Source organism: Rhizobium sp. NZLR8 (genome assembly GCF_019685025.1).
GTDB lineage: Bacteria > Pseudomonadota > Alphaproteobacteria > Rhizobiales > Rhizobiaceae > Rhizobium.
This window is the reverse complement of sequence record NZ_JABDVY010000010.1, coordinates 115343-172212: the sequence shown is the minus strand read 5'-3', so window position 1 is coordinate 172212 and position 56870 is coordinate 115343. Positions and strand designations below refer to the sequence as shown.

53 protein-coding genes and 10 pseudogenes (1 of these 63 cut by a window edge) are annotated in these 56870 nt (G+C 55.6%); 34 read left to right on the top strand and 29 right to left on the bottom strand.

Annotated elements, in window-relative coordinates; genetic code table 11:
- Nucleotides 1–641 precede the first annotated feature (641 nt).
- The 10 genes from HJB89_RS21800 to HJB89_RS21755 all read left to right on the top strand — a co-directional run bounded on the left by HJB89_RS21800 (nt 642) and on the right by HJB89_RS21755 (nt 9880).
- Nucleotides 642–1187 (top strand): TlpA disulfide reductase family protein, encoded by a 546-nt coding sequence (locus tag HJB89_RS21800; protein WP_018517506.1) that lies wholly within the window; start codon nt 642–644, stop codon nt 1185–1187.
- Between the two features lie 176 nt (nt 1188–1363).
- On the top strand, nt 1364–2215 hold the full coding sequence (locus tag HJB89_RS21795; RefSeq protein ID WP_018484294.1) for an electron transfer flavoprotein subunit beta/FixA family protein: 852 nt from the start codon (nt 1364–1366) through the stop codon (nt 2213–2215).
- A gap of 17 nt (nt 2216–2232) precedes the next feature.
- Nucleotides 2233–3369 (top strand): electron transfer flavoprotein subunit alpha/FixB family protein, encoded by a 1137-nt coding sequence (locus HJB89_RS21790; protein ID WP_018517505.1) that lies wholly within the window; start codon nt 2233–2235, stop codon nt 3367–3369.
- Nucleotides 3356–4663: an FAD-dependent oxidoreductase gene (locus tag HJB89_RS21785; protein WP_018517504.1), complete on the top strand. Its 1308-nt coding sequence runs from the start codon at nt 3356–3358 to the stop codon at nt 4661–4663. Before HJB89_RS21790 ends, HJB89_RS21785 begins: the two co-directional genes overlap by 14 nt.
- A 12-nt stretch (nt 4664–4675) precedes the next feature.
- Entirely contained in the window at nt 4676–4972 is a 297-nt protein-coding gene (locus tag HJB89_RS21780) for a ferredoxin family protein (RefSeq protein WP_018517503.1), read from the top strand.
- Nucleotides 4973–5167: 195 nt separating this feature from the next.
- Complete coding sequence (gene nifA / locus HJB89_RS21775) at nt 5168–6727, top strand: nif-specific transcriptional activator NifA (RefSeq protein ID WP_018517502.1); 1560 nt, start codon at nt 5168–5170, stop codon at nt 6725–6727.
- 197 nt (nt 6728–6924) lie between these two features.
- Nucleotides 6925–8418, top strand: coding sequence for a nitrogenase cofactor biosynthesis protein NifB (nifB, locus tag HJB89_RS21770; protein WP_221150509.1), 1494 nt, complete (start codon nt 6925–6927; stop codon nt 8416–8418).
- Nucleotides 8419–8433: 15 nt separating this feature from the next.
- On the top strand, nt 8434–8628 hold the full coding sequence (locus HJB89_RS21765) for a 4Fe-4S binding protein (RefSeq protein WP_017958634.1): 195 nt from the start codon (nt 8434–8436) through the stop codon (nt 8626–8628).
- A 162-nt stretch (nt 8629–8790) separates the two neighbouring features.
- Nucleotides 8791–8997, top strand: a complete 207-nt coding sequence (nifT, locus tag HJB89_RS21760; RefSeq protein ID WP_017958633.1) for a putative nitrogen fixation protein NifT — start codon at nt 8791–8793, stop codon at nt 8995–8997.
- Nucleotides 8998–9133: 136 nt separating this feature from the next.
- Complete coding sequence (locus HJB89_RS21755; RefSeq protein ID WP_245506370.1) at nt 9134–9880, top strand: glutamate acetyltransferase; 747 nt, start codon at nt 9134–9136, stop codon at nt 9878–9880.
- Between the two features lie 232 nt (nt 9881–10112).
- Here the strand turns inward: HJB89_RS21755 and nodX are convergent, their stop codons facing one another.
- The 6 genes from nodX to HJB89_RS21725 all read right to left on the bottom strand — a co-directional run bounded on the left by nodX (nt 10113) and on the right by HJB89_RS21725 (nt 15816).
- Nucleotides 10113–11168: a nodulation protein NodX gene (gene nodX, locus HJB89_RS21750; protein ID WP_409201830.1), complete on the bottom strand. Its 1056-nt coding sequence runs from the start codon at nt 11166–11168 to the stop codon at nt 10113–10115.
- Nucleotides 11169–11423: 255 nt separating this feature from the next.
- Nucleotides 11424–12203, bottom strand: a complete 780-nt coding sequence (locus tag HJB89_RS21745; RefSeq protein WP_131714752.1) for an ABC transporter permease — start codon at nt 12201–12203, stop codon at nt 11424–11426.
- 3 nt (nt 12204–12206) lie between these two features.
- Entirely contained in the window at nt 12207–13241 is a 1035-nt protein-coding gene (gene nodI, locus HJB89_RS21740; RefSeq protein ID WP_077988227.1) for a nodulation factor ABC transporter ATP-binding protein NodI, read from the bottom strand.
- Nucleotides 13242–13278: 37 nt separating this feature from the next.
- Entirely contained in the window at nt 13279–14556 is a 1278-nt protein-coding gene (gene nodC, locus HJB89_RS21735; protein ID WP_131714753.1) for a chitooligosaccharide synthase NodC, read from the bottom strand.
- A 22-nt stretch (nt 14557–14578) separates the two neighbouring features.
- Nucleotides 14579–15229, bottom strand: coding sequence for a chitooligosaccharide deacetylase NodB (nodB, locus tag HJB89_RS21730; protein ID WP_077988153.1), 651 nt, complete (start codon nt 15227–15229; stop codon nt 14579–14581).
- Nucleotides 15226–15816: a NodA family N-acyltransferase gene (locus HJB89_RS21725; protein WP_077988154.1), complete on the bottom strand. Its 591-nt coding sequence runs from the start codon at nt 15814–15816 to the stop codon at nt 15226–15228. The genes nodB and HJB89_RS21725 overlap by 4 nt, the downstream gene beginning before the upstream one ends.
- 251 nt (nt 15817–16067) lie before the next feature.
- Here HJB89_RS21725 and nodD1 point away from each other — a divergent pair, with 251 nt between their 5' ends.
- From nodD1 to HJB89_RS33330, 8 genes are all read left to right on the top strand, one after another.
- On the top strand, nt 16068–17000 hold the full coding sequence (gene nodD1, locus HJB89_RS21720) for a transcriptional regulator NodD1 (protein ID WP_131645740.1): 933 nt from the start codon (nt 16068–16070) through the stop codon (nt 16998–17000).
- 662 nt (nt 17001–17662) lie between these two features.
- Nucleotides 17663–17941, top strand: a complete 279-nt coding sequence (locus tag HJB89_RS21715; protein ID WP_077988156.1) for an acyl carrier protein — start codon at nt 17663–17665, stop codon at nt 17939–17941.
- Nucleotides 17942–19153, top strand: coding sequence for a beta-ketoacyl synthase (locus HJB89_RS21710; RefSeq protein ID WP_077988157.1), 1212 nt, complete (start codon nt 17942–17944; stop codon nt 19151–19153).
- Between the two features lie 380 nt (nt 19154–19533).
- Nucleotides 19534–20106, top strand: a complete 573-nt coding sequence (nodL, locus tag HJB89_RS21705; protein ID WP_131714754.1) for a nodulation O-acetyltransferase NodL — start codon at nt 19534–19536, stop codon at nt 20104–20106.
- Nucleotides 20107–20681: 575 nt separating this feature from the next.
- Nucleotides 20682–22508: a glutamine--fructose-6-phosphate transaminase (isomerizing) gene (gene glmS, locus HJB89_RS21700; RefSeq protein ID WP_131714755.1), complete on the top strand. Its 1827-nt coding sequence runs from the start codon at nt 20682–20684 to the stop codon at nt 22506–22508.
- Nucleotides 22509–22585: 77 nt separating this feature from the next.
- Nucleotides 22586–23071, top strand: a complete 486-nt coding sequence (locus tag HJB89_RS21695; RefSeq protein ID WP_018068343.1) for a MaoC family dehydratase — start codon at nt 22586–22588, stop codon at nt 23069–23071.
- Nucleotides 23072–23238: 167 nt separating this feature from the next.
- On the top strand, nt 23239–24687 hold the full coding sequence (locus HJB89_RS21690) for an efflux transporter outer membrane subunit (protein ID WP_077988160.1): 1449 nt from the start codon (nt 23239–23241) through the stop codon (nt 24685–24687).
- 345 nt (nt 24688–25032) lie between these two features.
- The gene (locus HJB89_RS33330; RefSeq protein WP_245315075.1) at nt 25033–25323 is read left to right on the top strand and encodes a transposase; all 291 of its coding nucleotides are present in this window, start codon (nt 25033–25035) and stop codon (nt 25321–25323) included.
- A 20-nt stretch (nt 25324–25343) separates the two neighbouring features.
- Here the strand turns inward: HJB89_RS33330 and HJB89_RS21680 are convergent.
- From HJB89_RS21680 to HJB89_RS21660, 5 genes and pseudogenes are all read right to left on the bottom strand, one after another.
- A pseudogene (locus HJB89_RS21680) lies at nt 25344–25740 on the bottom strand (ATP-binding protein); the annotation flags it as partial.
- Complete coding sequence (locus HJB89_RS33815) at nt 25661–26005, bottom strand: Mu transposase domain-containing protein (RefSeq protein WP_376767662.1); 345 nt, start codon at nt 26003–26005, stop codon at nt 25661–25663. The gene HJB89_RS33815 and the pseudogene HJB89_RS21680, both read right to left, overlap by 80 nt.
- Nucleotides 26006–26151: 146 nt before the next feature.
- Nucleotides 26152–26313 (bottom strand): hypothetical protein, encoded by a 162-nt coding sequence (locus HJB89_RS21670; protein ID WP_020048089.1) that lies wholly within the window; start codon nt 26311–26313, stop codon nt 26152–26154.
- A 49-nt stretch (nt 26314–26362) separates the two neighbouring features.
- The gene (locus tag HJB89_RS21665; RefSeq protein ID WP_077988161.1) at nt 26363–27217 is read right to left on the bottom strand and encodes a calcium-binding protein; all 855 of its coding nucleotides are present in this window, start codon (nt 27215–27217) and stop codon (nt 26363–26365) included.
- A 317-nt stretch (nt 27218–27534) separates the two neighbouring features.
- Nucleotides 27535–27776: pseudogene (locus tag HJB89_RS21660) on the bottom strand (SfnB family sulfur acquisition oxidoreductase); the annotation flags it as partial.
- 937 nt (nt 27777–28713) lie between these two features.
- On the opposite strand from HJB89_RS21660, the gene HJB89_RS21655 reads away from it, so the two are divergent.
- Nucleotides 28714–29364, top strand: coding sequence for an outer membrane protein (locus HJB89_RS21655; RefSeq protein ID WP_131646312.1), 651 nt, complete (start codon nt 28714–28716; stop codon nt 29362–29364).
- A gap of 25 nt (nt 29365–29389) precedes the next feature.
- Here HJB89_RS21655 and HJB89_RS33635 read toward each other — a convergent pair.
- Nucleotides 29390–29497, bottom strand: a pseudogene (locus HJB89_RS33635) (IS6 family transposase); the annotation flags it as partial.
- A 348-nt stretch (nt 29498–29845) separates the two neighbouring features.
- Here HJB89_RS33635 and HJB89_RS21645 point away from each other — a divergent pair.
- Nucleotides 29846–30589, top strand: a complete 744-nt coding sequence (locus HJB89_RS21645) for a LuxR family transcriptional regulator (protein ID WP_077988162.1) — start codon at nt 29846–29848, stop codon at nt 30587–30589.
- Between the two features lie 219 nt (nt 30590–30808).
- Here the strand turns inward: HJB89_RS21645 and HJB89_RS21640 are convergent, their stop codons facing one another.
- From HJB89_RS21640 to HJB89_RS21630, 3 genes are all read right to left on the bottom strand, one after another.
- Nucleotides 30809–31258, bottom strand: a complete 450-nt coding sequence (locus tag HJB89_RS21640) for a protein rhiC (RefSeq protein ID WP_077988163.1) — start codon at nt 31256–31258, stop codon at nt 30809–30811.
- An 88-nt stretch (nt 31259–31346) separates the two neighbouring features.
- The gene (locus tag HJB89_RS21635; RefSeq protein WP_342588335.1) at nt 31347–31823 is read right to left on the bottom strand and encodes a phage tail protein; all 477 of its coding nucleotides are present in this window, start codon (nt 31821–31823) and stop codon (nt 31347–31349) included.
- Nucleotides 31824–32055: 232 nt separating this feature from the next.
- Nucleotides 32056–32751 (bottom strand): protein rhiA, encoded by a 696-nt coding sequence (locus HJB89_RS21630; protein WP_077988165.1) that lies wholly within the window; start codon nt 32749–32751, stop codon nt 32056–32058.
- 576 nt (nt 32752–33327) lie between these two features.
- Between HJB89_RS21630 and HJB89_RS21625 the strand changes: the two genes are divergently transcribed.
- From HJB89_RS21625 to HJB89_RS21615, 3 genes are all read left to right on the top strand, one after another.
- Nucleotides 33328–33882: an acyl-homoserine-lactone synthase gene (locus tag HJB89_RS21625; RefSeq protein ID WP_077988166.1), complete on the top strand. Its 555-nt coding sequence runs from the start codon at nt 33328–33330 to the stop codon at nt 33880–33882.
- Between the two features lie 348 nt (nt 33883–34230).
- On the top strand, nt 34231–34389 hold the full coding sequence (locus tag HJB89_RS21620; protein WP_165505241.1) for a hypothetical protein: 159 nt from the start codon (nt 34231–34233) through the stop codon (nt 34387–34389).
- Between the two features lie 72 nt (nt 34390–34461).
- On the top strand, nt 34462–36060 hold the full coding sequence (locus tag HJB89_RS21615) for an asparagine synthase-related protein (RefSeq protein ID WP_077988167.1): 1599 nt from the start codon (nt 34462–34464) through the stop codon (nt 36058–36060).
- A gap of 146 nt (nt 36061–36206) precedes the next feature.
- Here HJB89_RS21615 and HJB89_RS33810 read toward each other — a convergent pair.
- From HJB89_RS33810 to HJB89_RS21575, 9 genes and pseudogenes are all read right to left on the bottom strand, one after another.
- Nucleotides 36207–36440, bottom strand: a pseudogene (locus tag HJB89_RS33810) (amidase family protein); the annotation flags it as partial.
- A 255-nt stretch (nt 36441–36695) separates the two neighbouring features.
- Complete coding sequence (locus HJB89_RS21610) at nt 36696–37115, bottom strand: type II toxin-antitoxin system VapC family toxin (protein WP_077988169.1); 420 nt, start codon at nt 37113–37115, stop codon at nt 36696–36698.
- Entirely contained in the window at nt 37115–37351 is a 237-nt protein-coding gene (gene vapB, locus HJB89_RS21605) for a type II toxin-antitoxin system VapB family antitoxin (RefSeq protein ID WP_018496487.1), read from the bottom strand. The genes HJB89_RS21610 and vapB overlap by 1 nt, the downstream gene beginning before the upstream one ends.
- A 420-nt stretch (nt 37352–37771) precedes the next feature.
- Entirely contained in the window at nt 37772–38629 is an 858-nt protein-coding gene (locus tag HJB89_RS21600; protein ID WP_131713911.1) for a hypothetical protein, read from the bottom strand.
- 84 nt (nt 38630–38713) lie between these two features.
- On the bottom strand, nt 38714–39715 hold the full coding sequence (locus tag HJB89_RS21595; RefSeq protein WP_077988171.1) for a hypothetical protein: 1002 nt from the start codon (nt 39713–39715) through the stop codon (nt 38714–38716).
- Nucleotides 39716–39852: 137 nt separating this feature from the next.
- Nucleotides 39853–40326: a hypothetical protein gene (locus HJB89_RS21590; protein WP_131624556.1), complete on the bottom strand. Its 474-nt coding sequence runs from the start codon at nt 40324–40326 to the stop codon at nt 39853–39855.
- Between the two features lie 177 nt (nt 40327–40503).
- Nucleotides 40504–40908, bottom strand: a complete 405-nt coding sequence (locus HJB89_RS21585) for a hypothetical protein (RefSeq protein WP_131624554.1) — start codon at nt 40906–40908, stop codon at nt 40504–40506.
- A gap of 244 nt (nt 40909–41152) precedes the next feature.
- Nucleotides 41153–41431 (bottom strand): hypothetical protein, encoded by a 279-nt coding sequence (locus HJB89_RS21580; RefSeq protein ID WP_018068327.1) that lies wholly within the window; start codon nt 41429–41431, stop codon nt 41153–41155.
- A 109-nt stretch (nt 41432–41540) separates the two neighbouring features.
- Complete coding sequence (locus HJB89_RS21575) at nt 41541–42209, bottom strand: hypothetical protein (protein ID WP_131624552.1); 669 nt, start codon at nt 42207–42209, stop codon at nt 41541–41543.
- Between the two features lie 657 nt (nt 42210–42866).
- Between HJB89_RS21575 and HJB89_RS21570 the strand changes: the two are divergent.
- A pseudogene (locus tag HJB89_RS21570) lies at nt 42867–42992 on the top strand (transposase); the annotation flags it as partial.
- A gap of 55 nt (nt 42993–43047) precedes the next feature.
- Here HJB89_RS21570 and HJB89_RS21565 read toward each other — a convergent pair.
- Nucleotides 43048–43491: pseudogene (locus tag HJB89_RS21565) on the bottom strand (transposase); the annotation flags it as partial.
- A gap of 59 nt (nt 43492–43550) precedes the next feature.
- On the opposite strand from HJB89_RS21565, the gene HJB89_RS21560 reads away from it, so the two are divergent.
- The 5 genes and pseudogenes from HJB89_RS21560 (at nt 43551) to HJB89_RS21545 (ending at nt 47258) form a co-directional block, all read left to right on the top strand.
- Nucleotides 43551–44765, top strand: a complete 1215-nt coding sequence (locus HJB89_RS21560) for an IS256 family transposase (RefSeq protein ID WP_077988175.1) — start codon at nt 43551–43553, stop codon at nt 44763–44765.
- A 366-nt stretch (nt 44766–45131) separates the two neighbouring features.
- The gene (locus HJB89_RS21555) at nt 45132–45296 is read left to right on the top strand and encodes a hypothetical protein (protein ID WP_158081455.1); all 165 of its coding nucleotides are present in this window, start codon (nt 45132–45134) and stop codon (nt 45294–45296) included.
- A gap of 12 nt (nt 45297–45308) precedes the next feature.
- Nucleotides 45309–45656 carry an FAD-dependent oxidoreductase gene (locus HJB89_RS33805; protein ID WP_198943669.1) on the top strand — a complete coding sequence of 116 codons (348 nt, stop codon included), beginning with the start codon at nt 45309–45311 and terminating at the stop codon, nt 45654–45656.
- Between the two features lie 2 nt (nt 45657–45658).
- Nucleotides 45659–46040 (top strand): annotated as a pseudogene (locus HJB89_RS33800) (GMC oxidoreductase); the annotation flags it as partial.
- A gap of 99 nt (nt 46041–46139) precedes the next feature.
- Nucleotides 46140–47258: a ferritin-like protein gene (locus HJB89_RS21545; protein ID WP_077988176.1), complete on the top strand. Its 1119-nt coding sequence runs from the start codon at nt 46140–46142 to the stop codon at nt 47256–47258.
- Nucleotides 47259–47550: 292 nt separating this feature from the next.
- Here HJB89_RS21545 and HJB89_RS21540 read toward each other — a convergent pair.
- Both HJB89_RS21540 and HJB89_RS21535 read right to left on the bottom strand, forming a co-directional pair.
- A pseudogene (locus HJB89_RS21540) lies at nt 47551–48354 on the bottom strand (AMP-binding protein); the annotation flags it as partial.
- 122 nt (nt 48355–48476) lie between these two features.
- Entirely contained in the window at nt 48477–49955 is a 1479-nt protein-coding gene (locus tag HJB89_RS21535) for a PLP-dependent aminotransferase family protein (protein ID WP_131624172.1), read from the bottom strand.
- Between the two features lie 79 nt (nt 49956–50034).
- Between HJB89_RS21535 and HJB89_RS21530 the strand changes: the two genes are divergently transcribed.
- The gene (locus tag HJB89_RS21530) at nt 50035–51270 is read left to right on the top strand and encodes a PLP-dependent aspartate aminotransferase family protein (RefSeq protein WP_077988229.1); all 1236 of its coding nucleotides are present in this window, start codon (nt 50035–50037) and stop codon (nt 51268–51270) included.
- A 181-nt stretch (nt 51271–51451) separates the two neighbouring features.
- Nucleotides 51452–52157 (top strand): annotated as a pseudogene (locus tag HJB89_RS21525) (IS6 family transposase).
- A 209-nt stretch (nt 52158–52366) separates the two neighbouring features.
- Here the strand turns inward: HJB89_RS21525 and HJB89_RS21520 are convergent.
- A complete protein-coding gene (locus HJB89_RS21520) occupies nt 52367–53572 on the bottom strand; it encodes an aminotransferase class V-fold PLP-dependent enzyme (RefSeq protein WP_077988178.1) in 1206 nt (401 codons plus the stop codon).
- A gap of 163 nt (nt 53573–53735) precedes the next feature.
- A pseudogene (locus HJB89_RS21515) lies at nt 53736–54657 on the bottom strand (LysR family transcriptional regulator).
- A 180-nt stretch (nt 54658–54837) separates the two neighbouring features.
- On the opposite strand from HJB89_RS21515, the gene HJB89_RS21510 reads away from it, so the two are divergent.
- From HJB89_RS21510 to HJB89_RS21500, 3 genes are all read left to right on the top strand, one after another.
- Nucleotides 54838–55221 carry a RidA family protein gene (locus tag HJB89_RS21510; protein WP_077988180.1) on the top strand — a complete coding sequence of 128 codons (384 nt, stop codon included), beginning with the start codon at nt 54838–54840 and terminating at the stop codon, nt 55219–55221.
- A gap of 63 nt (nt 55222–55284) precedes the next feature.
- Nucleotides 55285–56307: a carbon-nitrogen hydrolase family protein gene (locus HJB89_RS21505; RefSeq protein WP_018484255.1), complete on the top strand. Its 1023-nt coding sequence runs from the start codon at nt 55285–55287 to the stop codon at nt 56305–56307.
- Between the two features lie 5 nt (nt 56308–56312).
- Nucleotides 56313–56870, top strand: partial view of a molybdopterin-dependent oxidoreductase gene (locus HJB89_RS21500; RefSeq protein ID WP_028734623.1) — the 5' portion only. Its footprint extends 429 nt past the window's final position; only the first 558 of its 987 coding nucleotides appear in the window; its start codon is at nt 56313–56315; its stop codon lies off the right edge, out of view.

Here is a 56870-nt window from a genome sequence, read left to right as displayed (position 1 = left end):
GAGTTGTCCGACCTGAAGCCTATCGAACCGCCATCCGTTCGCGGTGGTGATCGGGGCGGATTGCGACACGACATGTCGGCAACCCTACAAAACCCCTCCGCATAGCGACAACGAAACATGTGCAATCTCGAAGGCTTACCGGCGCAACCTGATTGGCACGAGTAGTGCTCAGAGTAAGCCGGGTCCCTAAAGCCCAAATCCGATTGGGAGCTTAAACGACTATGCACATCGTGGTCTGTATCAAACAAGTCCCGGGCTTCGGACGCCTGGTATCGTCTTCGTCGGGACGCAGACAATTGACGGCGACACGGCCCCGGTCTGACGGGCATCGGAAGGAGGCCGAACCTCCAGCAATCGACTTACATGGCGAGGAGCTCTGGAATGGCCTCGTGCTGCATCTGCATTAGACCTCGGCATCTTCCCGTCACGACGGTGACTATCGTCACGCTCTCAGAAGAAAGAATTCGCAATGTCACGCACCCGCAGAAGCCATTTCAGAAGACGAGATCACCAGCGTTTGTTGTCCAACCGATGGAACGAGCGCCGCTCTTCGAAATCGGAGCAACTCGAGCTGATACTTGGCCGGAAGGGCTCATTCCTCGAGCACGAAGCGGCCCATAAAATACTGTGGAGCATAAAACATGGCCTCTAGTTTAAGTAGCGGCTCTCCAGCCCCTTCGATCAAAGCGCTGGACTGGCTGCGCGGCGAACCGCTTTCCTACTTCCAGCTCGACAAGATATACGTCGTTGAGTTCTTTTCGACTACCTGCGGTTATTTGGGGCCGGAGCTATCCGACCTGGCGAAGTTGCACAAGAAGTTCAGCGACACGGGCGTTGAGTTCATCGGGATCGCAGCAAGTGAGAAAGCTGCAACGGCTGACGACGCCCGAGCCGGGGTGGACGCGTCCATAACCAAATCGCTCCCGAATACGAACATTCGGATGGGATTCGACCACTCAGGCGAAATGGATGAGGATTGGCTCAAAGCCAGCTTGTCGTTCCACGTTCCAAAGACGTTCGTTGTCGACCGAGACGGTAGCATCGCCTTTATCGGTGATCTGGTTATGCTCCAGGACGTTTTACCAAAAGTGATTGACGGCACCTGGCGCGCGAGCGCGGAAGCAAAGAATGCCGAAAAGGAGCGGATTGCTGAAGGCGAGACTTATGCTGCGCAGATTGTTTCATGATCGAGTCTCGGCGGCGATTGAGATTAAGAATTGGAAGGCGGCGCTCTCGGCGATTGAGGAGGGCATCAACCTGAACCCGGACAGCATCTTCTTGCGGCGCAACTTTATTGGCACGAGTAGTGCTCAGAGTAAGCCGGGTCCCTAAAACCCATATTCGACTGGGAGCTTAAACGACTATGCACATCGTGGTCTGTATCAAACAGGTGCCGGACTCTGCGCAGATACGCGTCCACCCGGTGACAAATACGATCATGCGCCAAGGCGTACCGACCATCATTAACCCTTACGACCTGTTTGCTCTCGAAGAGGCACTACAAGTTCGTAACCGCTATGGGGGCGAGGTGACTGTTCTCACGATGGGGCCGCCCATGGCTGAGCAAGCGCTACGCAAAGCCCTCACCCACGGCGCAGATCGCGCAGTGCTTCTCACCGACCGCCACTTTGCTGGATCTGACACGCTGGCGACCTCGTATGCTCTTTCTCAAGCAGTAGCGAAGATTGGCGAGAGCTATGGGGCGCCAGATATCGTCTTTACCGGAAAGCAGACAATTGACGGCGACACGGCCCAGGTCGGGCCCGGAATTGCAAAGAGGCTGAACCTCCAGCAACTGACTTACGTAACGAAGATAGTCTCCATTGATCCCACTTCGCGCGAGCTCATGGTTGAACGACACGCGGAGAGCGGCACGCAGATGCTGAAGAGCACGTTGCCGTGTCTCATCACCGTGCTGGAAGGTGTCAATGCAATCCGCCGGGGCTCTCTCGATGACGCCTTCCGTGCCGCGCGAAGCCCGGTTCTTAAATGGGGGGCCGCTGACGCCGGCATTGGGGAGTTGACCAAATGCGGCCTAAGGGGATCGCCGACGGTCGTGAAGCGAGTATTCGCTCCTGGTCCGCGCGCCGAAAAAGCTATGCAAATGGACATTAACGACAAAACGTTGGCCGAGGTCGCGGCGGACACGGTCGCTGCAATTTTTGCGCGCGAGCCTGTTTTGGAACGCAAGCTCACGTCCCATGGCAATCGGTGAGCAGCGAGGAGTAGATTTTGGTCGCTAGAAAAAATGAAACGCCGGCAAACGCGGTCGGCCGCGCCAGCTCAGGGAAAAAGCTGCTTAAGTGTTTCGAAGATCACCGGCACGTCTGGGTCTTCATGGAACTTGAGCGCGGCAAGGTTCATCCCGTATCGATTGAACTCCTCGGCGAAGGCCGCAGACTAGCCGACAAACTGGGCGTCCAACTGGCCGGGGTAATCCTCGGTTCGTCTGAAGGCGTGGGGACCAAGCCTGCGATCGAAGAGGCCTTCGCTTACGGAGCCGATATCGCCTATCTGGTAGAGTCGCCGCTCCTCGCCAACTATCGAAACGAACCCTTCACCAAGGCTTTGACGGATCTGGTCACTACTCACAAACCAGAAATTCTCCTTCTCGGCGCGACCACGCTCGGCCGCGACCTCGCCGGTGCTGTAGCAACGACCTTACAAACGGGGCTTACGGCTGATTGCACCGAGCTGGATGTTGATGGAGATGGTTCACTCGCAGCGACACGGCCAACTTTCGGCGGGTCCTTGTTGTGCACGATCTACACGCTGAACAGCCGGCCGCAAATGGCAACGGTGCGGTCCAGGGTCATGGCGACGCCGCAACGTGAGGATAAGCCAATTGGGCGCGTTATCCAGCACGAACTCACAATGGTCGAGGAAGCGATCGTCACCAAAGTCCTCGCATTCCTCTGCAACGACGGATCTGAGCAATCCGATCTGGCCAACTCCGACATCGTGGTTGGGGGTGGACTCGGCCTCGGCGCTGCAGGAAACCTGCAATACTTGAGAAACCTTGCAACGACGATCGGCGGGGGAGTCGGGTGCTCGCGGCCAGTGGTCCAAAAAGGCTGGATGCCTGCTGATCGACAAATTGGTCAGTCCGGCCATACCATTAGACCTAAGCTCTACATCGCGGCGGGAATATCTGGCGCGGTCCAGCATCGCGTTGGCGTCGAAGGAGCCGATCTGATTGTCGCTATCAACCTCGACCAGAACGCTCCGATCTTTGACTTCGCCCACATCGGTGTTGTCGCTTGCGCGCTGGAGTTCTTGCCGGCGTTGACAGAAGCTTTCGCCAGGCGAATGCAACCGCACAACTCTATCAAGGGTATGGATCGAGGAAGGCTAGATGACCAAGAGTAAGTTCGACGCGATCGTCATTGGTGCCGGTATGTCCGGCAACGCCGCAGCGTATTCGATGGCTCGTCGCGGTCTAAAAGTGCTGCAACTGGAGCGCGGAGAACATTCGGGCTCTAAGAATGTTCAGGGGGCTATATTATATGCGAACATGTTGGAGGCGATTATCCCAAACTTCCGAGATGACGCTCCCCTGGAACGGCATCTGGTCGAGCAACGATTCTGGCTAATGGATGACTCGTCGCACACGGGCGTGCACTATCGCTCTGATGACTTCAATGAACTGAAGCCAAACCGGTATACGATCATCCGTGCCCAGTTTGACAAATGGTTCTCATCCAAGGTGCGCGAGGCGGGCGGCACAGTCCTTTGTGAAACGACAGCGACGAAACTTGCTCGAGATCGGAGCGGTAGTGTAATAGGCGTTTACACGGACCGAGAGGGCGGTGTGATCCTCGCGGACGTCGTCGTCCTCGCTGAGGGCGTGAACGGACTGCTTGGAACACGAGCCGGCTTACGCGATATGCCGAAGCCAGAAAATGTGGCACTCGCTGTCAAGGAAATGCATTTTATGCCGGAAGAGGTCATCGCAGAGCGCTTCGGCCTCACCGGTGGCGAAGGCTGTGTGATCGAAGCCGGCGGCACGATTTCACGCGGAATGGCCGGACTGGGCTTCCTTTATACCAACAAGGAGTCGATCTCGGTGGGGATCGGCTGTCTCGTCTCCGGTTTAGCGGAAAGCATGGAAAATCCGTACCGCCTTCTTGACGCCTTCAAGCAACATCCATCCATCCGACCATTACTGGCGGGATCCGAGATCAAAGAGTACGCCGCACATCTTATCCCTGAGGGAGGCTTCAAGGCAATCCCACAGCTCTTTGGCAACGGGTGGGTCGTCGTGGGCGACGCGGCGCAATTAAACAACGCCGTGCATAGGGAGGGATCAAACCTTGCGATGACATCAGGCCTCATGGCGGGTGAAGCGATCTTCCAGATAAAGAGCCGTGGCGGTCTCATGACGAAGCGCAATCTCTCTCTCTATAAGGGCATGCTGGGTAAGTCGTTCGTCATGAAAGACTTGATGAAACACAAAGATCTTCCAAGCCTCCTCCACACCGACAGTCACAATTTTTTCATGACGTATCCAACGCTTATATCTCAGGCGGCTCAAAATTTTGTGCGCGTCGACGGTGCACCTAAAATCAACAGGGAGAAGGCCACAGCTGCCTCCTTTATCAACGCACGATCCCGTTGGGGGTTGATTAGCGACGCGGTCCGCTCCGCCGTATCTTGGCGTTAAAAGGAAAATTCGATGAAGGCGACCACCATTGAGCGCATTGAGGATAAGCTGTACCAAAACCGATATCTCGTCGATACTGGACGCCCACACATTACGGTGCGGCCGCATCGGTCGCCAAGCCCAAGCCTGCTCGCCTTGACGCAAATCTGTCCGGCCAAATGCTACGAGGTGAACGAAATTGGTCAAGTGGCGATTGTTTCGGATGGCTGCTTGGAATGCGGCACATGCAGAGTGTTATGCGAAGCGAGTGGCGACATAAAGTGGAATTATCCCCGGGGAGGGTTCGGGGTCCTCTTCAAATTCGGATGAGGAGTCCCTACCTCCGGCGGGATAGCAGCGATCGATCCAGCTGCATTAGCGGCGGCGATTGAATGTGCATCCACTCAACCTTTCGAAAGGCTAATTTTTGCGCCGTCGATTACACGTATTTCTAACCTAGGAATATGCGTTAGCATATTTCGCGCACCAGGGTAAAAAGCAGTGCACCCTCCCCTGTTTGTAGGCATGATTAAACCAGAGGCGCGGCTCCATATTCTCTACGACATCTCCAAAGAGCTTATCTCTTCTTTTCCTCTAGACAACTTGCTGAAGGCTGCCATGAACGCCCTCGTCGAGCATCTGCGATTGCGCGACGGCGGAATCGTGATTCACGGCTCCGGAGGAGAGCCTTGGATAAACGTACGGGCTCCCATTGGGGACGACGTTCGCTCACGTTCTCTGACGATTGAACAGGCGGACGCAATAAATCGTGTCATCGCTAGCGGTGAGAAGCACTTTGGGAAAAATTCTGTCGTTCTCCCCGTTAAAGTAAACCGGAAAGCAATCGGCGCGTTGTGGATTGATTTCGCGCAGAAAAGCGGAGCTCAGGACGAAAGCCTTCTGGCAATGATTGCCGTCCTGATCGGCTTAACCTGCCAGCGCGATCGCGAATTGTGCAGCGACGGCGGCTCAGTCGCCGAGGAACAACAAGCGGGACAGATTCCGAAAATCAAGCCGAAGCCTCACCCCACCCAACTCGATAAAATCGACTGGATCGTCGGGGAGAGCCCCGCGCTCAAGAGGGTATTAGCCACCACCAAGATCGTGGCCGCGACGAACTCCGCGGTGCTCTTGAGAGGAGAGAGCGGCACTGGCAAGGAGTGCTTTGCAAGAGCAATACACGCGTTATCGATACGGAAAAGCAAGGCGTTTATTAAGTTGAATTGCGCCGCGCTGTCGGAAACCGTTCTGGAATCCGAATTGTTTGGCCATGAGAAGGGCGCTTTCACTGGCGCTCTCCTTCAACGAGCTGGACGTTTCGAGCTGGCCAATGGCGGAACGCTATTGCTTGATGAAATTGGCGATGTATCACCACAATTCCAGGCGAAGTTATTGCGCGTGTTACAGGAAGGCGAATTCGAACGTCTCGGCGGAACGAAGACATTGAAAGTAGACGTTCGAGTTATATGCGCTACCAACAAAAACCTTGAAGTGGCCGTCCTTCGAGGGGAGTTCAGAGCCGACCTCTATTACCGGATCAATGTGGTGCCGATCATTTTGCCGCCACTTCGGCAGCGCGACGGAGACATTTCGCTTCTAGCGCAAGTGTTCCTCGAGCAATTCAACAACGCAAATGATCGAAATTGCGACTTCGGGCCGTCGGCAATAGACATTTTGTCGAAATGCGCCTTCCCCGGCAATGTTCGCGAGCTGGACAACTGCGTTCAAAGGACCGCCACTCTCGCCAGTTCAAATACCATCACTTCATCGGATTTTGCCTGTCAGCAAGACCAGTGTTCTTCGGCGCTCCTCCGGAAAGCCGACGGCGACGGTATTGGCAACGACGCGATGAATGGTCTCAACTCGCGAGATACAATGTCGGGCGGACTGTGTGCCCACGCAGGCACTCCCAGCGGTGCCGCAGCCACAATCGAGGCAGCGGGCCTCACCGAGCGTGATCGGCTGATCAAGGCAATGGAGAGGGCTGGTTGGGTACAGGCCAAAGCGGCTCGTATCCTGGGTAAAACGCCGCGGCAGGTCGGCTATGCGCTACGCCGGCATCGTATCGATGTGAAGAAGGAGTGACAGCGATCGCCAAGAACTCCGTAAGCGTGGCCCAACGACTTCGGGCGCGATCTATTTTCATTTCTACAAGACATCTCCGGCAGCAAGCGGGGAAACGAGCGGTAAGGCGACATAAGCGCTGAAACAATAATATCTCATCGACCGGAATCTCTCTTGCTTTTGGAGCTGTAACCTTTCCTCAACAGTGGAACAGTGCGATGTGGGAACCGGAAATAAAGGTCGGGACGAGCAGCAGTGCCTCCTTCCACCGAGCGCCGATGGCTCCCGCTATGCCCGGTGGTCGCGCATCTTCGTTCTATGGCCTTTCGGTGACGGATGACATAGATGCGCGGATCTGGGAGAGAATCAAAGACCATCCCTGCTTTTCAGAGCAAGCGCATCACTATTTCGCTCGAATGCATGTCGCGGTCGCACCTGCTTGCAACATCCAGTGCAACTACTGCAATCGCAAATATGATTGCACCAACGAAAGCCGCCCGGGCGTCGCATCGGTGAAGTTGACTCCCGACCAGGCAGTACGCAAGGTGCTTGCCGTCGCCAGTAAAGTGCCGGAGCTTTCCGTAGTCGGCGTTGCCGGACCGGGCGACGCTTGTTACGACTGGAGGAAGACAGTAGCGACGTTTGAAGGAGTTGCGAGAGAAATACCTGACATCAGACTATGCATTTCTACCAATGGATTGGCGCTTCCGGACCATGTCGATGAGCTAGCTGACATGAACGTCGATCACGTGACGATCACTATCAACATGGTGGATCCGGAAGTCGGGGCGAAGATCTATCCATGGATACTTCACGGTCATCGTCGATACACCGGGATAGAAGGTGCCAGGATCCTTCACGAGCGCCAAATGCTGGGTTTGGAAATGCTGACCAAACGCGGCATTCTCACCAAAATCAATTCGGTGATGATTCCAGGCGTCAATGACACGCACCTCGTGGAAGTTAACCGATGGATCAGAGACCGCGGGGCATTCATGCACAATGTGGTGCCCCTGATTTCCAAGCCTTCACACGGCACTTATTACGGACTTACGGGTCAGCGTTGCCCAGAGCCGTTCGAACTGAAGGCACTTCAAGACTGTCTCGATGGCAAGGTTAAGCTTATGCGCCACTGCCAACAATGCCGGGCCGACGCCATCGGTTTGCTGGGCGATGATCGCGAGCGAGAGTTTGCCCTCGACCAGATCTCCACCAGAGTTAAATTCGACACCCGCAAGCGCGAGGCCTATCGCAAGCTGGTCCAGCATGAGCGAGGGGATCAACTAGCGGCAAAATTGGACGCGAACAAAGCAGTCAGGTCACTGGGTTCTTCGGGAACCCTCGCTGTTGCCGTGGCGACTAAAGGTGGCGGCAGGATCAACGAACATTTCGGTCAGGCAAGGGAACTCCAAGTGTATGCAGTCTCACGAAAGGGGATCAACTTGGTGGGACACCGCAAGGTCGAGCAGTATTGCCTCGGTGGTTTAGGCGAGAAGGCCACTCTCGATCACACTATCGTTGCACTCGACGGCATCGACATTCTGCTTTCTTCCAAAATCGGCGATTGCCCAAAGAAGCGGCTGGCAGAAACTGGCGTGCGAGCCAGTGACGCATTTTCCTATAATTACATCGAGACTGCGATTGGCGCGCTATACGCCGCCGAGTTTGGCGGCAAACCGGCGATGCCGACGGCTTTAGGCCCCTCTAATTGAATCAGGAGCTAAAACATGGCCTTCAAGATCATTGTATCCCAATGCACCCAGTGCGGGGCTTGCGAATTTGAATGTCCCTCAGATGCGATCAGTTTCAAAGGTGAGGGATACGTCGTGGATTCAAAAAAATGTACTGAGTGCAAGGGTGAGTTTGACACGCAACAATGCGCTTCGGTGTGTCCGATGCCGAAGACATGCGTCCCTGCCTGATCGCCACCGGACTAAATCGTAAAGAATGCGACGAGCCGCTAGTGGTCTCCTAAGCGAACATGAGGTCAAAAATTCACGTACCACCGATATCCAATCCAGTGAGCGATGCGCGCAACCTGAGCTTCCGGAGCTCCAAATCCGGCGCAGCGAGAAGGGACATGCATGAGAGTGACAATCAGCAGAACTGACGTCGGCTTATCGGTCTATATTCACAAGAAAGACCTTGAGGAACCGATCATTTCGGTTGAGCACAAAAACCTATGGGGCGGCTTTATTTTGCTGAAAAATGGATGGCGGATAGCCCTCCCCGACCTATCGCAGAACAGGCGCCTGCCCGTTACTGTCGACGCGAGGAGGCTATCCAGTTAGCGTGTGCGCAGGTTGATAGATGAGCGTCGATGCGAAGCGCAAGCGGGCATACACCGGAAATAGAGGGCATCGAGTTCCCGATCCCTTGAAGGCGGCTAACGGCAAGAGGCCGCCCGTAAATCAGGAGGGATCCGAGATGGCTGCCATTCAACGAAGCAACGCTAGCCTCATCGGCAATCCAGGCGGAAGCCCTAAGCTTTGTAACAGCATTCATCCCATCGGTTCGGTGATATCCGCGGCGCTCCGGAAAGGAATTGGCATGAACCCCTTCGCCAGAACAGCTGCGGCTCTTTTCGTCGTGAACGGCCCCAAGAGCAATAGCCCCCTCGACGCAGAGAAGATTTGTTCAGCTTTGATTCAGACACTATTGGAAGATGCCTCCCGCAATCTGGAGGCTCGAGCCTGGCAGAACGTCGTGCAGACGGTCCCTTATCAAGTAGGAAGAATGAAATTGACGCAAACGCTGAGCTGCACAATGCCGCTTGGGGAGTTGCCGGACAAACTTGCGTCGATGTGCACCAGTAAAGGCCAAAGGCCCACACTGGCGAAATCCATTGGCTCCTACCTGAAACAATTTGGAAAGCCGACAGCGTTCAACTGCCTCATCCTGGATCAATCCGACACGGCTGAGATCCACCTCAGTCTGACGTGCCTGGATGTAACGGAGGACCGAAATCCGGAGAAATTTATCATCGCTTCGACTCAAGTTTCGGCGAAGCTGAAGCTCTCGAACCAGCAAACGCAGGCCGCTATCACCGAGGCCTTCGGCTCCTTCCAGGCGACGAGCGACCAGCCCTTCTACCTCCGCGCTGAATTGATTCAAATGCCCACCAAGTCAAGCTCAATGGAGGATATCCGTACCCGATGCTCTGGCCGCACGTAGTCCTGACTATTTTGATCCGCGACCATGGACTAGCGCGTCTCCTCCGCCAAAAGCGCCCGGCTGCCGGGCATTGGTCCAGTTTCACCCGGAACGACTTGCGGCCCCTGTGGTTCTTCTGGCCCAACCGGGCCTCGGATGGGGTCACCTTCACCCACGCCGATTCATCCCAGACACCGCAGCCCAATGTGGCAGCTTCCATTGGAGTTCCGATCTCTTAACAGGAGCTTTCCGTTTAAGCGACGGAAAGCCTTCTGGCGACTAGCGATGTGCGAAATTTCATGGCCGGCTGTTCAATCAGCGCCCATGATAGAGCGGCTAGTGCCACGGTTCCGACAGGCTCGACGATCCAGAGCCACCAGTGGCCGACCCATCCGATGGCGATCAGCGTGTGCATGACGAGCATATGGTAGAGGTAGATCCCGTAAGAGAGATCCTGCCCGCGCAACAGGTTAGGGCGCGGAAGTGATTGCGCTGCCGACAGGACTAAACCGGCAAGAACAGCGATTCGGAATGCATCGACAGGCGCCGCATTGTTGATCGAGATGAATGCAGCGGACGTTCCTGCTACCCACCACGTTATCGCGAGATGAGTTGCCAGCCACCACAAGAGCTTGCCTTCGAAGATCTTGCTGACGCGATGCCAGTAAAGCCGAGCAAGAACTCCCATCGAAAAGATCCAGAAAGTCGGGCCTGCTGTCACCGACAGGAACGGATTGTACTTATCAGTTATGTTGAAGTGCTGCGCCATGACCCAAGACCCGAGAGCGGCGACGGCAACGACTAGGGCCCCTGCTCGTTTCCACCACCGCCAAATTTCCAACAGCATTGGCAGGGTGAGGTAGAACGTCAGCTCCACCGTCAGCGTCCACAGCACCCCACTTGGGTCCGAGGCGCCGTAAAAGCCGCTCATCGTGTAGGGCTCGTAGGTGAAGTAGACCGCCCAGATTCGTGCAGCGGTCAGGATGTAGACTGTGAAGTAAAACAGATACTGCAAGATGCCGGTAACATTTAATCCCCCAGTCACCAGCAGGGCAAGTTCCATCACGGCGATGTTGACGAACAGTGCAGGAAAGATCCGGAGCGACCGCTTGACGAAAAAAGAGGCCGCAGACGACGATCGGATGTAAGAATCCGTTACTAGAAAGCCGCTGATTACAAAGAAGATCGCAACACCCGGCGCCGAAAACAACAGATCGAAGACCCATGTGCCGTTTAAAGGATCGCCCAGATGAAGCCAATTCCAGGCGTGGCTAAACATCACCTGGCAGGCGGCAAAGAGCCTTAACAGGTCAAAGTTGTTCCGGTGACCGGATGAGTGTTCAAGTGTTCATTGGATGGTCCCATGAACGTCCATCAGCGCGGGCAGATGCCGCGCAACCTTTTGGCGTTTTATTGAGAACAGAACTCGGTGTAGCGGTGGACTGCGTTGTTGCCTGCAGCTCTGCCGTCAGATCGGTTGCCCTCGTTCGGCAACAACATCAACAATTACACGCTGATCCGGACGGTGGGGTCAAGGCACCGCTTACTGTGAAAGTGGCATTCATCATCTCATTAGCCGCCGCCGAAGCAATGCGGTCGACACGAGGAATGGTACGACTATGTAGATGCAGAGAACGCCGATATGCAGGCAGACATTGGCGATTGGTTGGCCCAGCATCATCGGGCGGATAACATCTATTGAATGTGCCAAGGGCAAGAAGGCCGCTATCTGTTGGAATGCTACGGGCAATTGGTCTATGGGAAAGACAGCGCCTGACAAAAACAACATCGGCGTGATGACCAGCGTTTGATAAAATATGAAATAATCGTAGCTGGGCGCGAGGGCCGTAACGACCATTCCAAGGCTCGCAAAGGCTAAGCCAGTGAGGGCGATGACCGGAAGCGCATAGAGAATGCACAACCAGTGGGTGTATCCCAGCATGGCGGCGACGATACCGATACCTGTGCCCGCCAACGCCGCCTTAGTTGCTGCCCACGCCATTTCCCCAACGACGATATCCCCTAGCCTGAGCTGCGTGTACAACATTGCCTCCCAGGTGCGCTGGCCCTGCATTCGGCCAAAGGCCGCATAGATCGTCTCGAAGGTTGCAGCGGTCATCGCGCTTGTCGCGATCATTCCAGCCGCCAAAAATGCAGTGTACGATACGCCGTCAACGCGCCCTACCATCACTCCCAATCCAGCGCCGAGCCCGAATAGGTATATTATGGGATCGGCCAGATTTCCGAGAATGGATGCCAGCGCCGCTTTTTTCCAAGCCAGATAGTTTCTGCGCCAAACTGCGAGCCAGTTCAAACCGCCAGCGGGTAATGTTGCTACGCTCATCGTCTACTTCTCCATCTCGCGTCCGGTTAACCGCAAGAAGACATCCTCTAGATTTGGTGGACGCTCCAGCAAGCGCAGGCCCGAATATCCACGCAGTTGCGCGCGCACCTGCTCTGGATCAGGCGTGTAGCAGAACAGGGTCTCTCCGCTGATTTCCAGTCGCCTAGCGTTTGGCCTGATCAAAAGACTAAGCTCCTGCGGATCGCCACCATAAATTTCGATCACGGGACAGCCAATCTGCTCCTCGATCAGGGCATGCGGTCGGCCTTCGGCGATCTTTCGCCCAGCTTCAAGCACGCACAGCCGGTCGCACAAGCGCTCCGCCTCTTCCATGATATGGGTGGTCAGAAGAATTGTCTTGCCTCGTGCCAACAGCGATCGAAGCCGCTCCCAGATCAAGTGTCGCGCGTGTGGGTCGAGACCAGTGGTCGGCTCGTCCAAAATGAGTAGCTGTGGGTCATTAATGAGCGCACGCGCCAAAGTGAGGCGCCGCTTCATTCCTCCCGATAGGTCTGCCACACGCGTATTCGTCTTGCTCTCAAGTCTCGCAAAATCAAGCAGAGACGGGATGACCGCTTCGATTTCTCGGGTGCTCATGCGGAAGTAGCGGCCGTATACCAAAAGGTTTTCGCGAACCGTGAATTCCAAGTCGAGATTATCGAACTGTGACACGATCCCGATTTTCGCGCGTGCCAAGCGAACCTGGCCCGGCTCCTGCGCTCCGAGTACAGTGATCTTGCCTGCACTTGGCGACGTCATTCCTAGGATCATACGGGTGATCGTACTTTTACCTGCGCCGTTCGGTCCTAAAAGACCAAAACACTCTCCTGCGGCGATAGTAAACGACAAGTCATTGACGACGACTTTACCACCATATGATTTCGAAACGCCGGCCAGGTCGATTGCGACTGGGGACAACGAGCCAGAAGGCGAGTCTATAGCCTTAAATTTCGAACGGCCCTGCCGCTCCGATATGATGATATGATCCTGGTGCGGATCAGCGATTGTCGTCTTCAAATTCGCCAATTGCCCGTTCATTTCTTGTCCCAAATTTTGAGCTGCGGTGACCCGTTCATCACTCGCCACTATAGGCAATTTCAGATGTCGCCCGCCCTGGCATTTTGGTGGCGCCCTGCTGACCAACAGTGGGCGCAACAGCGACTGATCCGCGCGACAGCCAGTCGCTATTGGACAAGGTACAAAGGGCATAGGCCTTCAAGGGAATTAAGAGAAAGATGTTCACGAGCGTGTGGAGAGCAAAACCCAGAAACCTAAGTTCGCGGGCGCGATAGGCAGCCACGCTGCACCGTATAAGAGTCATCGATCCAATGACCAGGATCGTCCACCATGGTACTGTGGCGGTCAGCGCAAACTGGCCAATACCCGTCAATACCGACAGCGCAAGAAGCAGAAGGCCGCCATTTTGCCCGATTGCGTCCAGCGTGAGATACCGATCGAGGCCAGGCAGTATGGGGAGCGCAAGCAAAGTATCCCGAAAGGTGCTGCGTGCCCACCGTAGTTGTTGACGCAAATAAACACCCATTGTGTCAGGAACGACTGTCGCCGCGATGGCGCTCGGAACATACTCAGTTCGAAAGCCTGCGCTCAGCATGAGAATCGTCAAATGGCGATCTTCACCGAAGTCACTCGGCTTGCCGCGATAAAGCTGCGTCTCGTACTGATCGAGCAGCGAAAGCATAGCAGACCGACGGTACATCGCACATGGGCCGCAGCAACACATAACTGCACCGAAGCGAGCTTGTGCCGCGCGCTCCTCGTTGCAGGCAAGCCAGTACTCCATGTCAATCAAGCGAGTTAGCCAGGTGTCCGCCTGGTTACTGGCTTTCATTTGGCCCATCGCCGCACCGACTGCTGGATCGCGCATCTTGTGGGAGAGCTTCGAGACGACGTCGGGGGCGATCGTCGTGTCTGAGTCCACATTCAAGATGAGGTCCCCAGAGGACTGGGTTATAGCGGCGATTTGCGCTTTGCGCTTTCCAACATTTTTAGGGAGAATTGTGAAGTTGAATCTCTCATCGTCTGCATACACAGCGCGCTGAGCCACCACCGCGTCCCGATTTTTGGAACCATCGTCGACTACATAAATACGCAATTTTCCGACGTAGTCCTGTTCCGCAAGCGACGCGAGGCATTCCGAAAGAACGATTGGGTCCTCGTTGAAGCACGGCACGATGACATCAACGCTCGGCACGGGGGTGGATTCAATGTCTTTCGCAGGTGTTGTTGAGATCGTTGTCCGCCTAGCATGAAAAACCTGCGCGCTCTTGTAAACGGTGGAGAGCATTGCATAAAGCGAGACGGCGGCGATGCTGGTTGTTGCGAGCAGGGTCATGGTTTCTCGTTTGTCCAGTGTTTCAGGGAAGCGGGCGAATTTCGAATCCGCGGCTATGCAGTGCCGGAATAATTCGAGAGAGTGCTAAAAGCGTCTGGTCACGCAATCCGGCAAGCGAGCATTGCTCAACCTCATCGGGAGGACACCCGTCGTGCAAAAGCACGATTGCACCAGGCTGAGCAGCCGCAAGCACCTCATCAACGATCACGTCGACGCCCGGGCAAGACCAATCTCTAGGGTCGGCCGACCAGTGAACTGCTCCAAGTCCAGCCCTCATCGATGCTGAAAGCACGTCTTCAGTCCAAACCCCGTAAGGCGCTCGTAAGTGCCGGACCAAGGCTTGGGGACAGGCCGAGACAATAGCTTGATGCGCCTCGTCTATTTCACGTTTGACATCCTTGGGATCGCAGGTGGCGAGGTCGGGATGCGTCATGGTATGATTGGCGACATCATGACCTTCCGCCACAAGACGCCGAATGAGGTCGGGGTGATCCTTCACGTATGAACCGATAGCAAAAAATGTCGCCGGGACACCGTGCTCAGCTAGAACATCAAGGATTTGCGGCGTGCAGTATGGATTAGGACCATCATCGAACGTCAAATAAACGCAGCGATCTTCCTGGCCGCTTGTACGATTGACCGGTACTTCGCTCATATAGGCAGGCCGCTTCATAGTTCCGACCCATTTCGTTCAATCAACGAGCCCGCAGGCCACTCCGTCATCGGACGGTCGACGGGAACTACCAATACGAGGACATCTTCAGTGCGCGTGGCTGGCAGGTCGGAATGCGCGTCTGGAAGCGTGGAGCGCACACGTAGCCCGGTCATCATATTGGCGGCACCGTCTCGGCAGTATCTTTCCATATGATTCCGCATGGCGTGGCGAACTGTTCCAAAAGCAAATGGAACGCTCAACTCGCGCAGAACCGGAAACATGGCGCGGACCGAGTGAGCGATGCCTAATCCTTCCAGATCCGGTCGCACTCCGTACAGGCCTAGCTCGGCCACAAGCAAATCAGTCGTACCGACCTTTATGAAGCGGCGTAACAAGCCCATGTGGCTAGCGACGCCGCGCGAGTCATATGCGATCGCGCGGCGTTCGGGCCTCGCACCACCCCAGCTTCGGCCAGTCTCGAACGGCTTGGCATTGAAAGCTCCCGTCGGCCCATAGGTCTTGCAAAAAAAATCAGCGAGTTCCGCGTGGTCCGAAGCTTCCAGCTCATTTTCCCAGCATATTTTCCATCGCACTTCAGAAGACATGCAAAAGCTCCACGTTGTTTCTTCACCCAGCCACGATCAAAGCCGCGAGATGCACACGACTATTGGATTGCCGGTTAGACAATCGAGCGGTTAGGAGAAGTAAAGAATTGAAATCGGGCCCTTGCCCGGCATTTCGATTTTTCGTTCCCGGCCTTGATATTGATCAAGTTCCGGCTTTTCTATAAGTGATCCGAAAGATTGGTAAAATTGATTGTTTGGATGGCAATCATCTATGGAATGGATATACACTCATGCGTTTTAAAGGCCTTGATCTCAACCTTCTTGTAGCGCTCGACGCTCTAATGACCGAGCGCAAGCTCACAGCAGCGGCACGCAGCATCAACCTCAGCCAACCCGCCATGAGCGCTGCCATCTCCAGGTTGCGCGCCTATTTCAACGACGACCTTTTTATCATGCAGAGACGGGAGCTAATTCCGACCCCGCGTGCAGAGGCACTTGCCCCCGCTGTTCGCGAGGCCCTCTTGCATATTCAGCTTTCCGTCATCGCATGGGATCCAATAAACCCTGCGGAGTCCGACCGCCGATTCAGAATTATCCTTTCAGATTTCATGGCCTTGGTCTTCTTCGAAAAAATCATAGTGCGCTTAGCTCGGGAGGCGCCAGGGGTCAGCTTCGAGTTGCTGCCACTTGACGACGATCCCGAGGAGCTTCTCCGCCGCGGGGATGTTGATTTTCTGATCCTACCCGATCTATTCATGTCTGGCGCCCATCCGAAGGCAAGGCTTTTCGAAGAGAGACTGGTGTGCGTCGGCTGCCCTACGAACGAGCAGTTGCAAGGGAAGCTCTCCCTGGAGCAATATATGTCCATGGGACATGTTGCGGCTAAGTTCGGACGTGGTCTTAAGCCTTCCGTTGAGCAATGGTTATTGCTGCAGCACGGCCTCAAGAGGCGTATTGAACTCGTTGTCCCGGGGTTTAACTTGATCCCACCGTTGCTGTCAGGCACTAATCGAATAGCAACCATCCCCCTGCGGCTGGTCAAACATTACGAACAAACTATCCCCCTGCGGATCATCGAGCATCCTTTGCCACTTCTTTCGTTCACTGAGGCTGTCCAATGGCCGGCTCTTCACAACTCTGATCCTGGAAACATATGGATGCGCGAGATTATGGTCCGAGAGGCTTCGCGCATGGAATCTGAGACGAAAAGTTGTACGTCGTAAGCGGCACCGCCTGGTTCGTTTCACAGCCGCAGTAGTTGGAATGGACGCTGATCATTGGAACCTATGCATTCGGTCCCCAAACGAGGCATCACGTTACAGGCAGGCCCCGCTGCCTCAGCTCATCTAGCGATCGAAGCCATTATGCCGAGAGCGATGGTTTCTACCTGAGAAGGTGCCATTTGTTTGCTTTCCCTGGCTTAATGCAAAAGTGATCAGAACTTTATTCCTGTCACTTATGTTCGGCTCATTGCTGAAAACCAGCATCATGTCGCGGCGACTTCACCGACCTCCCGCACATGCTTTCTGCGCCGCACTGACAACGCGCCGGCCCGGGAAAGCGGCCAAGCTCAATACTTTCGAACCGCGTAATCACGCTTTTCCTGGAGGGTTTGCAACTGCGCCGGCGCATGAATTCAGCCGCGGCGATGCCCGAGTCACAATCCATAGCGTGGATGCTTTTGATCCACACAATCAATTTTACCAATCATTCCATATGATCCATAGCAGGGCAACCGCGCGGTGACGTTCCGGTAAGTTTATCGGTTTCTGTCGTCGTTTCGCATAACGAGCCGGAACATCTTCCGATGTTATCAGCAATTAGATCGAGCCTTCTCGCAAGGCCGTCGGTTTGTCGAAATTAGGCATGATGGAAAGGAATACAAATGGCTGATCAACTCACACTGGAAATTATCAGTGCGATCAATAAGCTCGTCAAAGCTGAAAACGGCGAGAGAACGACCGTAGCGCTCGGCGAAATAACGACTGACACTGAGTTGACTTCGCTTGGCATCGATTCGCTGGGTTTGGCCGATGTCCTTTGGGATCTGGAGCAAATCTACGGCATTAAGATTGAGATGAATACGGCCGATGCCTGGTCGAACCTCAACAATATCGGCGACGTGGTGGAAGCCGTCCGTGGCTTGCTCACCAAGGAGGTCTGAATGGACAGGCGCGTCGTTATCACCGGATTGGGCGGACTGTGCGGACTGGGCACCGATGCTTCCTCTATCTGGACGGAGATGCGCGAAGGCCGCTCCGCCATCGGCCCGATCTCAAACTCAGAGATTCATGAGCTGAAGGGGATGATCGGGACCGAGATCAAGGTGCTGCCTCAACACGACATTGATCGCAAGCAGCTCATCTCCATGGACCGCTTCAGCCTGCTTGCCGTGCTTGCAGCTAAAGAAGCCATGCTACAGGCCGGCCTTTCGTGCGATGAAGGAAATGCCCACCGTTTCGGCGCGACAGTGGGCGTTGGCTTTGGCGGCTGGGACGCTACCGAGAAGGCCTACCGCACCCTCCTATTGGGCGGCGCGACCCGCACTGAGCTATTCACTGGGGTAAAGGCAATGCCTAGCGCGGCTGCCTGTCAGGTAAGCATGAACCTCGGGCTGCGGGGGCCAGTCTTCGGTGCCACCTCTGCCTGCGCCTCGGCCAACCATGCGATCGCTTCAGCGGTAGATCAGATCAAGCTCGGTAGGGCGGACGTTATGCTAGCTGGAGGAAGCGACGCGCCACTCGTGTGGATCGTGCTTAAGGCATGGGAAGCAATGCGCGTACTCGCTCCAGATACTTGCCGGCCATTCTCCGCCGACAGGAAAGGACTAGTTTTGGGCGAGGGTGCGGGCATGGCCGTGCTGGAAAGCTATGAGCATGCCGCCGCCCGCGGTGCAACGATGCTTGCCGAGGTCGCCGGCATCGGCCTTTCCGCCGATGCCTACCACATCGCTGCACCAGCTGTGCATGGGCCGGAGGCGGCGATGCGCGCCTGCCTTGTTGATGCGGGCCTAAACGCCGAGGACGTGGACTACCTCAACGCCCATGGCACCGGCACCAAGGCCAACGATCAAATCGAAACGATGGCGATTAAGCGTGTCTTTGGTGACTATGCTCGATCGATCTCCATCTCTTCCACCAAATCCACTCACGCGCACTGCCTCGGGGCAGCAAGTGCGCTCGAAATGATTGCTTGCGTGATGGCGATCCAAGAAGGTGTCGTGCCGCCGACGGCCAACTATCGCGAGCCAGATCCCGATTGTGATTTGGACATCACGCCAAATGTGCCCCGGGAGCGCAGGGTGCGCGTGGCCATGAGCAACGCTTTCGCCATGGGCGGCATGAATGCTGTCCTTGCGTTCAAGCAGGTGCAATGAAGTGGGATCGTCACGATTGACCCCTTGTAGGGCCAGCGGCACATGCTTGAAGCAAGCACCCCGATTCCCGTCTCAGCAAGGTCTAGCTCCAATTCCCCAGATACTCGCGCATCTGAAAAATGGTCCTCCGCCCAGCCACGTTATTCAGCTTTCACGTGTCGCGGGGGAGCTGGAGCCTGACTATTCTCGTCGCGGGAGTTCTCACTCGGCTCGCTGGTCGACTAAAGTTGACGCCTCATCCTTTCTGCCACGAACAAGGAGTGTTACTATGAATTCCACCTCCGCCTCCGCCCGATATCGTGCCAGGTGCTAGCTAGCTTGATCGCGAAGTAGTCGCACTCAAGTACCGTCCTCCCGCGAACAAGATCTGAGAAGTGACGATGACACGCAGCCAAAAAGAGAAGATGCTGGCAGGCGAAATGTACAACGCAGCGGACCCCGAGATCCAAGCCGAGCTGCTCCTCACCGGGGCTTGGTTGAAGCGGTATAATGACACGCTGGGCGACTCCGCCGAGCGGTGGAATGCGCTCCTTTTAGAACGATTGGGAGCAGTCGGGCTTGGAGCGGTTATTCGTCCTCCGTTCCACTGCGATTACGGGTTTAACATCCGGTTAGGAGCTTGGGTTTACATCAACTACAACTGCGTCATCCTTGACGTGGCAGCGGTGACTATCGGTGACGGAACCGCAATAGGCCCTGCTGTGCAAATTTATACCGCGGACCATCCACATGCTCCAGAGCAGCGCCAGGCTGGACTGCAGTTGGGACGACCTGTCAGCATTGGCAGGCACGCCTGGATTGGCGGTGGAGCAATCATTCTCCCGGGGGTGACGATTGGCGATCACGCTGTCATTGGCGCTGGTAGTGTGGTCACGCGAGATGTTCCTGCAGGAAGCACGGCCATGGGAAATCCAGCTCGGGTCAAGGCTGGTGGACGCTTGCCAAAATCCTAAAACCAGGCGTCGGGTTAAATCCGGCGGTAAGAGGTAGTTTCTTTGCTTGTGCGAACGGAACTTCTGGGCCGCCATGGCCCCTGCGGTTCAAACTGTCGGCACTTTCACTCTGACGCCAACCTCTTTGCAAATGCGGCTGGGCAGTCCTGCTGACCGATTCGTGATCACGTTTGCATGCAAAGGGGCAACTACGCCTTAGGGTCAGCCCGCAGACACATACCGCTTCACCTGCAGAAAAACGAATTGCCTTTCAGTCCGTGCGCCGATGAAAGACAATTGGCGGCATGTCGTCGGCAAATAGCAATTCGTGTTGGCGCGAACATTTTCAGAGGCAGGCGCCCAACACCCCGGGCGTAGCTTATCAGTCGACAGTTTGCAGAAGGCGTCGTTCGCTGCCTACAGCGTCTAACCGACGCAACCCGAGTGCGCGACATCCATATCGTGGATGATAGCTATCGCAACAATCAATTTTACTAATCTGTTTGGATTTAATAGCACCCGCTGGAGGACACGCAACGAGCGGCGTCCGCCTTCCTGATTACCGGTCGGGGGCTCTTGGGACATGGGTGACGAGCATGTGTGGGATTGTTGGCATAGTGGGACGGAAGCCCGTGTCGGAGCGGCTGATAGAAGCCTTGGAGCGACTGGAATACCGTGGCTATGATTCAGCCGGCGTTGCTACGATCTGCGAGGGAGAATTGCACCGACGCCGCGCAGAAGGCAAGCTCGTGAACCTTAAAACGAGATTGAAAAAAGAGCCCCTGAGCGGCACCGTCGGCATCGCCCACACGCGCTGGGCGACCCATGGCGCACCGACAGAATGCAACGCACACCCGCATTTTGCCGATGGCGTAGCCGTTGTTCATAACGGCATCATCGAAAATTTCTCCGAGCTGAAAGACGGATTGGCAGAGGTAGGGGCCAAGTTCCAGACCGACACGGATACCGAGGTGATTGCGCATCTCCTGACAAAATTCCGTCGGGATGGCATGGGATGCCTTGAGGCCATGCATGCCATGCTGAAGTGCGTCAAGGGCGCCTTCGCTCTTGCCATCCTGTTTGAGGATGATCCCGCGACCATTATGGTAGCGCGCAATGGACCACCATTAGTGATAGGCCATGGCGATGGTGAGATGTTTCTAGGCTCCGACGCGATCGCTCTTGCTCCGTTCACCAATGACATCACATATCTGAACGATGGCGATTGGGCTGTTGTAGGCAAAACGAGTGTCCAGGTTTTCGATATCGAAGGCAAAGTCGTCACGCGCCCACGGCACATATCGCTTGCTACCGCAGGCCTGGTCGGCAAGGGAAATCACCGGCATTTTATGGAGAAGGAAATCTACGAGCAACCCGAGGTCCTCGCCCGTGCTCTTGGTCACTACATCAATGTCAACGAAAATCATGTCAAAGCCATTTCAACCGACATCGGTTTTGCCAGGGTTGAGAGCCTCGCAATTTCTGCCTGCGGCACTGCATACCTTGCGGGACTGATTGGCAAATATTGGTTCGAGCGCTACGCACGCTTGACGGTAGAGATTGATGTCGCCTCCGAATTCCGCTATCGCGAAATCCCATTGTCGCCACGGTCGGCAGCGCTCTTCATCTCTCAATCTGGTGAGACGGCTGACACGCTTGCATCGCTCCGGTATTGCAAAGCACAAGGTCTGAGAATTGGTGCTGTCGTCAATACCCCAGAATCAACAATTGCCCGCGAGGCAGATGCCATCTTTCCGATCCTCGCCGGGCCAGAGATCGGCGTTGCTTCTACCAAGGCATTCACATGCCAGCTTGCTGTTCTCGCTGCGCTAGCCATCGGCGCGGGCAAGGCGCGGGGCACAATCACGGACGACGAGGAACAAGTGCTCGTCCAAAGTTTGGCGACGTTGCCGGGCGTTATGCGACAGGTGCTGAACGACATCAAGCCGAAGATCGAGCTCTTGTCACGGGAATTGTCGCATTACCGCGACGTGCTCTATCTCGGCCGCGGCACGAGTTTCCCATTGGCTATGGAAGGTGCGCTGAAGCTCAAGGAGGTCTCCTATATCCATGCTGAAGGTTATGCAGCAGGAGAATTAAAACACGGTCCGATCGCCCTGATCGATGAAAATATGCCAGTCATCGTCATCGCGCCACATGATCGGTTCTTCGATAAGACTGTCTCCAATATGCAGGAAGTGGCCGCCCGCGGCGGCCGCATCATTCTGATCACCGACGAGACGGGAGCTTCGATGTCGAAACTCCCCACCATGCACACTATCGTATTACCCAATGTCGAGGAGATTATCGCGCCGATGATCTTTGCTCTGCCGCTACAGCTTCTTGCGTATCACACGGCGGTGGTCATGGGGGCAGATGTGGACCAGCCGCGGAATCTAGCTAAGTCAGTCACAGTCGAATGATTGTGACGATTGGTTAAATCGCAGCTCGCCTCCGGGAAAATCCACGACTTGATCAGTCATCAAATAAGTGAGGTCGAATGCACGAACTTTCGCTCGCCGACGTGCCGTCGCGAATTGGCCAGGAACTCGGCAAATCCGAATGGATCACCGTTGATCAAACTACAATCGATCTCTTTGCCGACGCGACACACGATCATCAATTCATCCACGTGCACCCGGAACGCGCGGCAGTCGAAAGCCCGTTTGGTGGCACGATCGCTCACGGCTTCCTGACACTCTCGCTTCTGTCGGCGATGAACTTCAGCGGCATGCCAAGGATCCGCGAGCAGACCATGGGCCTTAACTACGGCTTAGACCGGGTGCGTTTCATGTCACCGGTCAAGACCGGCAGTCGTGTGCGCGGTCGCTTCGTTCTCTCTGAATGTCAATTTCGCGGCGCAAGCATGCTGGTGACCACCTACGAGGTGACGGTCGAGATCGAGAACGAGAACCGACCGGCACTCACTGCCAATTGGATCACGATCATTCAGTTTGACCCGAACGACAGGCCTAAAGGGATTTGACGCCAGCTCGCGCCAGCGGGTGTCGACTTGTTGTTTTGGCTGCACGCGATTTCGTAGTGTCACGCCGGAATTCTCGATCTGCTGCGTCGGCAATTGCGCGCTGGCATCATCCTTCGGGCAGGCGAAACGGGTTTGAGTTGAATTTCGCTGTAATGGAGGCTGATTAATTGCATTCGTTCCGTCTGGCCGCTGCGGTGTTGCCGCTACTTTTGTCATCTTGCATGCTCGGGCCCGACCATGCACCGCCGGAAACGCCTTTGCCGGAGAAGTTTTCCGAGGGTGCAAAACAGAGCGCCGGCGATGTTGCGGTGTCGGCGTGGTGGGATTCGTTTTCAGATCGTACGCTCAACCAGTACGTTGCCTCCGGCCTGGATGAGAACCTCAGCGTTCAGCAGGCGCTCGAAAGGGTTAATGCCGCCGCCGCGGACGTCACCATCGCTGGCGCCGGGGGCCTTCCCAAGGCATCACACACGACAAGCGGCGAGATCGGCAAAGGGGGAGATGTCACGAGCACACAGAATATCTCCAGCGTGCAACTATCGTTGACCTGGCTGCTGGACGTATTCGGTCAGTACCGGCGCAGCACTGAAAGCGCACTGGCTTCTCTTGATTCTGCGCATGCGGCTGTCGACGCCGCAAAGCTAGCTCTAATCAAAGATCTTGTTTCCTCCTACATCGACGCCCGGTACTACCAGCAGCGCGTCTCGATTTCCCGAGCGAACCTGAAGTCCCGCCAGGAGACCTACGATTTCACGAATTTTCAAGTCGAAGCGGGAGCGGCTTCCAGGCTGGATGTCTTGCAAGCCGAAGGACTTGTCCGATCGACGATTGCCGAAATACCAAGGCTAGAACTGAATTTTCGCGTGTCGGCGCATCACATTGCGGCCCTCCTCGCTTTGCCGTCGGAAACAGTGATCAAGCAACTGCAGAAAAGTGAAGGGCAGCCGGTCTATCGCGGAAAGATCAATGCCGGCATTCCCGCCGATCTTATTCGCAATCGATTCGATATTCGCCAGGCTGAACGGGATCTCGCCGCCGCGACTGCACAGATCGGCGTGGCGGAAGCACAGCTTTACCCCGCGATAACGCTCTCCGGCTCGATCACCCCTTCCTATATCAAGCAGCGCGGCCGTCACGGGGGTATCTTGAAATGGTCCTTCGGGCCGAGCCTTGACCTCCCAATTCTGGACGGCGGCCGTTTGCGGTCAAACGTGGAGACTTCTAAATCGGACGCCGCAGCAGCCTACATAAGCTGGAAATTAACCGTCCTGACAGCTGTGCAGGAAGTCGAGGACGCTTTGACAGCCATCCGACGCGACGTTCACACAGAGAACTCACGTCGCAGGCAAGTAGAAACGATCGAAGAAGCACTGAAGCTTTCGACGGCCTCGTACACGGATGGTGCCTCTTCTCTCCTCGATGTTCTCGAAGCGCAAAGGCAGGTGTCCAGCGCTCAGGCGAGCCTCGCTGCGGCGATCCAACAACTGGCCAAGGATCACGTGCGGTTGAATGTAGCAATCCGCGGTGGTTTTGCGGCTCCCAAAGTCGCGTCACCCAGGGAGGCCTCGACGGTTGCAGCCGCAAATGCAAACATCCAATCCGCACATTCGCAATAGCCGAGCGCTGGATGCGGGATGGTTTAACCTGATCACGTCATTAGCGCGCCAGCGCCTGAGTTGTATTGGCGCCGGCCGGGAGGTCGTCCAATCGCGGCACATGCCCTTCACCACCTCCCGCTTACGAGCAGGGCTTAGAGCTAATGGGATGGTCCGCCCTGTCTCCCGAGAGCATAACGGAGGTGGGCAAAGGAGGGCTGAAATTATGGATCGCAACCAACTGCGCCAATGCGCCGTCTTCGGCATCGATATCGGAAAGAACCTCTTTCCCGTGGTCGGCCTGGATAGTTCCGGCGCGAGACGCTACTGCAGTTCTTCGAACGAGCGAACAGAACGCTTGTCGGAATGGAATCCCGTCCGGGTTCCCAATGGCTTGCGTTAAGTTGCAGACGATGGGGCATTCCGTCCGCATCATCCCGGCGCAGTGAAGTCTATGTAAAATCGAACAAGAATGACATCATCGATGCTGCGGCGATCGCAGAAGCTGCAAGGCGACCGACGATGCGCTTCGTTGGCATTAAGCAAGCCGATCAGGTCGATCTTCAGATGTTGCATTGGGTGCGTATTCCGATGAAACCGGCCACCGATTCCGATTTGAAGCCGGCCATTTTTCGGGCTGATCCTGGGTCTGTTTGATGTTTGGATCGGGTTTTGTGTCAGGTCAAGCTTTGCTGTGTTTCAAGCGCCATCGGTGAACGCTGTTTGCGCATACTTTCGCCAATGAGATCGATGCCTCGGCGTTGTGAACGAGGCGATCCAGTATCGCATCGGCGGCGTTGGATTTGAAATAATTTCCCACCAGCGATCCAGGGGCACCTGGCTTGTGACGATCGTCGAGCGACGCTCGTAGCGGTCTTCGATGATCTCGAGAAGATCGCGGCGCTGATCATCGTTGAGTTTTTCCGGTCCCCAGTCATCGAGGATCAGCAGGTCGGTCTTGGCGATAGATTTGGGGATTCTGCCGTATCGCCCGTCACCCCTTGCAAGCGCGAGCGTGGCGAACAGCCGGGGAACGCGGTGGTATGCAACGGAGAAATCCTCGCGGCATGCTTTGACCGATGGATGCGGCCCAGCGCCGAAAGCGATCTGGTGTCCACTCAGCGTATCGCCGGTGGGAACTGGGCATGTGATCTGGGTCGGCTCCATGACGACAGCCGCCATAGCGGCGCTGATGGACGGCGATGCGCTTGCCGCGGTAAAAGATCTCGATGGTGCGCGCCGTTGCTCTAAGATCGACCTGCTGGCGAATGAGGGCATGGGGGACGGAACTAAAGAAGCTTTTGAACTCGACGTGATAATCGGTCGAGACACGGACCAGACGCCATTCGGCGAATTCGTAGTTTCAACCCGGGAGGCTAGCGAGCGCAGCACGTTCGACACGTTCAAATACTTGCCGCCGGGTAACACCCAATCGACGCATGAGGTGATCGTTGATGCGATCAAGTGCCAATAGCGGCATTGGCCTCAGCCAGCGAGAAGAAAGTCAGCTTGCGCAACCGCCCCAGGATGCAGGTGGCGCATGGCGGCGTCGTCATCGGCGACGAGAACTTGTTTCAATGGCGTACCTTTACTGGTGCAGTCGATCAATAAAATCACGTCGTTTCTATTTTCAGTTCCCTGCGCCATGTTGGAAAAGAGAAGCGCCCCAAGGGTGGAACGCTCCTCGGATCTTCAATTAAATGAAGCCGAAATTTTCCGCCGTGAGCGAGGTAAGATCCGACATGTCGTGCAGATTGTCGACATGAGCGAAGGCATGCGCGTGGTTCGCAGAATCAACATAGGCTAGTGTCGCACCGTGAGTTTTGCCATCTTGACCGAGAGTTTTTTCATCATGGTAGACAATGATGTCACCGGGGGCTTCGTGATCAATAGCAGTCGCGGCGGCAGCGGCAGACGCAAAGCCTCGATCAGTGATTACCACGACATGCTCGCCGTGCGCGCCTTCGGCCGCGCCGTTGTAGAAGGTGTCCACAAATTCGCCCGGAAAGCCCTTGGAATGATTGATGAAATTTGCATCAAACAGATTCCGGTCACCACCGAAATCTGCGGCGTCCAGGACAAAGCGGTCCTGCTTCGTGTCGAAATCCATCACACTCGTATAGCAGTGCGTTGTTCCAACCATAGGGTTGTGGAACCGAAACACGAAGGCGTCGCCGTCGTCGCCGCCAGTCAGAACATCTGCGCCGTCACCAGCCACAAGTATATCGCGGCCAGGGCCGGCGTCGAGCACGTCATCGCCCTCGCCGCTATGCGGTATTACGCGGTGAGGGTCGGTGACGTATAAGGGGTAGGAGGCGTCGCTGTACAAGAGATCGTCACCACCGTCGGCATGGATTACGTCTGAGCCATTCCCGCCGTAGGCAGTGTCATGGCCCGGACCGGCCATGATGTAGTCTTGGCCGTCACCAGCTTTGATCCGATCATCGCCGTCGCCGGCATCAATCCAGTCATTCTTCTTGCCGCAATCGATAGTGTCGTTGAGATTGGATCCCCAAATAAAACCGCCTTTATCACTGCCTTTGATATTCATCGCATATACTCCTTATTAGGCAACGGGCGCCGCCTGTGCCCCTTATCTTTTCCAAGAGCGAATTAGTGAAATCCATTGTTTTGATATGACCTATTTGAATGACGGATGCGAAAATGTTTATCTCGGCGGCACCGTGCGCCCTTCGCGGTGGCCGGCAGAATATGAAAAAAGACTTGGGGCGATGACAATCGGCGGCCAAGCAGCGGCAACAATGTCCGCGACACCTCGTTGACGAAGGCGAAAGCTTCCTCCCTCGTATGCGCTGCAGACATAATCTGCAGAGCACCTGATCTTAGGTGCTTTGCAGATCGGAATCCTCAGCTCCAGGCATGGAGCGGTGGCTTCTCGCCATTCAGGAAATACTTACCCAAAATGGGGTACTTCCAGCGGACCGGGTCGTGCAGAGTATGGGTGCGGGCGTTGCGCCAGTGGCGATCAAGTCCGTGCTCTGCAGGGGTTGAGCGCGTTCCTGCCAGCTCGAACAACTTGTGGCCGCAATCGCGATTTCGGTGGAGAGTATCTTCGCTTCGGCGGTAACGATCTGGGCTTCCGCAACGGTTCGGGAAGAACAAATTGGCGATGCTGATCACCAGCAGGAACAGCGCCGAGATACTGGTCCCGACGACGCCGTCAATGTTGTGAATATCCTCAAGCCGACCCGACGCGTCCCTATGACACGCTTCTCCACCAACGGTGAGCCAACACGGCGGGGTGGGAGTCGGACGGGCGTCTCACCCATCACTCGGGGGTTGCCAGACGGCTGAACCGGCCTCGGGGTCGGGCATCGCACCGCAGGTCGGCAACCGCTCGGCCCCACCCAGTGGCTGACCGACGATCATATCACTGCGAAATACAGGCTCCTGGACTCGCTGCGGATTACAGGCTCCTGGACCAGGAGTGGCAGGGACGCTCTGCGGATCTGGCCGCCCGGACGAGCGTCGTGAATTCTGTCGTGGCATAAGGTCAGCTACAGTCGCGCTTTCGTTGTGCGAGCCTAATTTTGTTGGCGCGGCAAATGCTTGTGCCACCAGCTGGAAAATAAACCATAATATATATGAAAATATATTGTCGTATATTTTCCTTTAAACGGTGAAGTATCAATCCATTCCCGTTTTTGATATAACATAAACGAATATATTCTTAAATATATCCTCTGCGTCTCTTGCCTTAAATCAGGTAATTGTAGAGAGTCTGCTTATGAAAGCAGGTATGACAATGCTGAAATATTCAACAGGCGAAGGGCTGTCGCAGGGAGGAACGTCGGCTATGGTCCAGGAGGAAGGCTCCAGCACAGCAGGGACAACGCCTCCTATGTCCCAAAGAGCGTCGGGTCGACCCAAGACCCAGCGGACGCGATGCGAAACTTGATCCAGTCGAGCGATTTGGCTTTTCTCATGGAAGCTGATGATGCCCTCTCCGCGGGTAAGGCGGGGCCTGCAGACTTTGGGCGTCCAGCCCAGCACCGGATGTTAGTTTCGCTCGTTATGGAGTTACATATGTCGCTAATTAAAAGAAAAATCTTCTCCGTAGGTGTCTTGACGCTAATGGCATGCGGCGCGTCGGCGGCCGATCTAGCTGACCACAGCGTTCCGAGCGCCCCCTCTTATGACGCACCGGGAACCTTCTCGTGGGCCGGGGCTTACGCCGGTCTTCATGGAGGTGTCGCAGCCTCCAAATTCAACCCGTTCAACAATGGTCGCGCCCCAGCGGTGGGCGCTCAGGTAGGTTACAATTTCCAGGCTGGATCGGGCGTTTTCGGCGCCGAACTGGAAGGCTCTTACTTGAACAACGAAGTGCGTGTGCCCGGCGGCAACGTGGAAAGCCGCTTCCGCGGTGGCGCGAAAGCGAAGGCTGGCCTGGGCTTGGATCGCACTTTCGTCTACGGCACCGCGGGCGTCACAACGACCGAGTTCGAGGGCCGCCGCCTCGTATCCGGATCGGACAAACGGAAATCCGGGCCGGATAGCTGGAAACAGGGCTACCTCTTCGGTGGCGGCGTCGAGCACGCGTTTTCGGGCGGCGTGTCGGCAAAGATCGAGTACAACTACGTCATTAACAACGCCGTCCCGACCACGAGCGGAGGCATCAGCTCGAAGTCCGACCTCAACGATAATGTAATTGAGGCGGGCCTTAACTTTCGCTTCTGACGAACTCGTCTGAAGCCTTGAGCAAACGCAAACACCAGGCAACCGCCCGCACGATCGGCCATGCCTCGAAATGCCGGCCCTTGAAATCTTCCATCGGTTGCCGCTTCAGCTTTTCGGTAATCGCATTCAGAATCGTCGGTTCGCTCCACAACTTTTGGAGGGACAATCTCTCGTCCCATGGTCCACATACCGTTAAGCGCCAAAATTTGCCACAGGCCCTGCTTCGAAGTTGTCAGTCATTTGCCGTACGGTTCCGAGTCAATGCCAAGCTAAGCGATCGGGCTGACGCACTCGGTTAAAATTGACGGCTCGAATTGTTTTTCAGACGAGCGGCGCCAAACGGTTGCCGACGACGATCCCGTCTGGAAGATGCGATTTTTGGTTGTATATATCAAGGGTATCTAATATGGTTTTCAGAGTTAGCCGCCCACCGAACTGGGCACTATGACGAAGTTAATCTTGCGCCGAACCGGAGGTTGTCGTGAAGGAAGGATCCTCAGCGGTCTCGAATCTGGTGTTCGATTTCCTGTCAGAGTCAGCCAGTGCAAAGAGCAAAGACGATGTGTTGCTCCTACTTGGAAAAATTTCACAATATTTCGGGTTTAGTTATTTCGCGATATCCGGAATCCCCTCGCCTCCGGAGCGAATTGAACCCTATTTCGTATTGGGCAATTGGTCAGCCGGGTGGTTTGATCGCTATCGTGAAAACAATTATATCCACGCCGACCCCATAGTGCAGCTTAGCAAGACATGTGATCACGCATTTGTTTGGTCGGAAGCTCTGCGAGATCAAAAACTCGATCGGCAGAGCCGTCGCGTCATGAATGAGGCACGCGAATTCAAGTTGATTGACGGCTTCAGCGTTCCTATACACACTGCCGCTGGGTTTCAATCGATTGTCAGTTTTGGAGCGGAAAAGGTAGAGCTCTCAACCTCCGACCGAAGCGCGCTTTATCTGATGGGGGCTCACACACACAGCTTGCTCCGCGCCCAAATTGGGAATGATGCCAGTCGAAAAATTCAGGCCTTACCCATGATCACAACGCGAGAGCGCGAAATCATCCATTGGTGTGCCGCAGGCAAAACAGCAATAGAGATCGCAACGATTCTCGGACGATCCCATCGAACCATTCAAAATGTCATTTTGAACATCCAGCGAAAGCTCAATGTGGTTAATACACCTCAGATGATTGCCGAAAGCTTTCGTCTCAGAATCATTCGCTGAAACACATGGAGTTGCGGGCCACTTCAAAGATCGGGCCTGTTGGGTCCACGACAGCCATCATGATCAGATAGTAGCCCCATTGAAATGCAGAGCTAAATCAGCGCCTGAATTGATAGACAGGCGCAACACAGTTTTCGGTAGGTCGAGCAGAGAGCATCCATTGGGTGACTGCGAGGACGTGCTTTGAATTTGTTTCCTCAGAAGTCGTCCAATGACCGCCTACCGCCAGACGGCCCCCCCGAATTGACCAGTCGCGTCTTTTGGGGTGATCCCCGACAGGTCGCAGTGGTTGGCATTTTCTGGTCGGGCAGCTTGGATTAGCCGCGCACTTTTGACCGGCGCATTTATCATGCAATACGCGTTAAAGCGTGCGGGTAGCCCTGGCAATGTATTCGCCTGGTTGCCATTTGGCCTGCAGTTGACGCTTGCCCCCTCCAAACGTCCGGATGGATCCACAGGCTCACCGCTGAAGTCGCATGTTTTTCCGGTTGACGTTCCCGGATTTCCAACCGGGCCGGCAAGCGTGACGCCGCGGATCACGATGCCAGTTTCTACGGGCTTCGCCGCGACCTTGCCTTTTTGATGCTCCTCAGCCGCTGCCGCCTGCGCGAAGGTGACGGTCAGAGCGAAAGCAGCAAGGCATCCGAAAGCTCTCAAAGTATCAGTCATCAAACTTCTCCTCTTTTGCCGGCCGGCAAGATGTCGCTTCCGGACCGATGTCTCTGAATCGAATGAAAGGACCTGCGCGCCTTTCAAGTTACCGAAACTTGATCAGGTAGTTCACGGCCACGTTCTTGGGACGCGTCTCAAGAGCGGTGCGTGCCGGACTTTCCGGCAAGCCTGTCGATTTGCTTGAAATGGAAGTTCCGGCGGCACTGCCCTGTTGCGAAATTCCCGCCGGCGTCGTTATCTCATAGGGATGCGCGTGAACTTGCAGAGCATCGCATTGGAGTGATCCAACAACATTCGCAACATTATTGCCGGTTGGATCTAGCCGTCGTTTCGCGTCAGGGTCCATACCGCCACCGGCATCGAAACCGCGCAGGAACAGCCCACGGTAGTCTGGAATCCGAAATTCCAGATCGGCCGTAGAATTCCGCTCTCCATAGAGTCCGCCGAGAACGGCGTAGAGTTCTGGATAGGCGGCTGCCCTGAGATAGCGTCCATCGCAAAGCATCCATCCCTGGGCTTCGACGTAGCTGATAGGAGCTTCCGCATTTGTACCCGTAGCCACGCCAGAGCTTGCGCATGGTGTGTTGCTCCAGATTGTATTGACCGAGCTCGAGATGGGGGCAACTTGCCCCGCAAAGGGACAGACCGCACCGATTGGAGGCCCTGCAAACATCTTTGGTTCCTCGGTCAAGATTGATGCGTGAGGGAAGGAATGCCAATTATTATCAACAACAGGTACTCCCAGGCATCAGCTCCGCCCTGACGGGCGGAGCTGATGCCTATTCACCTTGCCATCAAGCCGGGTTGATATCCCAGGTATTGTCCTCTTGGAGCACGCCTACGAGATTGAAGACGGCAGAGGGAAACTTGGCTTCCCTGGTCTGGGTGATCGTGTCGATACTGAGCACCGAGCCGATATTCACATTTGTTCCCGCCGCAATCCAATAGCTCGGAGTTGGCGTGAACGTGTGGAGCAGATTGGTGCCCGCTTGTGCAACATAAGTTCCCGTTCCGGACATGCCGATGCCCACGGAGAACCGGTTGTTTGGCACATTGGCAGCATCGTTAATGACCAATGATCCTGCAGGATCACCCTTGATCGGCGCGGTCAGGCCAGGTCCATCACTTAATGAAAAAGTAGTGGTGTTTCTCCCGCTGGGGCTGCAGTCCTCCACCCCGGAGGAAAGAAAGTCCACGCCAGGAATCAGTTGTCCCGTGTCGCTCCAGACGAAATTATAGGCGAGCTCCCAACTGAATTTGATTTGATTGCCAACCCGAATTTTATACGGAGAGCAGAACCATGCCAAAGAGAAGACATTGGCAACAGGTTGAGGCATCTTTTGATAGACATAGAAGGTCCAAGGTTGCGCCGATCGATTCTTCAACAGCAACGAATATTGCGTTCCTTGGGCAAGCGCCGCGCTTCCCGGCTGAGATGCACGGGCATGATCCGTCATTTCCTTGTCTACGTAGCTGACATGCAAGGACATTTGATTCTCCCTTTCCGCTGATTTTCTATCTTCACGCCAGGACTGATCCAATCGTTTGGACCGCTTCTTTGCCCAGCTCCAACTGAGGCGAGTGTTATTGGAGGCACCAATTCAGCTATAAGTATTTCTGGGTGACGTAAATGAGTAGATATACTCCCTGACAGACTACCATTAACCCACAGCCATGCCCCCGAGACCGGGGACGGTAAGAGCGGTCGAAGCCTATTTAGTCGGTAGCAGATAAGCACCGGCCGAGATGGTTTTCTAACGCAATCACACCAAACGAAAAGCGGCCTGAGAGCCGGCTCGATCGAGCCTTTAGGCGTCTTTGAGCACACCGATGCTCTGCAATTTCACTCTAGCGGCACGAGATGTCGGCATTCTAAACCCGTTGCCCGATCTTTCCGAAACCGCCTTCCCACGCCGCGCGGGATTGTCCGGATTCAAATCATGATTGCGCGACGAATGCTGCGCGAGAAAGTCGCCAATCATCCTCGCCCCAGCGCAGAGGTGAGTAATTCTACTCATTTTGAAGGACCGAAAGATCGTGCATAGTGATCCGGGGGTCAGGTAGCGATGATCAAGATTTGCATTGGGCACTCTCGGGCTAACGCCGCAATCATGGAGAAAATCTGGCGATTTCGACACCAGCAATTTGTGGAACGACGTGGGTGGGAGGCGTTACGCAAGAGTGACAGACGGGAAATAGATCAGTTCGATCACGATTGCGCTATTCATTTTAGCGTTCTCAAGAACAATGCGGTGATCGGGTATTCTCGGCTCCTTCCTACTGTGCAGCCACATCTTCTCTCAACCGTCTACCCGCAAATCATGCGAGGTCAAAAGTGGCCAAGGTCGCACGACGTTTTCGAATGGACGCGGTGGGCGGTCGCAAGCGGTGACGAAAAGATTGACGGGGTTCCAGTATCGCGTGTTTTGATGATCGGGTTGATGGAGTTTTGCCGCGTTGCTGGCATTACCTCGCTCATCGGCGAGACGCACCCAAAGCTGATAAACTCGTTGCATGCCAACGGGTGGCAAACACACATCCTCTCAGAGCCTAGCACTTTCGAAAAAGAATTAGTCGTGCCGCTCGAAGTCATCCCATCGTCCTTTCCGCAGACGTTTTAGGCAATTAGCTGGTATAGGAAATTCCGCTCGATGTTTGAACATTACGTCTCAGGAAGTTTTGGTCACCAATTCGCCGCCAGTCCGGCTCACAAGCGAGGACGAGTCCCCGCCTGGAATTCTTTTGTACAAGCGGCGCCGCATCGCAGGCAGACCCGCTTCTTTACCGGGCGATTGTCGTACGCTCAATGCATAGGTCAGAGAGCCAGCCGCGTAGCCGCCCGGATCGATTGCAGCCAAATACTTCCGCAGCCTATGCCACCCTAGAACGGCATGGGACAATGTACCTCAGTCAATCGCGTCATTGGCCCCTTAGGGGGACGGCGAGGAAAACCAACGGAGAGTCATAACATGGAAACGATAGCTAGCCGTAAGCCCATTGATCCAATCGGTAGCGAGTTGAGCGTGTTTGCCAAGGCGCCGCGCGTCGGACCGACCCCTTCGACCACAGAAATTGCTGCCATGATCAAGGGGGGCAAGCCAGGAGACATGGACAAACTGGACGTTTAAGTTTCATCCGTGTGACCGTCGCCAAGGCGGCGGTCACTGCCCTTTAGATTTTCATCAACCAAGCGATCATCCATGTTCAAGGGAACGATTGACCGAGGTCATCTCGAGTGCGTGGCTGAGCCCCCGATGTATCCGCCGCCCTACCCCAACATCTCTATCAAGATCCTAGACCATCCTTTGCTCGAAAACTTCCGGTGGGACACCGCTGATCAAATCATCCTGATCTGCCGCGAGCGTTCGGCCGAACCGAATGGGCAGGTTATGGCGCTCAGGGATTGGCCGATAGAACGAGCGCATGATTTCTGTGCTTTTGGACAATGGCGATTGGACTATCAGACAATTTCGATCAATCGCCATTCCGGCACGGTTACCTTCAGCGCCGGACATGGAGGTGTTGCGCCACTTTATCTGAAGGTCAGCGGCGAGCGAATTGATCTCTCTTGGTCGATAGCGGACTTTTATTCGGGCATGACCCTGGCCGACGTCGACACGGACCGAACTGGTCTGCGTCTTGTGGGGACGCTCCCCTATGCAACAACCACGATGTTTCGCGGTGTTTTCATGCTGACCGAGCGCGCGTCACTTTGCATCAGCAGGACGGGAGCCGTCGAGACGCACTATCCGCCTCCGGCACCGTATTTCATCCCGACCCCGCTTGTGGATGAGGCCGATGTTGCAGCCGCAGCATGCCGTTTGATCGACGCTCTGCTGCGTCGCTGGCCGCTCACACCCGCCCTCACGGCTAGCGAATTCAGCGGAGGATTGGATTCGGCAGTCGTTGCCGCCATTTTGGCGGGGCAGCATCCTGACGCCCTGCAAACCTATGCCTTAGAGGTCGAGGGGCCAGCTCGAAGTCAACAGACTTCGCGGCGCGAAATAGCAATCGAGCACTTTGGCTTCCACGACCAAACGCTGCGTGTTGACACGATACCAATGGTTCCGTGTGGGTTCGAAGTGAGTAGCGACTACGTTCCCGCTCCCTACAATGCCGATCTGCAGCGGCCTCTCCATCAACTATTGAAGTCGCTCACAACTGCCTCAGCCCCACGGGCGGTCGCAACTGGCACAGGCGGTGATGAGTTGCTAATGGCCCATGCTTTCGAGCAAAATCACGAGCAATTCGCTCGTAATGTTAGCGATTCATTCCTTCCTGCGATCCTTCCCTCCGCCATGACGCTGGTGCTCAAAAACCGATTGCCCGACTATGCAGCAAGCTGCGATCGGGCACCCTTTCCTATTCTGCCGATCTCGGTATTGGAGGCACACGCCGCGCGGGCTCCTTTGTTTGCGAGCCATGGCATATGGCCAATTAGCCCATTCGCCCAGCCAGAAGCCGTACGATTTTATCGGAGTTTGCCTTTAGCCTGGAGGCACGAAAAGGCGCTGCATCGCCGGATGTTGGAACGGCTTGGATATCCCGAACGGTTCTTCACCGTTTCTATACGAGAAAATTTCGAAAACTATCTGTCCGGCTCGCTGATTATCGGTGCTAGCGAGATCACTAGTCAATTATCCCGCCGTTGCCTGCTGCATGAACTGGGACTGATCGATGCTGACCGCCTGATCGCCGCAATAGACGCTATCCGATACGATTCTCCGCTTGGCGAGCTCGGCTTTATCTTCCACGCGATTAACGTTGAACACATGCTTCGGCGAATTGACGGAACTTGAAGGAGATCACCCATCGGGACTTCGACACGCCTGCAATTAGGTCCCTTACAATTCCGCCTGGTGCCGTCGCGAGGCAGATCGTGATTACTCTCGCAATACCGGCCAATAAGACTTTCGATTTCCTTCGCTACAGATAGAACCCGGCCGTCCGCACCTCGTGCACCAATAATCTGAATACCGATAGGTAGCCCCGTGGCGCTAAAACCGCAGGAGACCACACATTCAGGTTGCCCTGTCAAATTTAGCGGGTAGCTAAAGCCAGTCCATTCAGTCCAACTCTTGACTCCGGTATCGGGTGGAGCGTTCATGGCCGTTGCAAAAGGGAGATGGGCGGCGGCGGGCGAGATAACGACGTCCACGCCGTTTAAAGCCACATCCAATGATGATCGAACAAGTCCAAGACGTCATCGATTGGAAGTGTAAATGGGATGATGGATGCGCCCTGATCTGCTAGCGTTTCCATCGCTGACGACACAGCGATATCGATTTCAGCATTAAGCGCTCCGACTGGAGGTTGTCTCCAGAAACCTATTTTCATCGAGCGAAAACTAACCTCTAACATCGCCCTCTTACCGGCACGAGCGCCGGCAAGGTCCCCTCCTGCCCGCCCCTCACGGCATAGCCGCTGGGACGGGTTAATTGGTTTCTCTGCGTTCCGCGTCCAGCCAGTTTTCGAGCTTCAGTCCGGGATACGCCAGGAAGTCCCGCGTGTTGTTGGTCACCAATACCGTGTCCAGAGCGATCGCATGCGATGCGATCAGTTTGTCGAGATGATCTTTCTTCCGGTCTCTCGTCGCCATTCGAACCGGACCGTAGGCACGCGCTGCTGCGATCCCAAACGGCTCTACCGTGATTAGCTCGGCCAGGGCGGAGAGATTATCAAGTTCTCGTTCCGGATCATCGGATGCGGAAACACCGTACTCGAGTTCCGCGAAGGTGATGGCGGACATCACCACGTCCCCCACATAGCAACTGGCAAAGCGGCGAGCGACCTGCTCCGGCTGGTTTTTCATCAGGTAGATACACATGTTCGTATCGAGCATGTAGCGCGCCATCAGATCTTGTCCCGCTCGTCTTGCTCATGGGACTCTCTTCCGTCACGCATGAAATCCGGAGAGAAGCGGGCGAATACATCCAGAACGCCGGCCAGGGAGCGATGCACAGGACGGATGCGAAGCTCGTCGCCGATGCGCTCGATCTCCAACTCAACATCGGTTCGCTCAAACGCCAGTTCCGCCGGTATGCGAACCGCTTGGGAATTTCCATTCTTGAAAGCTTTAGTGGTGTGCATGTCATTAGCCTTGTGTGTACGTGGATGTACTATATCCTAGGCTTTCCAAATAGTACATCCCCAGTGTGTACGTAAATGTTTGGCGCTTGGGGCGACGGGGCGCATCTCGCAACAGGGTGAGGTCGCTCGTGCCGAATCGTGTGCTGGTCCACCCGCCAACGGGTATTGGCCAGCAGGGCATCAAGGCGCCCATCCTTCGGCGGCTCGGGTCGCGCGAGCCCCCGTTTCTTCTGAGCGCGGCCGCGAGGAAGGCCCTGATCCTAGTATCTGGCGGGGGTAGCGGGTCGCCGAAGCGTCGATGCGACGTCAATCTTCGTCAACCCCGCGGTTTTGGCCGCCCTACTCTTGCATCCCGCGATCGGAGGGTGAGCACTTTTGCCGATGTTCATAGCCACCCCTGTCAACTTCATCGAAATGAAATCAGAAATTTGTCCACCGAACTTGATAGGCCTTGCCGTTTATCGTGACGTCGCTGACCAAATAGCCCCGATCGGCGGGTACTTCAAAAACAGCGCGGACAGCCTTTTCAGCTGTTCCACGCGTAATTTTCCAGAAGAGGGCCGGTTGCGTCCCATCCGGGCTTGCCCAACCGGCCGTGTTCAAACCTGCGAAATAGATACCAACCGGATTGGCGAGTGAAATGTTTGCGTCAGTCCGCGCCAATAAATTGACGCCGCCCCCGATGGTCGGGTCACTATGCCTTTCCGCTTGCCCATAAGCGCCGCATCGAATGAGGTCCTGGTCGTTCGTCAACAACACGCCTTTGGGCGCACGCGTATTGCTCGCCCCGGCGGCGAGTTCAATCTCTGCGCCAAGAGTGTTGTTCTGTTGGATCAGGTGCATGGCACCCTTAGACGTCCCGCTGTTCCACTTGTTTCTCGGATTATAAGTTCCGGCCGAGGTCAAAAGATCATTCGGCTGAACCGCAGGGTCTATGTGGCCACGGTAAAGGTCCAAAACTTTAGCTGGATCGGTTGCCGCGAGAAATTGCCAGTATTCGGGCCCCTCGCAGGTAAATGTCACGCGCGAAATACGCCCGTCGGCCAAGCGGGTTACACTCCACTCGCAATATTCGTCCTGCACGTCCCTGCTTCCGTCAGCGGTCTTCCAACGCTCTTCGTCGGTGGCCGCATCGATTGCCACCAGGCGGGGAAACGCGGTCCAGCTTATATCTTTTTCGACAGCATCTGCCGCCAACGGCGTCTTAGCGACGTTGAAGAAGCGTGGGCGCGGGGCGTCAAAATCGTACGTCCGGCTGTCCGGCCTTCGCATCGTCAAGCTGTTGCGACATCCAGTCACTCCAAGCCTCTTGTTGCTGCTGGTTGAAGTCCTGCAAGAATCCAGGTGGGTCAAAACTTGGCATCACGCTTCCTCCGGGTCGGGTAAAACATGGGCGTCGACATCCATGCGTAGAAAATCAGTGATCTCAAGAGTGCTGGCGATCGGCAATGTCAGACCGAACTCCGACAAGGGGCGCTTACGGAACTGCCGACGTCTGGATTCGGCCAGCCGAAAAATTTCGTCAAAGCCATCTGCCGTACCCAACTTCTCGGTGAGCTTCGTCCAATGGGTCTCGATCATCGTTGCGAACGACTGTTCCCAGCCGCTTGGATCGACGTCCCATAGGGAGAGGAACTCTGCCCCCATTTCGCCTCCGGGATCGCGAACGGCCTGAACGAAAAGCGCCTCGCCGCTGCCGTCCAGCTTCATTTGGGTGGGGAAAAACCGCAGCAGATATTCTCGTTTTCGGGAAAAGATCGGGTTCTGGAAATCGACCATAAGCAAACAGGCTGCCAGGCGACGGGACAGAACACCTCTTCCCAGCAGGCCGGCTAGAATAACCCGGTCCTCCAGAGACGGCTCCGGAACGGCGAAGGCGAAATCGACATCCCCTTGAACCACGACGCCCCCGTCCTGCCGTTGGACGGCGTATCGACTGAGGCAATTCGTATAGAACGCGCCCGGAACTTTCAGACGCTGGATGTTCGCAGGTATGTTCAGTTCATCAAGCAGGCACTCTGTGTTCAAGAAGAACGTCGTGGGCAAGCGAAGCAGCTCATCTGGCGCCAGTGATGCCGACTGTTGAGGAGAGGATGTAAGATTGACCGTCGTCGTCGTGACAACTTGTCGTAGGAAGCTCTGGGCATTGGAAAGGATGCCATTTTGAGCCTCACGATCGAATCTCGATTTCGTCCAACGGGAGGTGCCAGAGCGCACGATAAGTTCGAGATCCTCAGCACCCTTGACCTGCGAACTGTGGTAGAGAGTGTCTGATCGCAACGGATCGTCAGGAGCAAAGATCTCGTCTTGAATCGGCGACGCCTGAGAGTGCCAGTGTAGCCATGGCACTTTCAGCTCTTTCATGACCGGTCCGCCGTTACATGGCTGTCGAACGGACCGCGCCCCCGGGTTGGCGCTTGTAGCGAATGCCACGAGTTCCCAGCCCAAGACCAGGTTCCACTACGCCGCTCGTAAAAATTATAAGCGCCTGCGACCGGATCCTAGGCAAAAACCTGTAAAAAGATGCCGCTGGAATTGAAAGGAGGCGCCGTCGATACGAATATCTCGGCATCTTGTTCGCGGTGCCGTGTCACAACCAGCCTCAAATGGCGATCTAGATCTGCAGTGGAAGGATCCCAGGCAATTTGCCCGCCGTCTGTGACCCGATAGATCCGCTGATCTGGGAGCGCATCTGGGCCGACAACAGCATCAAGGACAGCCAGCAATTCAAGCAGGGTCTCCGGCCGGTGCCCGGGAGCAAGGACCAGCTTCGCAAAAGCGTCATTGACTGGTGAAGCTTCTGCCCTTGGATCGAGCACCGACGCCTTACGGTCGATCCCTAGGATAAAGCGCGCCGCGGCGCCGGTCGGTGTATCCTTTAGGGGATCGGCGAGCCCGTCACGAGACAGCCCGGAGGCATTCCGGTGGTAAGGAAAATTACGAGTGGGAAATCTTGAGGCGCCTTCAAACTTCATGTTTGTCACCACTGCGTTTTGGTGGTTGGCCGCTGAATTCTTTTACTGCTTTGTCTCATTAGGGCTCGGCTCTGGCCTTTCGAGAGCAACCCCCGATTTAGCTTACCGGGGGCGGGCCACGCTCACCTACGAACCCAAGCTCATGGCAGCCTATGTCCGGCCCTCCCGCAAAGGCACCTAGTTGAGTGGAATCGCTTCCACATTCGCCGGAGCTGTTGCACCGTTCGAACCAGCGGTCCCCTTATTCGCCAGAACACGATATTGGATCATGTTCTTGCCTGAGATGACCTTTCCTTGAATCGTCGAGATCTTCAGTTCACCGGCCACTGAATAGTCGTTGCCGGTATTGATGCTTTGAGCGATACGATCCGCCATATCTGCGATCGTCGAAACAAGTGTTTTAATGTTATCCTCTGACAGGCCTACGTTCTTTAGAAGGTGGCGTATTTTATCATAACCTGCCTCAACGCCGCCGAAAAGATATCGGAAGAAATTCAGGTTCCCCTTTCCATGGACGCTTTCATAATGTTGGACCTCTTCACGAGCTGATGCCGAAAGAAGGGATTTTGAACAGCGCGTCAATATCCTGAGCTTCTTGGCTCGTCAGTGCTGGGACCTTAATTTCTGCGTCCACCCAGCCCTCTGAATGCGCTGGATCGTATAGTCGATGCCCGAATTTATTCCGTCGCCATGAGCATCGACCGATAATGAATCTTCCGCTTACGGGCCTTGAGCGCCATCAGGAGCTAACACCCCATGCAAAAGCGAAAATTGTATTTTCTGAACTGCCATTGATTTTAACCCTTCAGGAGGAATCTTCGTGGATTTAGACTTTTGGTTCGCCAAAAAAAATGTGGCTGCGGTAGTGGTGATCTACGTCATGGTAGTGCCGATAGCCACCGATCACATGGGCGTCGTCCTTCCAAATGCCCTGGCCTCGGCTGAGCTCCTTCGCCAGGGTATTAGCCTTTGATTTGGTCGTATATACGTCCTTGCCGTCCTTCAGCCGCTGTATTGCTTGCGCCTTATCGATCCCATGAAGACGATAGATCTTTACGCTTTTATTTACGCCTTTGGATATTATCTGCGCTGGGTAGTAATCCATGCCCGTACAACTCCTTTCTGACGACGTTTAATGGCTTTAGTGCTGCCATGGTTTGTGAATCGTCTGTCCGCAATACAGGAGCCAAGCCACGTTCGGCGAGCGCGATACATCAGGAGTATAGTGTGCCAACTACCGGCAGGCTGTCGCCGTCATTTGTATTGAGGTGTACTTTGGGAGCCAAAAATCGCAGTTGCTTGTGATATTGCCCTTGTTGGATTGTTGCATCCATAACGATTGCAAAGAGACTACCGGTCACGTCATAATCGAAGTCGCGGTTATATATAGTGCCCTTGTAGTTGAACGTTGACTCGTTCTGAGCGATCTCCATCATGCCGTTAACGATTTTCCGCTGGTCCTCCGCACTCAGGCCCCAACCGTCCAACGTGTGTTTGACATCACTATAACTTGCTGACACGCCGCCCGACCAAAAAGCGAAGAATCCTAAGCCTCCGCTAACGTTCGTCGATTCTGTTTCCTCAAATTTATGAGAATGCGAAGCGTCAAGCATTCCTTTTATCATGTTGTTCAATGCAATCACGTCTGATGGAGTAACACACTGAAGTTTAATATTTAAGGCGACATCAATTTGCCCATGTGCAGGCACTGTATACATCACGCCTATGAGCTGTCCGCGACCGTATGAGGTAATTGATACTCCGTTCTCAACGGCCGGATCGGATCTAAATACAGAAATATGGTGCAGTACTGTCTCTATTCTTCCGACATTCGTGATTGGTTCAAATGTTAAGATGCGTGCTTTTCTAAGTCTGCCGTTCATTACATCCTCCAAAAGTTGATCCATCGCTCCAAGAAGCCAGTCTTTTGAGACCTTCTCAATTGCAAGGCGGACAAATTTGCGTAGAATCAGGCAGCCGGCCTCCATGTCTTGCAATTTGTCAACTGTCTGCATAACTGGAGTAGGTTGAGGCTGTCCGGCATAACACTGATGCCATCTTCTAGTAACGAACGTGCCGTCTCCCAATCCTTCGCGTCTATCGCCGTCCAGATGCGATCGATCAGGGATTGTTCAGCGGAGTCCATTGAGGGAGCTGTTTCACCTACCTTTAGGTTGGGCATGCTTGGCGTTCCTTCATGTGTTCGAAGCAATGCGGTTATCCCGCAATGCGGATGCGGAGGCCGTTCCGCTGCCTCGCAATAGCTCTCAAGATTCGTGCCAGGCAGGCCGATTGAGATGACGAACAATAATTCGCTGCGATTCCAGTTATGTGGCGCGAAAATACGCGATTGACAACAAGGGCGCCTGTCACGTAACCGACAAAGGTAGCGACAATGCCGCAACGTCATGACGTACCCCAATTGAATAGGCCAATTGGAATTTGCCAGTTACGATCCCTGACGGTACTGGTAACCCTCCCCGCCATTAAGGGGCTTCAAAAGTGGAATTTTCTCCGGCTTTATGATCGAGGAGATTTCGATGAAGACGAGCAGATTTAGCGAACCACAAATCCTTGCCATTCTTCGCCAGGCGGAAGGCGGTGTCCCTGTACCCGAGCTTTGCCGGGAACATGGCATGAGCACGGCGTCATTTTACAAATGGCGATGGCGTTGGTGCACGGATGTGGAACTGAAGGGATGGGGATCTTTGAAACGGCTGATTATGGCTTGGCTGCCTTGCGGCGGACGGCTTTCGGGCGTGCGAAAGCAAGCATGCGGTTGAGGACGGCGCAGCCGATGGCGACTTCGGTCTGCTGACCAGGCAGCGACCTGGCCCGCAGACGCCGCCCGATGACGGACTTGTATCGCCCGATTGCCGTCTCAACCAGCGAGCGTTAGCCGTAGCCGTTAGAGACCTGCCATTTCATCCGGCCGTCACTGTTGATTGCGGCGATATGCCGGTTCCGTTGGCCGGGAGGTCTATCGTCGCTTGGCTCGACCGCGTTGGCGCGAGGCGGAATGACGATAGCCGCCGCCGCGCTATGATCGATGACTGCCTCGTATGTAGGTTTTCCATCATAGGCACCGTCGGCTGTGAACTGTCCGATCGGACCGCCAATCTGGTCCAGGAGTGGCGCAACTTGAGAGACATCGCCAGCATCCTGATGGGACTGTCAGGAATTTCGTGTACGGGCGTGCATAATGGGTACGAAGGAGACCACCCATGGCACGACGGAAAGAGCCTATCATCGCGGACAGCATTTTGGACCAGCTTCTCGCCGGTTCTGATGCGAAAACGGCTTTCGAGAGCAACGGTCTGCTCGATCAGTTGAAGAAGGCGCTGGCGGAGCGGGCGTTGAATTCGGAGATGGATCATCATCTCTCCGACGAAGAGACCGTCGGCAACAGCCGCAATGGCTACGGCCGCAAGACAGTGCTGACGGATAGCGGCTCTTTGGAGCTTTCCATCCCGCGCGACCGGCAGTCGAGCTTTGATCCTCAATTGCTTGCCAAGTATCAGCGCCGCTTGCCTGGCTTCGACGAGAAGATCGTGTCGATGTATGCGCGTGGGATGAGCACGCGTGAGATCGTGGGGCATGTCCAGGATCTTTACGGGATCGACGTGTCGGCCGACTTGATCTCGGCCGTCACCGACGCGGTGCTGGACGAAGTTGCGACCTGGCAGTCGCGGCCTCTGGAGCCGGTCTATCCGTTGGTGTTCTTCGATGCGCTGCGGGTCAAAGATCAGAGACGAAGGCCATGCAAGGCGGTGCACATCGCGCTCGGCGTGCGCGGCGATGGCACGAAAGAGATGCTCGGCCTGTGGATCGAAACGAATGAGGGTGCCAAATTCTGGCTGCGGGTGATGAACGAGATGAAGAACCGCGGCGTCGAGGACATCCTGATCGCCGTCGTCGACGGCCTGAAGGGCTTTCCAGACGCCATCAATGCCGTCTTCGCGCAAACGACGGTGCAGACCTGCATCGTCCATCTGCTGCGCGATTCTCTGGATTTTGCACCATGGAAGGACCGCAAGGATTTGGCCCGCGAGCTGAAAGCAATCTACGGAGCCATCGATGACAAGGCGGCGGAGGCGGCGCTGACAACGTTCGAGGGTGGCTTTTGGGGTCGGAAATTCCCAGCCGTCGCCCAGATCTGGCCGCGAGCCTGGCAGGAGGTCATCCCCTTCTTCGCCTTTCCAAGGGATGTTCGCCCGATCATTTACACCACCAACGCCATCGAAGCCCTAAATTCCAAGCTGCGTCGCGCCGTCCGGGCAAGAGGTCATTTTCCGAGCGATGAGGCGGCGACAAAACTGCTCTACCCGGTCTTGAACAGATCGGAGAAAGAGTGGAAAATGCCGCCGAGGGAGTGGGCGATGGCAAAATCCCAATTCGCCATTCTCTTTGCGGACCGCTTTCAGGCCGCAAGGGCGTAAGAGCAAATGTTCAACCGCACGCCCGTACACGAAGTTCCTGACAGTCCCTCCGAAACCTCTTCGTCCCATCCCAGACCAACCGCTCCGCAGCACAAATTCGAACCCATCGACGCCAGGCAATGGCCGCGTGGGAAGCCGTGAGTGCACGGCCTGCCTGAAAAGCGCAGGCTCGGCCTCACGTGGCCACATTCAAACAACGTGACACCGCCCATCCGGGAGCCGGCGGCGCAATCATCTCGAAACAAAGGACGACCTCATCGGAAACGGCAACAAACTGAGCAATAGTACTTATTTACGACATCACAAATATAGCTAGTCTAGCGGCGTCTTGTCCCGCCAAATTTCAATCAATTGTGGAGTCAGCCGATGACAGCAGCGTTTTGGAGTCAGCCGACGACAGTTGCGGATTTGACCAGTACAGGCGTGGCCATCGGCGCTCTTGCGCGTGTGGTTACTCTGACACCTGCCTTCGCGCAGACCGACTTGGTTGCGTTGTCGCGCTATTTTCCTGATGCGGCTTTGCTGGAATGATGGAGGATCAAAGTGCTTTTCCCACTCGAATCAGCGCTGAAGGCGGATTCCAAGTCTGTCGCAGCGTCTGGCGACTACGATATCGTCGTCGTTGGTTCCGGCATTTCCGGAGCTATAATTGCCAAGCAGGCTGCAGAAGCTGGCAAGCGTGTCCTTGTGCTTGAAGCCGGAACCGGTGCCAATAGCTCTTTGGCAGGCTATAACGATCTGCTGACGACCTTCTATTCGGCAGCCACCAAGGATAACCAGTCGCCCTTTCCGCTGAATGCGAACGCGGCCATGCCCCGCAGCACGCAGCTTCGCAAGCTGCAGGCGGGGGAAACCGATAGCTCGACCTATATCGTTCAATCCGGACCTTAAGCGGCAATATGCGGCCCATCCTGTCGTTCACGGCTCCGGAATATACCATGAAGGGTGCCGCCTATGGCCGCCAGTTTGCGCGCACCGTCTTTACGCGTCTGGGCGCGCAGGATCATACCCATTACGACCCTAGCGATTTCGGCTGTGTGGCCTATGAGGCAAGGCTATGCGATCCGCGGCGGCAATCATCTGGCCGGCACCCACATCATGGGAACGACGAAGACCAATTCCGTCGTGGACAAGAACCAGCGCAGCTGGGACCACGAAAACCTCTATCTGGTGGGCGGCGGCAGCATGCCGACGATCGGCACGGCCAATGTCACCTTGACGCTGGCCGCCATGTGCTTCCGAAGCGGCCGCGACATTCTGAAGTCTCTGCACTGAACAAAGACCAATATCCGATACGCGGAACGAACTGCGGGACTCGACGCAAGCGACACGAAGCCGGACTGTGCACCTAACTATATTCCAGGGAGCTTGAGGATGGATCCTTATGGCATTAAGACGCTCGATGAGCTGAAAGAGTTTCTCCACCGTGCGATGCAGCTCGAACATGCGACGATTCCGCCGTATCTGACTGCACTTTACTCGATTAAGCCCGGTGTAAACCGGGATGCGGCGCAAGTTCTTCGCGTGATCGTCGTGGAAGAAATGCTGGATTTGACCATTGCGGCCAATATCCTCAATGCCATCGGTGGCACGCCGGATCTTACTAGGCCAGATTTCGCGGTTAACTATCCCGCCTCGCTCCCTGACGGCGAGACCGACTTTAAGGTCAGCATACAGGCTTTCAGCCGTGAAGCGCTGGCGACATTCTTGAAAATCGAGCGGCCGGCCCGGCGCCCCGAACATCTCGCTGGCATGGGCCTGATACAACGCAAGAACTCCCCGCATATCACAGCGCTTGGCAGTGATCCGAGGCACGAAGATCTCCATTTTTACAGTATTGGCGAGTTCTATTCGGCAATCGCAGACGGCATCAAATACTTAGAAGCCGAAGCGCGCCGGGCGGGCACAACGATTTTTATCGGCGACAAGTTTCGGCAGATTACCTCGGAATATTATTATTCCGGCGGCGGTGAGTTGTTTCCCGTGACCGATCTGAAAAGCGCCCTCGAAGCCATAGAGCTCATCATGGAACAGGGCGAAGGTGACGGTGGTGGTATCTACGACGATGACGAGCACGAACTGGCCCATTACTATCGTTTCGATGAACTGGTCAAAGGCCGCTATTACCGGAAAGGTGATCAGCCCGACCACCCCACGGGTCCGCATTTGCAGGTCGACTGGGAAGGCGCTTATGCCATCAAACCGAACCTCAAGGTGGCGGAAATATCCAAAGGCTCGGAATTGCGTGAGGCGGCGACCGACTTCAATACATGTTATGGCGAGTTTCTGGAGCTTTTGACGCGTGCCTATAATGGCCAGCCGAGCTTGCTGCTGGAAGCCGTTCCGATCATGTTCGAATTCCGCAATATAATCGTTGAACTGATCCGCAATCCCCTGCCGGGCCATCCCGGTAAGTACAGCAGCCCCACCTACGAGATTCCCCACAGTGCCAAACAGGCAGCTGTCACCGGGCAGGCGGAGGTGATCGCATGAGTAGCCGTTTCGATGCATTTCTCGACCTTTCTGTCGAATTGACGGCCGTTTCCCGCTTCGATCTTTTGGGAGGGGGCCTGGCGGAACTCTCGACACGCTCGACACGGTGGTCGGGAGCGAGGTCGCCGACACGCTGCTCACCGCCCTTCGTCACCTTGCCCCATCCGTTCAGTTCCACATCCGTGCACCAACGCCAGAAAACATAAGACATAAAATCACTGTTCCTCTTCGCATTCAGATGGGAGATCGCACGACAGCCGAGCCGTACTAAACCGCGCGGGCCGCGGGCCGTTCAATCCACGGGGACCGGCAATTTTAACAATGATTGCCGGTCGATCTTGCCTGTTCCGGTCTTCGGCAGTTCGGCGACATACTGAATTATGCGTGGGTATTTGTGGGGCATCAAAGTCGATTTCACGTAGTCGCGCAGGATGCGGGTTTGCACATCGCCGTGCACTGCGCCATCGCGCAATTTCACCGCGGCCCGCAATGTCATACGGCGATCCTCCAATTTCATGTGCGAGGATGGCGCACTCATGCACGTAGGGATGTTCGTTGAGGCAGCGTTCAACCTCCATCGGCCAGACCCATTGCCCGGAGACTTTGATCAAATCGTCGGTGCGACCCAGAAAGTAATAATAACGATCCAGTCTCCACGCATCGTCTCGCTCGTCTTGTCGGCGCGGTTCCAATAGCAAGGCGCGGAAGAATGACCGCGGATGAGCATTGCGCCCTCCTCGCCCGGTTCTACCGGCTCACCATCTGGCGTGACGAGCCTGATTTCGTAGCCCGGAACGCGCGCGCCGGCGGCACCGATACGGTGATCGTCGAGTTGATTGGAAAGATAGATGTGTAAAAGCTCGGTCGAACCCAGCCCTTCGGTCGGACCGTGCCCGGTAAGATGTTTCCAGGCATTGTAGATGTCTTCCGGGAGGATTTCGGCCGCCGACATCGATTGCCGCAGCGACGAGAGATCCGTTGTCTTGGCTGAATTTGCGCGAACTAGAGCAGTGTAGAGGGTCGGCAACCCAAAAAGTACGGTTGGTTTGAACGTTTCGACCATGTCCAGCACGGCCTCAGGCGCGGGGAACTGGCCTTCCGCACAGTGCCAGTTTGATCCCTTGTTGCTGGTCCAGTCTCCCACTTTGCATCCGAGTGGCTGTCATGCAGCACCGCCTCTCGCATTTTCCTCGGTTTTGGCGATGCCGAATGCAACTGTCAGAATTGCTCTTTCACTGTGTCGACCGCTGCCAGAAGGAGATGAACCCCCTTCTCGATCTGCTGTGGGGTCAGGGCTGAATACCCCATTACAAGCCCGAGCTTGTCTGCCGTCGCCTCATCTGGTTGTGGCTCATAAAGGGCTGAGATGCCATGAACTCCAATGCCGGCGCGTTGTGCGGTTTCCTGCAAAGCCGTCTCGGACGACTTCGGCAATTCGTTGAACCAGACCACAACATGCAATCCGGCATCAGCGCCTTCCACCGTGACCCGCTCGCCGAATGCGCACTGCAGTGCTTTCAACAACGTCTCACGGCGGTCTCTGTTCAGCCGCCGTACGCGGCGCACATGGCCTTCATAACCACCGCGTTCGATGAAAGCCGCCAAGGCTTCCTGCTCGGTCACCGGCGAATGTCTGTCGAACAGTTGCTTGGCGGTTGCGAACACGTCCTGCAGTTTCGGCGGCACAACGAGATATCCGATGCGCATCATCGGCGACAGCGTTTTGGAAATCGTACCGAGATAGATGACGTTGCTTCCAGCCTCCAGACTATGAACAGGAGGCACCGGACTGATGTCATAGCGGTATTCGCTGTCGTAATCGTCCTCAATCACGTAGGCGTTGTTTTCCCGCGCCCATTCGAGAAGTTGATGACGGCGAGAAATCGGCATCACGCCGCCAAGCGGAAACTGGTGGGAAGGGGTGACATAGGCCAGATGAGCCCGTACTCCCTCCAAGAGCTCGGTCTTCAGACCCTCGCCGTCGACGGCGAGGGGGACCGGAGAGGCGCCGGTGCTGGCGAAGATCTGACGAGCCATTCGATAGCTAGGGTTTTCGATGACGAACTCGCTGCCAGGGTCGAGCAGAAGCCGTGCGCAAAGGTCTAAGCCTTGCTGGGATCCGTTCACGATGATGATTTGCTCCAGATCGCACTGCAATGTTCTGGCGCGCCAAAGATATCCTCGCAGGGCTTGCCGTAAACGCCGCGATCCTCGCGGGTCATCATAGGCAAGTCGGCTCGGTCGCTGAGCGATGACCGCATTGACAGCTTTCTTCCAGGCAAGCGCCGGAAAATCGGATGGAGCGAGGTCTCCGTAACGGAAATCAATCATAAGTGAGTTGGGCAAACAATCGAGCCATGGCGGTGTCGCCCGAAGTCTTTCGCCATAGGCCGACAGGCGCTGAGCACCCTGCTGCTTGAGCCTGGCATCGCTCGGACGCTGTCCGAATGGAAACGCTGCAACCCGCGCGCGGGCACCTTGGCGCTGCTCCACGAAGCCCTCCCCCGCAAGCTGCTCATAGGCGACTGTCACCGTCGTTCGCGACACACCAAGTTCATTCGCCAGATTTCGCGATGATGGCAACTGACCGCCAGCTTCATAAACGTGGCTCAGGATCTGATCCTTGAGCGCCTCGTAGATCTGGCGTGCTCCCATTTTCGCGTGCTTGGCTACTGCCTGGCTTTCCAACTGGACCATTTTCTTTCCGCAGAACTGGATGTTTCGAGCGGACCAGTATGCTGCCACTGTGGTCGGAAGCAAAGAGGATACCGAACCAATGACGGCCAGCAGCGAACAAGACAATGTCCAGGACCACTCCGATCCGTCGCATGGCGCGCGTCTCGGATTTGATACCCGCGCAATCCATCACGCGTTCGATCCTGCTGACTTCTCAAGAGCAGTGCAGCCACCTGTCTTTCTGACATCGACCTATGGCTTTGAGAGCGTTGCGGCAAATGATGCCGCCGCAGCGCTCGGGGGCAGGCTGTATGCCCGCGAATATAACCCGACCACAGAGATCCTCGAGAAGAGGCTCGCCAACCTGGAAGGGGCCGAGGCAGGGCTTGTGGTATCGACCGGAATGGCCGCGTTCGGCACCCTGGTCCTATCTTTGCTGTCGCAGGGAGATGAGCTTGTCGTGCACAAGACGCTCTATTCGAATACGGTTGCGATGGTCGAGCAGTGTCTGCCTCGCTTCGGGATCAGGGTAGTCCCGGTTGACCTATCGAATCCGAACAATCTCGACGCGGCGATCACAGATAAAACCCGTTTGGTCTATTTCGAGACGCCGGTAAATCCGCTAAGCGCCATCCTCGATATCTCCGCCATCGCAGCGCGCGCCCATGCGCGGAATGTAAAGGTCGCGGTCGATAGCACTTTCGCTTCGCCGTCACTGCAGCGCCCGATCGAGCACGGCGCAGACATTGTGCTGCATTCGCTGACGAAATACATCAACGGGCACGGCGATACCCTGGGCGGAGCGCTGCTTGGAGACGCTGAAACACTCCATACGCTGCACGAAACCGGCCTGCGCTACATCACAGGGGCGACATTGTCGCCGCACTCTGCATTCCTGATCCTGCGCGGCCTGAAGACGCTGTCTCTGCGGATGGAGCGACACAGTGCTTCGGCACTGATAGTCGCGCACATGCTTGAGGCGCATCCCGCCGTTGCCTGGGTGAGCTATCCCTTCCTGGACTCCCATCCCGATCATACGATCGCCCACAAGCAAATGACGCAGGGGGCCGGCATGCTTGCTTTCGGCCTTCATGCGGGCTTCGACGGTGCACGGACGATGCTGGACCGGCTTCAACTGCTGACGCGCGCCGTGAGCCTGGGGGACACGGACAGTCTCATCTATCATCCGGCCAGCATAACCCGGGCGCGCCAGGCGCTCCGGAAAGATGCTCATCTGATCGAAGGAGTTGGGGAAGACCTCGTCCGTCTCTCGGTCGGGCTTGAAGATGTCAGCGACCTCGTCGCCGATCTGCGTCAGGCTCTGCAAGATTTATGACGTGGCAGGGCTCAATCGATAACCAACGTCTCGGCAAATGAGACGAACCCCGGAGTATAAAATGAAATTTTTGAGCGGCCTGTCCGCGTTCCCTATCACGCCCATGGATCGCGACGGCCAGATCGATGCGGAAGCGGCATCGTCAACTTAACGGAATGTGGAATTCGATGTGCGATGAAGGTTGATGACAGACCGTGATCCACTCTATCGTCGACATTGCTTTCCCGCTGAAGTTATTGCCCACGCCGTGTGGCTCTATTTCCGTTTCCCTCTGAGCCTGCGAATGGTCGAGGACTTGCTGGCTGCCCGTGGGATCATTGTCTCGCACCAGACCGTCCGGCTGTGGGCGGAGAAATTCGGCCACACCTTTGCCAACGAGATCCGTCGTCGATCATCCGGTCGGCTTGGGGACAAGTGGCATCTCGATGAAGCCGTTGTTTCAATTCCGCGGCAAGAAGCATTGGCTGTGGCGCGCAGTTGATCAGGACGGTTTCGTCCTGGAGGTTCTCGTACAAAGCCGCCGAAATGCAAAGGCCGCCAAGCGCCTGATGCGCAAGCTCTTGAAGGGTCAGGGACGGTCGCCGCGTGCGATGATCACCGACAAGCTGCAGTCCTACGGCGCAGCAAAGCGAGAGATCATGCCGGGTGTAGATCATCGCTCCCACAAAGGGTTGAATAATCGGGCGGAGAATTCTCACCAACCAGTCCGGCGGCGAGAGCGGATCATGAAGCGCTTCAAGTCACAGCGACATCTACAACGCTTCGTCTCCATCCATGATCCGATCGCCAACCTATTTCAAATCCCGCGCCACGACATCTCCTCCGGCCACCATCGCGAACTGCGCACGGCGGCGATGAGCCTGTGGGCGAAAATTGCCCGAGCATGAGAGATATCTGCGGATGGCGTCTTTCGCTGGCCTTTCATCCCTTAAGTTTACGATGCCGGCGGGATTGGCAGATGCGCCTGCCATGATCTGCCTAACAGGTACGGACAGTTAGGGCTTGGTCTTAGCATGCAGTCACGACTTGATGTAAGGTCGCATCAACTGCTTTGCCTCTTGAAAAAATCCGCTCATTCGTCAGGCGAGCACATCAGCTACGAGGCAATACCAGCAATCGCTTCCAGGAATGCATCGATCTCTTCCTCGGTATTGTAATAATGTGGCGACGTTCGCACCACGGGCGGGAGTTGTCGCGTAGAGGCGTCGACGGGTGTACTGGAAGGAGGGGAAACTGAGACGTTGATTCCCTTGCCTGTCAAATAAGCCATGACAGCTGACGAGTCCCAGTCGTTGACAGTGAATGAGATGATGGACGCAAGGGGCGTCCCGAGATCATGTACGGACACGGCACGCATCCCCCTCAGGCCTTCGCGAAGCTTTGACGAAAGGTGATTGCAGCGCTCTTCGATATTTTCGAGCCCAATGTCGAGCGCGTAGTCCACTGCTGCCCGCAGGCCGAGACGAACCGAATAGTTCTTCTCCCACGTTTCAAAACGTCTGGCATCAGGTCTCAATTCGTATCGATCCGGTGCAGTCAAAGGCGCACCATAGAGATCGATCATGGCTGGCTCGATCTTCTCCAGGACGGATTTGCGCATGTACATGAAACCAGTGCCCCGCGGCGCACGGAGAAACTTCCTGCCCGTAGCGGTAAGGATGTCGCAGCCAAGGGCGTTAACATCCATCGGGATTTGCCCCGCGGCTTGGCATGCGTCGAGCAGATAGAGAATGCCATTTTCGCGCGCTATTCGGCCGATCGCTGCTGCTGGATTGATAAGCCCGCCGTTGGTCGGGATCCAGGTGACCGCTATCAACCGAACGCGATCATCGATCATTTTCGCCAGTGCGTCCGGATCAAGGACCCCAGAAGCGTCATTCGGAATGACTTCGATCGATACGCCGGTGCGCTTGGCAACCTGCAGAAAGGCGATGTAGTTGGCTGCAAATTCGGCACTTGCCGTCAGGATCCGGTCTCCAGGTCCGAAAGAGAGGGAATAGAAGGCGCGTTGCCAAGCGATCGTCGCATTTTCAGCTATCGCAATCTCGTCGCGGCCACAGTTTACGAATGTAGCCAAGCTGTCATATGTCCCCTCCAGTAGAGAGTTGGACTCAGCTGCGGCTTCGTATCCGCCGATCTCCCCTTCCCGCCTTAGGTACCCAACCACCGCTTCAATAACAGGGCTCGGCATCAGCGCAGCGCCAGCATTGTTAAGGTGGTTTCTGTTTTTTGTGCCGGGGGTATCAGCACGCAAGCGAAGAAGGTCCAAAGTCTTGCGAGCGTTGCGGCTGATTTGCGACATGAGGGATTCCTTCCTTTGATCGAGCGTCAATCTTGTTGACGCAATCGGCGTTGTCACGGAAGCTGACAACTTCGCAACCCGATGTGCAGAATTGAGCGACGGGGCGTAAGCGTCCGCCAATTCAGCCGGCCAGAGCGCTCCGCACAGTCCGATTTGCGAAACTTCACGAAGACCAAGGTGAGTTTCTCAGAAGGCGTTGTTCGTCACGACGTAGCAGCTCTTTCACGAATTGCTTTACGGCTCTCACTCTTGGAAGATAAGCTAGATCCTGGTGTGCTGACATCCAGATCTCGCGCTCGCCGCTCAGTTCGTCGAGCACTGGAACGAGACCCAGGTTTAGACTGAGTGCGAATTCGGGAAGGGCTACAATTCCTGCGCCCGCAGACGCCGCGAACATCTGCGACATCATGCTATTTGAGCTGAACGCTATTTTTGGGGTGGGTACGAGTTCCTCTAGCCAGAGCACGCTTTCAAGCTGAATCAGCTCCTCGATATAGCCAACAAAGCGGTGCTCGCTAAGATCCGCCGCTTGAGAGGGAACTCCATTGCGCTCAAGATAAGCCTGCGAAGCGAATAAGCCAGTCTTGAAACGTCCGATCAGCTGACTGTCCAGAGAAGTTCCATGGGGCTTGAAGAAGCTTAGGAATAAATCCGCTTCCCGGCGAGCGACCCGAACCGTTTGCGGCGATGTTACAAGCTCGAGGTCAAGATCAGGGTGCCGGCTACTGAGTTCAACGAGGCGCTCGGAGAGATAAAGCGTTGCGATGCCTTCCATGGTGGCCAATCTGACTGTGCCGCGTATTTCGTCACGATTGCTTACGTCGCTGCGAAGAGCATTCACGCCGTTCTCGATTTCCTCCGCTCGCCGCATTGTAACCAGGCCGGCCGGTGTCAGCAGAAGTCCGTCCTTGGTCCGCTCGACGAGTGCACCGCCAACCGTATATTCCAGACGAGCAAGCCGGCGAGATACGGTGGAATGGCTGACTTTTAGTTCGCGAGCGGCGCCGGTCACGCTCTTTGCACCGGACGACGATGAGGAAGAGTTTGAGATCGTCCCAATCAAGATGATCGATTGCAGTCGCCATGCTACCTCCGTCTATTTTTGCACAGGGTAGTGCATCCTATTCGGGTTGGCTCGCAAATTCGTTTTGATAGTTTCAAACGTGCTGTGCCGCTGTATGTGTGGTGCGCAGTGAAGCAAAATATCTTGCGGAAACGCTTATCGCCAGCAGCCCGCACTACTTGAACCTACCTTGGGAGAACGCATGTCCAGACGAACTGTGAATGCTTTAACCGCTGCGGCAGTGGGACCGTATTCGCACGCGACATGGGCCGGCGATCTTCTGTTCTGCTCCGGCCAGACACCGCTAGACCCCGGCACCGGCAAACTTGTCGACGGAAATGTAGCCGACCAGACACGCCAGTGTTTCGATAATCTGTTTCAAGTCCTTGAGGCAGCGGGCCTGGGGTCGGATGATGTCGTATCCGTCAATGTCTATCTCACCGACATGGGTGACTTTGGCCAGATGAATGAGATTTACGCGACGCGTTTTTCATCGCCCTACCCGGCCCGCACCACAATCGGCTGCGCCAGCCTGCCGCTTGGAGCACGCATTGAAATCGGTCTAACAGCAAAGCGGCAATCTTGAGCCTGCCTTTGCCGAGCTAGTCGAGATGGCTGATGGCGAGCCTGGATCTGTAGAGGAATGTCGATGGGAAACATGAAATTCTGGGCCGCGGCTGCTCATATTGCCCCCGTCTATCTCGATCCTGGGGCGAGCGCGGAAAAAGCTTGCTCGGTGATAGCAGAGGCTGCCCGAAACGGCGCGTCGCTCGTGGTATTTTCGGAGAGCTTTCTACCCGGTTTCCCTGTCTGGGCAGCACTTTACCCGCCCATTCAATCGCACGAACATTTCAAACGCTTCTTGAAAGCTTCGGTGTACATTGACGGCCCGGAAATTGAGCGTGTGCGAAAGGCCGCCTCCGATAACGGTGTTTTCGTTTCAATCGGTTTTTCCGAGCGCAACCCGGCAAGTGTCGGAGGTTTGTGGAATAGTAATGTTCTGATTTCCGATACCGGCCAAATCCTGATCCACCATCGAAAACTGGTCGCAACCTTCTTTGAAAAACTAGTTTGGGATCCGGGCGATGGCGCAGGGTTGGTCGTCGCAAACACGAGAATCGGTCGCATTGGCGGCCTAATTTGCGGGGAAAATACAAATCCGCTCGCGCGCTACAGTCTGATGACGCAAGGCGAGCAAGTTCATATAAGTAGCTATCCGCCGATCTGGCCCACTCGCGTTCCCACAGAAAGCGACAACTACGACAACCGAGCTGCCAACCGCATCCGTGCCTCTGCGCACTGCTTCGAGGCCAAGTGCTTCGGGATCATCGTGGCGGGGCACCTGGACGAAGTCGCACGCAAAGCCATTGCCTTGGATGATCCTGCGATCGAAGCGATCATAGATGCCAGTCCGCGGGCCACTAGCTTTTTCCTAGGGCCGACTGGAGCGGCAACTGGTGACGAAATGACCGACGAAGGTATCGGCTATGCCCAAATCGATCTCGACGACTGTGTTGAGCCGAAACGATTTCACGACGTCGTTGCTGGTTACAACCGATTCGATATTTTCGACGTCACCGTGAACCGGATGCGTCGAAACCCAATCAGATTTTTGGAAGGCCGCGCTGAGGACGCTCTAACGAGCCCTGAGGCCGTGGCCATGCCGGAGTAAAGGTGATGGCGCGGACGGGTATGCACATGACCAAGAAGGGTTTCTCCTTCCAGGGCCCTGCCGACGGCGTTCATGCCCTTAAATCGTGGATCACCCCTGAAGATGATCTTTTTCTGGTAACGCATATGGGGTTCCTGGAGATCGACCCCGAGCATTGGCATTTGGATGTCGATGGCCTCGTGGGTAACCCGACGAGATTGCATCTGTCTGACCTTCAAGCAATGCCACAGCGCGAGTACATGTCGGTTCACGAATGCGCTGGAAGTCCGCTTGCTCCGACAGTGCCTAAACGCAGGATCGGAAATGTAATTTGGAAAGGTGTGCCGCTGTCGCTCGTTCTGGAACGCGCAAAGATCAGCAGCCATGCGTCCTACATCTGGACTTCCGGCCTCGAGTGGGGCGAATACGCAGATGTTGAAGAAGCTTATCAAAAAGACCTGCCGATCGGCAAAGCACTTGCAGAAGAAGTTATCCTCGCACTTGAGATCAACGGTCGGCCACTCACTCCAGAGCGCGGAGGACCGGTTCGACTGGTCGTGCCAGGTTGGTATGGTACAAACTCC

Excerpts from the sequence above, each read along its gene's own strand:
- HJB89_RS21800 (WP_018517506.1), top strand. The coding sequence starts at position 642 with ATGGCCTCTAGTTTAAGTAGCGGCTCTCCAGCCCCTTCGATCAAAGCG.
- HJB89_RS21795 (WP_018484294.1), top strand. The coding sequence starts at position 1,364 with ATGCACATCGTGGTCTGTATCAAACAGGTGCCGGACTCTGCGCAGATA.
- HJB89_RS21785 (WP_018517504.1), top strand. The coding sequence starts at position 3,356 with ATGACCAAGAGTAAGTTCGACGCGATCGTCATTGGTGCCGGTATGTCC.
- HJB89_RS21780 (WP_018517503.1), top strand. The coding sequence starts at position 4,676 with ATGAAGGCGACCACCATTGAGCGCATTGAGGATAAGCTGTACCAAAAC.
- nifA (WP_018517502.1), top strand. The coding sequence starts at position 5,168 with ATGATTAAACCAGAGGCGCGGCTCCATATTCTCTACGACATCTCCAAA.
- nifB (WP_221150509.1), top strand. The coding sequence starts at position 6,925 with ATGTGGGAACCGGAAATAAAGGTCGGGACGAGCAGCAGTGCCTCCTTC.
- HJB89_RS21765 (WP_017958634.1), top strand. The coding sequence starts at position 8,434 with ATGGCCTTCAAGATCATTGTATCCCAATGCACCCAGTGCGGGGCTTGC.
- nifT (WP_017958633.1), top strand. The coding sequence starts at position 8,791 with ATGAGAGTGACAATCAGCAGAACTGACGTCGGCTTATCGGTCTATATT.
- HJB89_RS21755 (WP_245506370.1), top strand. The coding sequence starts at position 9,134 with ATGGCTGCCATTCAACGAAGCAACGCTAGCCTCATCGGCAATCCAGGC.
- HJB89_RS21745 (WP_131714752.1), bottom strand. The coding sequence starts at position 12,203 with ATGAGCGTAGCAACATTACCCGCTGGCGGTTTGAACTGGCTCGCAGTT.
- nodI (WP_077988227.1), bottom strand. The coding sequence starts at position 13,241 with ATGAACGGGCAATTGGCGAATTTGAAGACGACAATCGCTGATCCGCAC.
- nodC (WP_131714753.1), bottom strand. The coding sequence starts at position 14,556 with ATGACCCTGCTCGCAACAACCAGCATCGCCGCCGTCTCGCTTTATGCA.
- nodB (WP_077988153.1), bottom strand. The coding sequence starts at position 15,229 with ATGAAGCGGCCTGCCTATATGAGCGAAGTACCGGTCAATCGTACAAGC.
- HJB89_RS21725 (WP_077988154.1), bottom strand. The coding sequence starts at position 15,816 with ATGTCTTCTGAAGTGCGATGGAAAATATGCTGGGAAAATGAGCTGGAA.
- nodD1 (WP_131645740.1), top strand. The coding sequence starts at position 16,068 with ATGCGTTTTAAAGGCCTTGATCTCAACCTTCTTGTAGCGCTCGACGCT.
- HJB89_RS21715 (WP_077988156.1), top strand. The coding sequence starts at position 17,663 with ATGGCTGATCAACTCACACTGGAAATTATCAGTGCGATCAATAAGCTC.
- HJB89_RS21710 (WP_077988157.1), top strand. The coding sequence starts at position 17,942 with ATGGACAGGCGCGTCGTTATCACCGGATTGGGCGGACTGTGCGGACTG.
- nodL (WP_131714754.1), top strand. The coding sequence starts at position 19,534 with ATGACACGCAGCCAAAAAGAGAAGATGCTGGCAGGCGAAATGTACAAC.
- glmS (WP_131714755.1), top strand. The coding sequence starts at position 20,682 with ATGTGTGGGATTGTTGGCATAGTGGGACGGAAGCCCGTGTCGGAGCGG.
- HJB89_RS21695 (WP_018068343.1), top strand. The coding sequence starts at position 22,586 with ATGCACGAACTTTCGCTCGCCGACGTGCCGTCGCGAATTGGCCAGGAA.
- HJB89_RS33330 (WP_245315075.1), top strand. The coding sequence starts at position 25,033 with ATGGAATCCCGTCCGGGTTCCCAATGGCTTGCGTTAAGTTGCAGACGA.
- HJB89_RS21670 (WP_020048089.1), bottom strand. The coding sequence starts at position 26,313 with ATGGCGCAGGGAACTGAAAATAGAAACGACGTGATTTTATTGATCGAC.
- HJB89_RS21665 (WP_077988161.1), bottom strand. The coding sequence starts at position 27,217 with ATGAATATCAAAGGCAGTGATAAAGGCGGTTTTATTTGGGGATCCAAT.
- HJB89_RS21655 (WP_131646312.1), top strand. The coding sequence starts at position 28,714 with ATGTCGCTAATTAAAAGAAAAATCTTCTCCGTAGGTGTCTTGACGCTA.
- HJB89_RS21640 (WP_077988163.1), bottom strand. The coding sequence starts at position 31,258 with ATGACTGATACTTTGAGAGCTTTCGGATGCCTTGCTGCTTTCGCTCTG.
- HJB89_RS21630 (WP_077988165.1), bottom strand. The coding sequence starts at position 32,751 with ATGTCCTTGCATGTCAGCTACGTAGACAAGGAAATGACGGATCATGCC.
- HJB89_RS21625 (WP_077988166.1), top strand. The coding sequence starts at position 33,328 with ATGATCAAGATTTGCATTGGGCACTCTCGGGCTAACGCCGCAATCATG.
- HJB89_RS21620 (WP_165505241.1), top strand. The coding sequence starts at position 34,231 with ATGGAAACGATAGCTAGCCGTAAGCCCATTGATCCAATCGGTAGCGAG.
- HJB89_RS21615 (WP_077988167.1), top strand. The coding sequence starts at position 34,462 with ATGTTCAAGGGAACGATTGACCGAGGTCATCTCGAGTGCGTGGCTGAG.
- HJB89_RS21610 (WP_077988169.1), bottom strand. The coding sequence starts at position 37,115 with ATGGCGCGCTACATGCTCGATACGAACATGTGTATCTACCTGATGAAA.
- vapB (WP_018496487.1), bottom strand. The coding sequence starts at position 37,351 with ATGCACACCACTAAAGCTTTCAAGAATGGAAATTCCCAAGCGGTTCGC.
- HJB89_RS21595 (WP_077988171.1), bottom strand. The coding sequence starts at position 39,715 with ATGAAAGAGCTGAAAGTGCCATGGCTACACTGGCACTCTCAGGCGTCG.
- HJB89_RS21590 (WP_131624556.1), bottom strand. The coding sequence starts at position 40,326 with ATGAAGTTTGAAGGCGCCTCAAGATTTCCCACTCGTAATTTTCCTTAC.
- HJB89_RS21580 (WP_018068327.1), bottom strand. The coding sequence starts at position 41,431 with ATGGATTACTACCCAGCGCAGATAATATCCAAAGGCGTAAATAAAAGC.
- HJB89_RS21575 (WP_131624552.1), bottom strand. The coding sequence starts at position 42,209 with ATGAACGGCAGACTTAGAAAAGCACGCATCTTAACATTTGAACCAATC.
- HJB89_RS21560 (WP_077988175.1), top strand. The coding sequence starts at position 43,551 with ATGGCACGACGGAAAGAGCCTATCATCGCGGACAGCATTTTGGACCAG.
- HJB89_RS21555 (WP_158081455.1), top strand. The coding sequence starts at position 45,132 with ATGACAGCAGCGTTTTGGAGTCAGCCGACGACAGTTGCGGATTTGACC.
- HJB89_RS21545 (WP_077988176.1), top strand. The coding sequence starts at position 46,140 with ATGGATCCTTATGGCATTAAGACGCTCGATGAGCTGAAAGAGTTTCTC.
- HJB89_RS21535 (WP_131624172.1), bottom strand. The coding sequence starts at position 49,955 with ATGGTCCAGTTGGAAAGCCAGGCAGTAGCCAAGCACGCGAAAATGGGA.
- HJB89_RS21530 (WP_077988229.1), top strand. The coding sequence starts at position 50,035 with ATGACGGCCAGCAGCGAACAAGACAATGTCCAGGACCACTCCGATCCG.
- HJB89_RS21520 (WP_077988178.1), bottom strand. The coding sequence starts at position 53,572 with ATGTCGCAAATCAGCCGCAACGCTCGCAAGACTTTGGACCTTCTTCGC.
- HJB89_RS21510 (WP_077988180.1), top strand. The coding sequence starts at position 54,838 with ATGTCCAGACGAACTGTGAATGCTTTAACCGCTGCGGCAGTGGGACCG.
- HJB89_RS21505 (WP_018484255.1), top strand. The coding sequence starts at position 55,285 with ATGGGAAACATGAAATTCTGGGCCGCGGCTGCTCATATTGCCCCCGTC.